Here is a 57,671-nt window from a genome sequence, read left to right on the forward strand (position 1 = left end):
CAACGAACCCCCAGCTCAACCGGGGGTTCGTCCGTCTTCAAAGCCGTAACTTCGGTCTAGCGGCTCCGCCGCCCGTGAGTGGGTAAGGAGTCCCTGGACTCGTTACGCACTCACGGGCGAAGCCTGGGCGGCGGCACACCGTGCGGCAGGGACGGCCCGACCGCGGTGAGCGAGCCGGCGGCGCGCCCCTTCCCCCAGCCGAGTTTCTCGCGGTACCGGCCGATGTGGTCCTCCGGGATGCGCTGACCGTCGACGAGCGGGGTGGACTGCGGGTCGACGTACAGCGCGTCGACCGGGCAGTACGCCTCGCACATGAAGCACGTCTGGCAGTCCGATTGCCGCGCGATCACGGGGATCCCGGTGTCGGTGCGGTCGAACACGTTGGTGGGGCAGGCGTCGACGCACTTGTCGCAGCCGATGCACGCCTCGGCCAGCAGAACCTCGATCACGAGGCCACCCGCAACAGCCCGTCGTGCACCGCGGCGGTCGAGGTCCAGACGTCGTCGAGCCCACCGGTGAGGATGTGGTGGTGCTGGGTGGGGTCGAGGTCGGGATAGTCGGCGCGCTTGCTCATTCCGCGGGTTTCCGTCCGCGCCAGCGTCGAGTGGTACATCCACCGGCCCACCGCGGTGATCGCGGCGGCCTGACGGGCACGCACCCGCTCGTCGCCGGAGTCGCCGCCGAGGCCGGCGGACAGTTCCGTCCACAGCGACTCCAGTTCGCCGAGCGCACCCTGCACACGGGCCCCGTCCCGCAGGTAGTTCTTCTCGTACGGGATGAGTTCGGCCTGCGCGGCCGCGACGACGGCGGACGCCTCCAGCCCCGGTCGCCCCGTCGGGCGCAGCCCGGCCCCGCCGGCGGGACGCAGTTCGCCCGCCGCGACCCGACGTTCGGTTCGCGCAGATCGCGCGGCCCCGGTTCCGGCCCAGCTGCCGGACGACATCGCCCACGCCGAGTTGTGGCTGCCACCGCCGGTGAAGCCGCCGCAGATCCGTTCACGGGTGGCGGCGTCCCCGGCGGCGAACAGCCCGGGCACCGAGGTGGCGCAGGTGTCGTCGACCACCTCGATGCCACCGGTTCCGCGGACCGTGCCCTCGGCGAGCATGCTGACCTCGAAACGGTCGGTGAACGGGTTGATCCCGCGGCGGTCGAACTGCAGGAAGAAGTTCGGCTGCCCGAGCCGCATCTGGCGTTGCACCTCGTCGTCGGCGCGGTCGAGCTGGGCGAACACCGGTTCGGACAGCAACGTTTTCGCGATCACCGACCGCCCCTTGGTGGACCCGGCGCCCTCGAGGACGCGCCCATCGGCGTGGAAGAACGTGGCGTAGCCGTAGTAGGCGGTCTTGGTGATGGTGGAGTTGGCGGGAACGATCGCGTAGGCGTTGGAGAATTCCATGCCGGAGAACGTGGCGCCCACCTCGGCGGCCATCAGCGCACCGTCGCCGGTGTCGACGTTCGTGCCGAGCGCGCGGGACAGGAACGCACAACCGCCGCTCGCGATCACGACGGCGCCCGCGCTGATCCGGTAGTCGCGGTCGTCGTGACGCTGATAGCCCGCCGCGCCGCGCACCCGGCCGTCGGTGTCGACGAGCAGTTCGAGGGCCGGTGAGTGGTCGAGAATCCGGACGCCTGCCTTCTTCACCCACGCGCGCATGCGTCGCATGTATTCGGGCCCTTGCAGTCCGGTGCGGATCTGCCTGCCGGTGTCGGGGTCGACGGGGAACGGGTACCGGCCCTCCTCGGCGAGCAGGTTCATGTTCGCGTACGTCTGGTCGAGGACGCGGTCCATCCAGTGGTGGTCGGCGAGGTGGCCGCCGAGTGCTTCGCGGCTGGCTTTGGCTTTCGCCCGCGCGGACGGGTCGGGGTCGACGTACCAGACGCCGGTGCCCGAAGGCGCGGTGGCGCCGCTGGTTCCGCAGTACCCCTTGTCGACGAGGACGACGTCCGCCCCGGCTTGGCGTGCGCGCAGCGCCGCCCACGTTCCTGCGGGGCCGCCGCCGATGACGAGGACGTCGGTGCTCAGGTCGAGAAGTTCGGTCATGAAGGGCGCTCCTGTCGAGGCGGAACAACTGCCCTCCGACGCTTCCGCACTTTGGGCGTCCTCGCCATCCTCAGAATCACCGTGAACCGAATCGCCCGTGCGTGGTTAACGAGTCCCTGGACTCGTCAACCACGCACGGGCGCTACGCGCCTTTGCCGTAGTCGACGCTCAGCCAGTGCTCCGGCCGCATGCGGATGATGATCGCGTTGTCGTCGTACGCCTGCTCCACGAACGGGTCGACCTCGTCGGCGGGGAGGTAGCGGGCGGCGAGTCCGCGGACGATGTCGGCGGTGGGTGCTTCGTCGAACTCCGCCGGACCTTCGACGCTGACGTACCGGTACGGCGGCTTCTCGTGCTGGGCGACGAGGCTGAAGCGGCCTGCGGCGCGGATCAGCCGCTCCTTCAGCGAGCCGCGCCCGGTCCAGACGTACGGTTGGCCGCCGGGCTCGTAGCCGTACCAGATGGGTACGGCGAGCGGGGCGCGTCCGTCGCGGTCGACGGCGATCACCCCCACGTGCACGTCGGCGAGGAACTTCTGACGTTCGTCACTGGTCATCGACAACTGCGACATTTCAGTCTCCGCTCTGATGATCGGGTTTCGACGGTGGTGCGGGGTCGAGCAGTTGGGCGAGGTGTTTCGATGATCGGTTCGGATCGAGTTGCCGCACCTGCATGTGGCAGCTGAATCCGTCCGTCAGTATTACTGCATCTTGGGGACTCTCGCGCAGGGCGGGGGCGAGTGCCTGCTCCGCGACCTGCATGCTGAGGTCGTAGTGGTCGGCCTCGAATCCGAAGTTACCAGCGACGCCGCAGCATCCGGTGGCTTCCCGCACGCGCGGAACCCCGACGGCCTGCAGTGCCTTCCGCTGGGCCGCCGCGCCGAACACCGCGTATTCGTGGCAGTGCGTCTGCACGGTGACGTCTTCGGGCACCGGCACACTCGGGCTCCACCCGGCCTCGGTGCGTTCGAGCACCGCGCCGGCGAAGCTACGGATGCGGGCGGCGACGCGTCGTGCGGCGTCGGTGTGGACGAGTTCGGGCAGGTCCTTGCGGAATGCGGCGGCGCAGCTCGGTTCGAGGACGACGATGGGCCGGTCGGTGCCGTCGTCGAGGAGTTCGGCAGCCCTGGTGAGTGTCCTGGTGGCCTGTTTCAGCTGTCCGGTGGAGATCCAGGTGAGCCCGCAGCACACGTCGCTGCGGCACTGCGAACTCAGGCCGGCGTCGGCGAGCACCCGTGACGCGGCCCCGACCACCTCGGGGCGGAACCCGCGGGTGAACGTGTCGGCGAGCATCACGACGTCCGCGGCGGCGTCCCGCGACGTCTCCCCCACCTCGCGGCGGATCTGCTTGCGGGACGCGAACTCCGGCATCGACCGGTGCGGGGTGAGACCGCCCAGCCTGGCCGCGACCTTCGCGAGCCGGCCGGCGGTGAGCCGGTTCACGACGGGTGCCGAGCGTTCCGCGACCTTCAGCCACACCGGCAGCCAGCCGAGCGAGTAGTGCGACAGCGGCCGCACCCGCCCCCGGTAGTGGTGGTCGAGGAACTCGGACTTGTACGTGGCCATGTCGACGCCGACGGGGCAGTCGGTGGAGCACGCCTTGCAGGACAGGCACAGGTCGAGGGATTCCTTGACGTCCTCGGACCGCCAGCCGTCGGCGACGGTCGGCGAGTTGCGCACCATCTCCTGCAGGGCGCGGGCCCGTCCCCGGGTGGAGTCCTTCTCGTCCCCGGTGGCGCGATAGCTGGGGCACATCACCCCGCCGGTCGACGCGCGGCAGCGGCCCACCCCGATGCACCCCTGGACGGCATGCACGAACGGTGCGACGGGGACGTCGCTGGTGGGGGTGAGGTCGAAACTGGTCTGCCACGCCCGCGGATTCACGCCGTCGAGCGCGAGGTTGCCGAGCAGCGGTTCGGGCTCGACGATGCTGCCGGGGTTCAGCACGGCCGCCGGGTCCCACAGCCGTTTGAATGTGGCGAACGCCGCCATCATGGTGGGCGTGTACATCATCGGCAGCAGCGCCGACCGGGCGCGGCCGTCGCCGTGCTCACCGGACATCGATCCGCCGAACCGCACACAGAGTTCGGCGGCGCGATGGATGAACCGCGACATCACGTCCCGGCCCTCGTCGGTGCGCTGATCGAAGTTGATGCGGATGTGCATGCAGCCGGCGCCGAAGTGCCCGTACATCACCCCGGTGAGGTCGAATTCGGCGAGCAGCGCCTTGATGTCGACGAGGTAGTCGGCCAGCTGATCGGGTGCGACGGCGGCATCCTCCCAGCCCGTCCAGGATTCGCCGCCCTCGACGAGCCGGGCGGACAGTCCGGCGCCGTCTTCCCGGACCCGCCACAGCGACGCACGTTCCGCCGGGTCCCCGACCACCCGCGAGTCGACGAGGCGTCCGGCCGCGCGCAGCTTCGAAACCAGTTCTGCCCCGCGGAGTTCGACCTCCGCGAGGTCCTCGCCGTCGAGGTCGACGTACAGCCACGCCTGACCGTCGGGCAGCCCGACCACGGAGTCGGCGCCGCGGAGGTGCCGCATGGTGTCGACGATCGCCGAGTCGATGCCCTCGATGGCGGCGGGCGAATAGTCGAGGATGATCGCGTTGTCGCGGGCCGCGTCCACCAGGTCGTGGTATCCGAGGCACAGCAGCATCGCCGCGGGCGGCACCGGCACCAGCGCGACGGTCGCGGCCACGATCACCGCGCACGTCCCCTCGCTTCCCACCAGGGCGCGGGCCACGTCGAATCCGTTCTCGGGCAACAGGTTCGCCAGGTGAAATCCGGACACCTGGCGTGGGATGCGGCCGAGCTCGAGCCGGAAGTCGCCGAGATGCTCCCGCGTCAGCTCGTCGAGTCCGGCGGTGATCCGCGCGGCCTCGCCCACCGCGGGCGTGTCGTCGGGATCGGTGGCCCGCAGCCCGTCGCGGGTGGCGGTCAGCCGGTGCCCGCTCGCGGTCACCACGTCGAGTGCGACGACGTGATCGGACGTGCGGCCGTAGCGGACGGAGTGGTTGCCGCAGGCGTCGTTGCCGATGGCGCCGCCGACCGTCGCGCGGGACTTGCTGGACGGGTCCGGCGCGAAGGTGAACGCGTCGCCCGTCGCCAGTTGCACATCCTTCTGCAGGTCCGTCAGCACGATGCCGGGTTCGACGACGGCGGTGCGGGCGGACGCGTCGACGGCCCGCACCCGGTTCATGTGCCGGGAGAAGTCGAGCACCACTCCCCTGCCGATCGCGTTGCCGGCGAGCGAGGTGCCGCCGCCGCGGCTGGTGACGGGGATGCCGCGGTCGGTGCAGGCCCGCACGATCGCCACCACGTCGGCGGGCGTGTGCGGAAACGCCACGGCCAGCGGCGGCACCCGGTAATTGGAGGCGTCGAAGGAGTACTCGGCGCGCCGGCGCGTTCCGGTGTCGAGGTCGATGCCCAGCTCGGCGAGTTCGGCATGCAGGTCGGCGGCGGGGCGCGTCAGCTCAGCCACGCGCGGCCCTGCCCTCGGAGTCAGCAACCGGAATCGTCGTCAGCGGGGCCATGGCTACATCGTCGAGCCGCCCCCGAAGATTGTCAACAATCCACTCCGTGAGCCGGTACGGTACGGAGGGGTGAGCGTCGTGCGAACGTCTGCACCCGCCCGGCGACAGCTGGCCGTGCGGGTGGGTGGCGCTGCGTGGGTGCTGATCGCACTGTATTTCCTCGCGGAGGTCGTGACCGCGCGGGCCTGGCCGCGGCCGTACCGGGTGCGGACGAATTCCGTCAGCAATCTGGGTGTCACGGGCTGCGACGGGTCGGCGGCCCAGGTCGAGGCCGTCCGGCTGTGCTCGCCGCTGCACGCGGTGATCAACAGTGCCTTCGTGCTGACCGGGGTGCTCATCCTCGTGGGGGCGGTGTGCCTGCGCGGCTTCCTCCCGCCGGGCCTTCTCCGACACGTCGCGCTGGCCCTGTTCGGTATCGCCGCGGTCAGCGCCGCGCTGACGGGTTTGGTTCCGATCGACGTGGACGCCCACCTCCATCAGGTCGTCGCGACCCCGACGTTCGTCGCGCGCAACGCCGCCATGATCGTCGTCGCGGTCGGGCTGTACGGGCGGTGGCGTCTCTTCGCACTGTGGACCGGCCTGTGCTGCCTGGTCGGGATCGTCGGGATGGCGGCGATCCTCCTCCGCGAGGGACCGTTCGGAATCACCGAACGCCTGGCTCTCTACCCGTTCACGGTGTGGGTCGTGACCGCCGGCATCGCCGCGCTTCGCGCCCGTGCGTGGTTGACGAGTCCAGAGACTCCTTAAGCGCACGGGGCGCCGAAGGTGCCACCATGGAGTGATGTCTACAGCCCTCACGCATGCCGCCGCTTCTCAGGAGGTCGCGGAGAACGGCCGCATCTCGATCGAACCCAATCGCAAGCGCATCCGGGTGTTCTTCGGCGGTCAGGCGGTCGCCGACACCACCCGGTCGGTGTACCTGTTCGAGAAGGGACACCTGCCCGTCTACTACATCCCCCGCGACGACGTGAACTTCGACGTCCTCGAGCCCGTCGGCGCGACCACCACCTGCCCGTGGAAGGGCAAGGCGCGGTACTGGGACCTCGTCGTCGGCGACCGTCGTGCCGAGCAGTCGGTGTGGGGTTACGACGAGAAACTCGCGGATTCCCTCGACCTCAGCACATACGTCGCGTTCTACTGGCACCGGATGGACGCCTGGTACGAGGAGGATCAGCAGGTGTTCGTCCACGCCCGCGACCCGTACGTCCGGGTGGATGTGCTGCCGTCGTCGCGGCACGTGGAGGTCTTCGTCGGCGACACCCTCGTCGCCGACACGGTCCGTCCGCGTCTGCTGTTCGAGACGTCGCTGCCGGTGCGCTACTACGTTCCCCGCATCGACGTGCGGTCCGAGTTCTTCACCGCCTCCGACACGAGGACGTCCTGCCCGTACAAGGGGACGGCGTCGTATCTGTCGTTCACCGGGACCGAGAGCACCGATTCGGTGGAGGACGCCGCCTGGTTCTACCCGTTCACCACCGCGGAGGCGTCGGGCATCGACGACCACGTCTCGTTCTACCCGGACCGTGTGCGGATCGTCGTCGACGGCACCCCGGTGGAGAACTAGCGGGCCGGCAGCGGCGGCAGTTCGAGGTTGTCCCGGAACGTGCCGGCCACGTAGTCGTGGCCGACGATTCCGCGCCGCCGCAGTTCGGGTAGCAACCCGTTGACGACGAAGTCCCGGGTTCGTTCGTCGGCGAGCCCACCGAGGGAGATGACGTCGAGAACACCGGCGTCGTAGCGTTCCTGGACGGCGTCGGCGAGTTGCTCGGGTGTTCCCGCGACCGCCCAGTGGCCGGTGTCCTTGGACGCGATGATCAGCTCACGCAGCGTCCGCCCGGACGCGGCGAGACGGCTGAAGATCTCGACCCGGCCGCGGCGACGGTTCACCGATCCGACGTCGGGCAGCACGTCGGCCGGGATCGGTTTGTCGAGCGGCAGTCCGGACAGGTCGATGTCGCCACCGAACATGTCCTCGAGCCGGATCCGGCCCGCGTCGAGGTCGGTGGCCTCCTCCTGCTCCCGGACCAGCCGCCGCACCTCGTCCTCGGACGCGCCGTAGGTGGCGTGGAACGAACTCATGATGAGGGGCAGTCCGTCGGCGCGGCCGAGTTCGGCGGCCCGCGCCCGGATGCTCTTGGTGTAGGTGACGGCGTCCTCGAGGGTGGGCAGCGACGTGAACACCACCTCCGCGAAGCGGGCGCCGAGTTCCACGCCGGCCGCGGATTGGCCGGCCTGGAACTGCACGGGCCGGCGCTGCGGCAGCGGCGGGATGTTGAGCGGACCCTTCACCGTGAAATAGGTGCCCGCATGGTCGATCGGCCGCACCCGGTCGGTGTCGAGTCTGGTTCCTCCGGCTCCGTCGGACGTGAGCGCCCCGGGTTCCCAGCTGTCGAACAGTGCGTTGACGACCTCGAGGGATTCCGTTGCCCGGGCGTACCGCTCCTCGGGGCTGGGGAGGTCGCGGTCGCTGTAGTTCTCCTCACCCAGCGACGACGTCACGGCGTTCCAGGCCGCGCGACCGTTGCTCACGTGGTCGAGGGTGCCGAACAGCCGCGCGAGGTTGTATGGGTGGTGGAACGTGGTGGTCACCGTCGCGATCAGCCCGACGTGCGAGGTCACGGCGCTCAGCGCGGACAGGAAGATCAGCGGTTCCTGCGCGCCGATCGCGCCCTGCGCCCCGAAGCTGAGCAGGTCGGCGGCGAACAGCGCGTCGAACTTGTTCGCCTCCGCGATCTTCGCGATCTCGATCGAGGAGGTGACGGTCGACTGCTGCGGGTCGATCGCCGCCGCATAGGTGCTGACGGCGCCGCTGACTCCCGTCACCGTCTTCAGTGGGCGGCGTCGCGCAGTACTCATTCGCCCAGCCTAGGAACGGCGGGCCGGTCGGCCCAGTGTTCGGATCAGCCGGATTCTGACCGCCCACGACACCGTCCCGCTACCGTCGGGGTGTGCTGTTCTCGCAGATCGTCGCGACGTCCCGGGACGTGGGTGCCAGCCGGTCGCGGAAGGTGAAGGTTGGGGCGCTCCGCGAGGTCCTCACCCGGCTGGAGCCGTCCGAGGTGGAGCCGGTGGTCGCGTGGCTGTCCGGGGAGCTCCGGCAGGGCCGGATCGGAATCGGCTGGCGGACAGTCGCGGACATTCCGGCGACGCCCGTCGACGCCGGGTCGGTCACGGTGTCCGAGGTCGACGGGACCGTCTCCGCCGTCGCCGAGGTCACCGGCTCCGGGTCGGCGGTACGCAGGCGTGAACTGCTCGCGGACCTGTTCTCCCGCACCACCACCGACGAGCGGGATTTCCTGATCCGGCTGGTCACCGGCGACCTCCGCCAGGGCGCACTGGAGGGCGTGATGACGGACGCGATCGCGGCGGCCGCCGATCTTCCCGTCGAACCGGTGCGCCGGGCGTTCATGTTGTCGGGACGGCTGCCCGCGACCGCGGTCGCGGCGTTCGGCGGCGGGGTCGACGCGCTCACCGCGTTCCGGCTGGAGGTGGGACGTCCGGTGCGGCCGATGCTGGCCTCCCCCGCCGAATCCCTCGCCGACGCGTGGACCGAACTCGGCGGCGACGTCAGCGTCGAATACAAACTCGACGGCGCGCGGATCCAGGTGCACCGCAACGGCGACGAGGTGCGGATCTTCACCCGCACCCTGCGGGAGATCACCGGCAGCGTGCCGGAACTGGTCGCACTCGTCGCCGGCCTGCCCTGCACGTCGGCGGTGTTCGACGGGGAGACGCTGGCGCTCACCGACAGCGGCAGGCCGCGGCCCTTCCAGGAGACGATGAGCCGCTTCGGCGCCGAGACCTCCCGCGACCTGCTGCTGCACCCGTACTTCTTCGACTGCCTGCATCTCGACGGCGTCGACCTCTTGGACGCACCCCTCGAGCAGCGGTTGGACGCCCTGGAACGGGTCGCTCCGCAACACCGCATCCCCAGCCTGATCCGGCCCGACAGCGACCGGGCCGCAACTCATTTCGACGACGCACTCGCCGCCGGGCACGAGGGTGTGATGGTCAAGTCGCTCACCGCCCCGTACGCGGCGGGACGACGCGGCCGCGCTTGGCAGAAAGTGAAACCGGAGCACACCCTCGACCTGGTGGTGCTCGGCGCGGAGTGGGGATACGGGCGGCGCACCGGATACCTGTCCAACCTGCACCTCGGGGCGCGCGACCCGGACGGCGGCGCACCGATCATGGTGGGCAAGACGTTCAAGGGCCTCACCGACGCGCTGCTGCAGTGGCAGACGGACGAATTCCCCCGCCACGAACGCCACCGCGACGACCACACCGTGTACCTGCACCCCGACCTCGTCGTGGAGATCGAATTCGACGGCGTCCAGGTCAGCTCCCGCTACCCCGGCGGGCTCGCCCTGCGGTTCGCGCGCGTCCTGCGGTATCGCCCCGACAAGGCGGCCGCCGACGCCGACACCATCGACGCCGTCCGCACCCTGCTTCCGGAGTAAGTGCTCGTCCTGCGTGGCGCCCGCCGGGGCGGTAGCCTCCCCGGCAAACAAGTCGCCGTGCCGCGAGGGGGTCGACCCGTGACATTCGTTTCCCGCTTCGTGCCCTCGTGTGTCGCCCCGGTGGTCGAGGACGCGTACCGGAGGGCGGCCGACGCCGCGGAGGGTCCCGTCCGCGTCGCCGTGTGCACCGTCACCGTGCCGATCGAGGTGGCGAAGACGTCGTTCCACATCCTCCGGCTCACCGAGGAACTGCTCGAAGAGGTCGTGTTCCTGCTGCGGACGATGCGGCCGGTGGTGGAGGCGGTGAGCACGGGCAGGCAGTCCGAGAATGTCGACACGATGTTCCGGACGCTCGAGCAGATCCAGCAGTCGGCCGACGCGATCGCCCGCACGCCGATGGGGGTGGTCCGGAGTGTCTTCGGGCCGGCCCGTCCGGCGCCCGAGCAGGTCGACTATCACCCCACGGTCATCGATGCCGAGCCTCCGACGCCTCCCGGTCTCGCGGTCCGGATCGCGTCGATCACGGTGACGGCGCCGAGCATCACGTTCGGCAGGCCCACGCGCTGACCGCGCCCACCCGGATACGCTCGGATGGTGAGCGAACACATCCTCGTCACCGGTGGATCGCGCGGCATCGGCGCCGCCGTCGTGCGTCTGGCCGTCCGTCGCGGCTATCAGGTGACGTTCACCTACCAGAACGACGAGGAGGCCGCCGACCACCTCGTGCACCAGTGCGGAATCCGCGCCACCGCCGTGCGTGCCGATGTGCGCGACGCCGCACTGGCCGCGGCGGTGGTGGGCGCGGCCGACGAACGCGGGCAACTGGTCGCGGTGGTCAACAACGCGGGGACCACCGGTCCGCTCGGTCCCTTCCTCACCACCACGGACGCGTCGCTGCGGGAGGTGTTCGACGTCAACGTGTTCGGGACGATCAATTACGCCCGCGCGGCGGCCGAGCACTGGGTCCGGGCGGGGCGCCCCGGCGTGCTCGTCAACCTCAGTTCGGTCGCGGCGGGAACCGGGGCACCCGGCGAATACGTCGGCTACGCGGCCTCGAAGGCGGCCGTCGACAGTCTCACGACGGGGCTCGGGCGGGAACTGGCGAGCGCGAACATCCGGGTCGTCGGCGTCGCTCCCGGCACCACCGACACCGACATCCACGCGGCCGCGGGCGACCCGGGGCGACCCGAACGGGTCGCCGGTCGGATCCCCCTCGGCCGGGTCGCGACACCCGAGGAGATCGCCGAGGCGGTGCTGTGGGCCCTGTCCCATCAGGCGTCCTACGTCACCGCCACGACCATCGCCGTCGCCGGCGGTCTGTGACTACCGCGGCTGTGCGCCGCACCTCGGGACGAGCATCGGCACCCGCGTGCGGTAGGTGCGATAGTCGTCGCCGAACGTGTCGATCAGGTCGTGTTCCTCGAAACGCACCGCGACCAGGATGAAACCGGTGGTGCCGACGGCGAACAGCAGACGCCCCCAGGTCATCGTCGGCGCCACCCAGAACGCGATGATGAAACCGGCGTACAGCGGGTGCCGGATCACCCGGTACAGCATCGGTGTCCGAAAGGCGCTGGGCAGAGCCGGCTTCCCGCTCTGGTTCCGCAGCACCTGGCGCACCCCGAACAGATCGAAGTGGTCGATGGCGAACGTCGCGGCCAGCACGAGCGCCCACCCGCCGAGGGACACGACGTAGATCGCGACGCGGACCCAGCTCGTCTCCACGTGCCAGATCTGGTCGGGCAGCGGACGCCATTGCCACATCATCAGCGCCAAAGCGGCCGTGGCGAACAGGACGTAGGTCGAGCGCTCCATCGGTTCCGGGACGATCTTCGTCCAGCGCTTCTTGAACCAGGGCCTGGCCATCACCGAATGCTGCATCGCGAAAATCATGAGTAGCGCCACGTCGACGACCACCGCGACCGCGACGGGGGCGGCGGGACCGTCGTTGATCGTGTGGGGCACGACGAGGCCCTCGACCCATCCGATCGCGTACAGGAACACGACCAGGAACGTGACGTACACGACCGTTCCGTACACGGTGATCAGTGTTCTGGCGACGCCGCCGGAGCGGTGTTTCTGCGGTGCTTCGACCATCTCGGCCATGATGTTTCTCCGATCCATGGGGTTCCCCCGACGCACCGAAGTCTGCGGCCGCGCGACGGGCGCGACCAGTAACCCTGGGGTGAGGGTCACCGCACCCCAGGGACCTGTCGGAGCGGTTGACTACTCTGTCGGCATGCTGCCTGGGGAGTTCCGCGACATCGACGTGGCGTCGATCAAGGCGGTCCTCGGAACCACCACGTACACCCGCGGCGAGCAGTACGCCCGCGACCACGCAGTCATCGAGATGTCGTGGGATCCGGCGGCCAAGGAGCTGTGGGGTGAGGTGGCGGGCACGGCGAGGGAGCCGTACTCGGCGTCGGCGTTCGTTGCGCCCGTTCCCGGCCGCACGGTGTACCGGTACGGAATCTGCACGTGTCCGGTCGGGATGAACTGCAAGCACGTCGCGGCCCTGCTGATCACGGCGATGCGTCAGGCGGCGTCGGATGCGCAGGCGCCTGTCACAGCCTCCTGGGACGGATCGCTGAGCTCGCTGCTCACCCCGGCCGATCCGTTCGGCGATTCCGGCCGCCGGTCGCCGCTCGCCGTCCAGTTCCGGGTCCAGGCGTCGGCCGGGGACTCGGCACCTCAGCTGCTGGTGAAGCCGGTCCAGCCCGGTTCGAAGGGCTGGATCGTCGGCGGGCTGGCGTGGAACAAGCTGGGCAGCCACTTCCAGCATCCCGCCGAGCAGATCCGTGTGCTGCACGAGATCCATCTGCTGGCCGGTGGGGGCATGAACTACCGCCGGCAGAACCACACCGACCTCGACCTCAGTGTCTTTCCGAGCCGCCAGCTGTGGTCGCTGCTCGACGAGGCGGCCAGGGTGGGTGTCGAGCTCCTCCACTCCTCGAAGCGCCTGGGCGCACTCGCCCCCTACCGCTCGGCCGAGATCTGCCTCGACGTCACCCGGAACCACGACCTCGACGCGCTGATCGTGCAAGCGGTGATCGTCGTCGACGGCGAGCGGGTCGACCCGTCGGCCGTGGGCTTCATCGGGCTCCGCGCGCACGGCCTGTTCTACGTCGACGCCGACGAACGCATTCAGCTCGCCCGGCTCGGCTCCCCCGCACCCGCGGCCCTGCAGGACCTGACGCGCCGCCGCACCCGCATCGAGGTTCCCGATTCCGAGGAGCCCCGGTTCCTGACGGAGTTCCTGCCGAAGCTGCGCAACCTGACCACGGTCATCTCCTCGGACGGCTCGTTCGTCCCACCCGCGATCTCGGCACCCACCCTGACGCTGCGGGCCACGTATCTGCCCGACCACGAGGTCACCGTCGACTGGGAATGGTTGTACACCGTCGGGGACGACGAGCACCGCACGCCGCTCACGGCACGGACGTCCGGTGACGAGTTCCGGGACGACGCCCGCGAACGGGCCCTGCTCGCCGAACTCGACATCGACTGGAGCAGATACGGATTGGGGTCGGAAAGCCCCGAGTCGACGCTGCTGCGCGGACTCGACACGATGCGGTTCACCACCGAGGTCGTGCCCCTGCTCGACGGCAAGACCGACGTGTCCATCGACGTCTCCGGCGACCGCGCCGACTACCGCGAGGCCGGCGATTCGCTCGCCATCGGGGTCTCCACCACGGCGTCCACCGGCAGCACCGACTGGTTCGACCTCGGTGTCACCCTCACCGTGGAGGGCCGGGACGTCCCGTTCGACCAGGTCTTCTCCGCGCTCAGCGCCGGAAAGTCCGAACTGCTCCTGCCCGACGGCGCCTACTTCTCCCTCGACAAGCCCGAACTCCACACATTGCGGAAGCTGATCGACGAGGCCCGCGCCCTCCACGACCGCGCCGACGGAACGCTGCGGCTCAGCCGGTTCCAGGCGAGCCTGTGGGACGAGTTCGCGGCCCTCGGCACCGTGGAGCGCCAGGCGAAGGCGTGGCGGCAGCAGGTGGACGGCCTGCTGGCCCCGGGCACCGTCCACCGGGTCGACGTCCCGGGCACGCTCGACGCGCAGTTGCGCCCGTATCAGCTGGAGGGGTTCCGCTGGCTGGCGTTCCTCTGGGAGCACGGGCTCGGCGGCATCCTCGCCGACGACATGGGGCTCGGCAAGACCCTGCAGGCGCTGGCACTGATCTGCCATGCACGGCAGTCGAATCCGGCCGCGCCGCCGTTCCTCATCGTGGCCCCCACCAGTGTCGTGTCGAACTGGGAGTCCGAATCGGCGCGCTTCGCCCCGGACGCGCAGGTCGTCGCGATCGGCGACACCCTGAAACGACGCAAGGTTCCGCTGGACGATCTGGTGCAGGGCGCCGACGTCGTCGTCACGTCGTACACCCTGTTCCGTTTGGAGTTCGAGGCGTACGCGGGATGCACGTGGTCGGGGCTGATCCTCGACGAGGCGCAGTTCACCAAGAACCACAAGTCGAAGATCTACCAGTGCGCCCGCCGGCTGGAGGCCCCGTTCAAGCTGGCGATCACCGGCACGCCGATGGAGAACAACCTGATGGAGTTGTGGGCGCTGCTCTCCATCACCGCCCCGGGACTCTTCCCGAATCCGGCCCGGTTCACCGACTACTACCGCAGGCCGATCGAGCAGCAGGGCGACGCCGAACTCCTCGCGCAGCTGCGCCGCCGCGTCAAACCGCTGATGTTGCGCCGCACCAAAGAGCAAGTGGTGAAGGATCTTCCGGCCAAGCAGGAGCAGGTGCTCGACGTCGACCTGCACGCGAAGCACCGCAAGATCTACGACACCCACCTGCAGCGTGAGCGGCAGAAGATTCTCGGTCTGCTCGCCGACGTCGACAAGAACCGCTTCACGATCCTGCAGTCGCTGACCTTGCTGCGGCAGCTGAGTCTCGACGCCGGACTGGTCGACGACGAGTACCGGGACGTCCCGTCCGCCAAGGTCGACGCGCTGCTCGAACAGCTCGCCGACGTCGTCGCCGGCGGCCACCGGGCGCTGGTGTTCAGCCAGTTCACCGGGTTCCTGGGGAAGGTCCGCGATCGCCTCGACGACGCGGGCATCGCGCACGCCTACCTCGACGGCGGCACCCGGCGCCGCGGCGACGTGCTCCGCGATTTCAAGGAGGGCGACGCCCCGGTGTTCCTGATCAGCCTCAAAGCCGGCGGCTTCGGGCTGAACCTCACCGAGGCCGACTACTGCTTCATCCTCGACCCCTGGTGGAACCCGGCCACCGAGGCGCAGGCCGTCGACCGGGCGCACCGTATCGGGCAGACCCGCAACGTGATGGTGTACCGGCTGATCGCGAAGGACACCATCGAAGACAAGGTGATGGCGCTGAAGGAGAAGAAGTCGGCGCTGTTCGCGAGCGTCATGGACGCCGACACCCTGCTCAGCTCCACCCTCGACGCCGACGACATCCGCAGCCTGTTCGAGTGAGGAGTGCACAGTGAGCCGGAACAGTCAGCAGAACCGCGCTGCACGCAAACGCAAGAAGCAGCAGCGTGGCAATGCCAGGGAGCAGCGTGCACCCCGTCCCGAGGTCGAGGGTGCCGAATCCTTGGTGTTCGCGGGAATCGAGTTCGCGTACGGGCCCTCGGCGAATCCCGAGTCACTGCGGCGGACGGTCCGTCAGCTGGCCGATCTCGAGGGTTCCCGGTTCGCGGACCCTGTTCTGGACTGGGTCTCCCGGATCCTCGACGGGTCGATGGACCACGTGTTCGGCACGGGGTGGCAGCCGACGGAATTCGTGCACGCGGTGCGCCGGGAATTCGGCACACGCGCGGCTCGGCTGACGGTCACGGTGATCGGTGCGCACGCGGGCCGCACGTCGGCGCACAAGACCGCGCCGGCTCAGTGGCGGGACCAGCTCGACGAGCTGGGTATCGCACCGGACAGCGCACCCGCCCGCGGCTACCTGTCCGCGTGGTGTGCCTCGGAGAACGCCGACCCCACCGACACCTGGACGGCAATCCTGTCGTTCCTCGGCTACTGCAGTTACCTGATACCGCTGACGCCGCTGCTCGCGGCCCCGGCGAACTGGAGCGAGGGAACGGCTGCCTCGTCATCTGCTTCCCGAGGGCCCGAACCCAAGATCCTGGCCCGCATCCGCGGTCTGCTGGCGAAGGCCGAAGCAACTCCGTACGCGGAGGAGGCGGAAACGCTCTCGGCGAAGGCGCAGGATCTGATGACTCGCTATGCCATCGACAGCGCCGTCGTCGACGCCGCCGCGCACACCTCGCTGCGTGATCGGGTCGTCACCCGCCGGCTGCTCGTCGACAACCCGTACCCCGAGGCGAAGGTGCAGCTACTGCAGTGTGTGGCTGACAGCAACAGCGTCCGCGTCATCTGGCATCAACGATTCGGCCTCGTCAGCACGGTCGGGATGCCGATCGATCTCGATCTCTGCGAGATGCTGTTCACCTCACTTCTGGTTCAGGCGTCACACGCGCTGAGCGAGGCGGGCGGTGACCGGGTGAAGCGAACCCCCAGTTTCCGTCGCTCGTTCCTCCTCGCGTTTGCCACCCGGATCGGGGAACGGCTGGCGATCGCCCGGGATCAGGCCGGCCGGGATGCGTCCAGCCAATACGGCAAAGAGTTGGTGCCGATCATGGCCGAACGCAGCGAGGCGGTGGGTTCGGTGTTCGAGGCGCAGTTCCCGTCGGTCGTCACGACGTCGCATTCGGTCACCAATGCGCACGGCTGGCAGGCGGGTCGCGTGGCCGCCGAGCTGGCAGATCTGACCGGTGGCCGGGAACGACTGACCGACTGAAACGAGAGGAGTCCGATGTCCATCGCCGCCGACGTCCATCGGCTTCTTCGCCTGCGCCAGGACCATGCCGCGTGGACGCTGCTGCGGGCCGACACGGCGCCGGCGATTCTGGCGCTGCTGGGCCGGCACTTCGACCACGGGACGCGCCGCCTCCCCGCTCCGGAACTGTTCGCCCGCTTGGACTCCGACCTTCAGACGATGCGCGACGAGGGCCTCGACTTCCCGCGCACCGGTCAGGCGTACTGCACCGAGTGGGTGCGGTCCGGTTATCTGCTCCGCCGCGCAGCGCTCGGTACCCGTGAAGAGACTCTGGAGCCGACCGAGGGCGCGTTCGCCGCGATGGTGTTCGTCGCGAATTTCACCAGTCAGGCGAGTTCGGCCACCGAATCCCGCCTGACCACGCTCTCCACCCAGTTGCAGGCTCTGGCCCGGGATTCCGATCCGCGCAAGGAAACTCGTCTCACCGCGCTGCTGACCGAACGGGCGGCGATCGATCAGCAGATCGCGGCGGTGGAGTCGGGGGTTTTCCCGGTCCTCGACGGCGATCGTGCCGTCGAGCGTTCCGCGGAGATTCTCGCGCTGGCCTCGGAGGTCCCCGCGGACTTCGCCCGGGTCCGCGCCGAACTGGAGGAACTCAACCGTGATCTGCGGGCGCGCATCCTCGACGACGACGGTGACCGCGGCGACACCCTGGGAGATGTTTTCCGCGGCGTCGACCTGATCGGGGACTCCGATGCCGGCCGCAGCTTCACCGCGTTCTACGACATGATTCTCGATCCGGCCCGGTCGTCGCAGATCGACGAGTGGATCGACGCGGTGCTGCAGCGGCCGTTCGCCGCGATGCTGACCACCGATCAGAGGTTACGGTTCCGGACGTTGCTGACGGAGATGGAAACGGCAGGCTCCGAGGTGCATTCGACGATGACCTCGCTGTCCCGGTCGCTGCGTCACTTCGTCCAGTCTCGTCACTACGAGGAACACCGCAGGCTGCAGCGGTTGCTGCGCACCGCGCAGCAGAGTGCCGTCGCCGTGGCCAAACGTCGTAGGCCCTACGACCTGCTCGACCTCGACCTGGTGCGGGTGGGTATGACCCTCGAATCGGTCGCAGCTCTGCGCCTGCACAACCCCGCCGACAACCTCGTCACCGAACCGGTGCTCACCCACGACGCCGGCACCGTCGATCTCGACGAACTCCGAAGGCTCGTCCGAGAATCCGAGATCGACATGGACGAATTGTCCGACAACGTCGCGGCCACTCTGCGGGTGCACGGTCGCGCCACGATCGGTGACGTCCTGCGCGACTACCCCGCCACTCAGGGACTCGCGAGCGCGGTGGGATTGATGGTCCTTGCCACCCACCACGGGCACGCGATCGACGGCACCGAGGACATTCAGTGGGTGTCGGGAGCCGGCGTCGCACGCCGGGCGACGATTCGGCGTCGCCTGTTCGATCCGGCGGCCGACGAGTTCACCACCCGGCCGGCATTCGAACCCACGGGGAGCCCGACATGACCGACGAGCCGACGACCCGCGGCCAGTACCCCGGAGACACCGGCGAACTGGATGTGGAGACGCGGCGCGCCTTCGTGCAACTGCTCAAGGGCCCGCTCGTCACCGCGGCCAAGCATCCCGAGGTGTGGCGCGCGGTGATCCGGGACGAGCGCCTCCTCCGGTCCCGGCTCGCCGACGTGTTTCTCGTTCTCGTCATCGACGACGAGAACGAGCTGGCGTTCACCCGCCCCGCCGAAACCGGCGACGCCAGTACTCCCACGGTGCTGCGCACCGAGCGTCTGACCTTCATGGACACGGTCATGCTGCTCGCGTTGCGCCAACGTCTGCTGCGCGCGCAGCCGGGTGAACGGGTGATCGTCGATCTCGACGAACTGCGCGAACAGCTCGAGATGTATCGCGCGGCGAGCGACACCGACCCCGCCGGCTACGCGAAGCGCATCAACGCGTCGTGGAAGAAACTCGACAAGTATTCGCTGCTCACCAAGACCTCGACCGACGATCGGATGGAGGTCTCCCCGGTGTTGCGGCAGCTGTTCGACGCCGAACAGGTCGCTCTCGTCGAGGCGGAGTTCCGGCGGATTCTGGAGGAGGGCACACCGTGATCCATCCCGGTCAACGCCGACTCGCGCGCGTGCAGGTCGTCAACTGGGGGACGTTGCACGGCCACCACGATCTCGCGGTGGCCCGCAAGGGTTTCCTGATCACCGGCAATTCCGGCTCCGGCAAGTCCACGCTCATCGATGCCATCTCGGCGGTGCTGGTCCCGGGCAATCAGCTGCGGTTCAACGCGGCCGCGCAGGAGGCCACGAACTCGGGGCGCAACTTCGTCACGTACATCCGGGGTGCGTGGCGGAGGGAGGCGGGCGCGGACACGGAGGGGCTGGTCGCGTCGTACCTGCGCACCGGCGCGACGTGGAGCGGCATCGCCCTGACCTACCGCGTGGGCACCGACGATCCGCCGATCACCCTCGTCAAGCTCATGCATCTCGGGCGGGGGCAGAACGCGGCGGGCGATGTCAGCCACCTCCATCTCATTCTCGACCACGAACTGGACCTGACGGATTTCGGCGCGTTCATGGCCCGCGGTATCGACACGAGGGGAATCCGGAAGCGGTGGCCGGAGGCGGCCGTCAACCCCACGTACGCGCCGTTCGCCCGCAGTTTCCGCTCCCGTCTGGGCATCTCGACGGAAGGTGCACAGCGACTGCTGCATCGCACGTTGTCCGCGAAAAGCCTCGGCAGCCTCGACCAGTTGTTCCGCGACTACATGCTCGACACCCCGAGCACGTTCGCGATGGCCGAGCGCGCGGTCAACCAGTTCCACGATCTGCAGGAGGCCCACCGCGTCGTCGTCGACGCACGGCTTCAGGTCGAGATGCTCACACCGCTCGTCGACCTGGCCGACACGCGGCGCCGCGGCCTTCAGGCCCTGCGGGACACGGAGGAGGAGAACGCGCATCTCGGGGCGGTTCACGCCGAGATGACGCTGTCGCTGCTGTGCGGTGATCGCACCGAACGCCACGCCCTGACTCCCCTGCTGGAGTCGGGCGCGGCCGAGGCCACGGCAGCGGCCGAACGCGCCCGCCAGGAAACCCTCGATCTGACCGTGAAACTCGAGGGCATCGGGGGCGGCCGGCTGGCCACCCTCCACGCGCAGCGAGACGCAGAACTGAAGACGTTGGCCCGGGTGCGTGCCAGGCGGGATCGGATCGCCGAGGCGGTGTCGGCCTGGGAGGGAACCGTTCCCGGGACCGCCGAAGAGTTCGCACGGTTGCGCGGGCAACTCGAGGATCAGTTGCGGCAGGCGTCCACCACCCACGAGGAGCGGTTCGGTGACCGCTACCCCCTCGCCGAACAGCGCGGCACCGCGCAGAAGGAGCGCGCCGAGCTCATCACCGATCGGGAGATCGTCGCCCGAAGACGCTCCAACATCGATCCGGGACTGCTGCGCGCCCGCGAGTCGATCTGTTCCGCCGCCGGCATCCCCGATGACGCCGTACCGTTCGCGGGCGAGTTGATCGCGGTCCGGGACGAGCACTCCGAGTGGACCGGCCCCATCGAGCGGGTCCTCGGCGGCCTCGGGCGCACCGTTCTCGTCCCGGAGGAGGTGTATCCGGCGGTCGCGGCAGCCGTCGACGCCACCCACCTCGGCGCGCGGCTCGTGTATCGCCGGGTGCGGGTCGGCGCCACACCGACGACGGTGCCGAAGACCGGGGCCCTGTCGCTGGTGCGCCGAGTGGAGGTCACGGACGGTCCGCTCGCCCCCTGGATTCACCACCATCTCGCCGACCGCTACGACTATGCGTGCGTCGACACCGCGGCCGGCTTCGCGGATCACACCCGCGCCGTGACACGTGCCGGGCAGGTCAAACACTCCACGGAGCGGCACGAGAAGGATGACCGCAGCCGCATCGACGACCGGCGGCGGTGGGTTCTCGGATTCGACAACGAAACCAAACTCGAGGACATTCGCCGACGAATCGCGGAACTCGACGTCACGATCGAGGGCATCACGAGCCGACTCGACGCGCTGGACCGTGAGGATCAGCGGATCGCCCGGCAGAATCGCGCCGCGCAGACAATCCTCGATGCGCAGTGGGCGGATGTCGACATCAGCGCGGCGCAGGCCTCCGTCGACGCGGTGGACGGCCGCCTCGACTCCTGGCGGCAGGACAACCCGGAGCATTCCGCGGTGTCGGCTGACCTCGAGCTCGCGAGGAAGGCGGAGGACGAGGCCGACGCGGCCCGGCGTCAGGCGGACACAGCTTTGACGGTGCACCGGACGGCGCTCACGGAACTCGAGGCGAGGATCGCGCAGGCCGAACTCGACGCAGGCGAAACGGCTCCCGATGCGGTGGCTGCCCGGATCAAGGCGCGGTTTCAGAAGTTCGCGCGCCGAGTCACATCGGACAATATCGACAGGGCGCTGTTCGAGGTCGGCCAGGGCATCGGCAAGGACAGGGGTGAGGCGCAGAACGCGGTGTCTGCCGCCGGCGCGTCGATCGTCCGGATCCTGTCCCAGTACCTGGCGCGGTGGGAGTCCCGCGGCGGTGAGTTGAGGGTCGACGCCGAATACGTCGACGACGCCCTGGCGATTCTCCAACGGCTGCGCTCCGACGGTCTCCCCCGGTACGAAGATCGGTTCTTCCAGCTGCTGCACGACCAGTCACACCGCAACATCGGCGAACTCGCTCGCACGATCCGCAAGGCGCCGGCGGAGATCCGTTCCCGGATCGACCCGGTGAACGACTCATTGCACCGCTCCGCGTTCGACACCGACCGGTGGTTGCGCATCGACGTCCGCGAGCGACGTTCGCCGGCGGCGGCCGACCTGCTGGACGACCTGACCCGGATCACGAGCGGTGGTTGGGACATCGAGCAGCGTCCCGCGGCCGAGGAGCGATTCGAGCGGATGGCGGCGGTGCTGGAGCGTCTGGCCTCGAAAGAGCCCGCGGATCAGCGTTGGCAGCGGCAGGTCCTGGACACCCGCCTGCACGTGGGATTCATCGGCGTCGAGATCGATGGCGCCGGAGAGGCGCGCAACTACCACGATTCGAGCTCCGGCCTGTCCGGCGGTCAGGCACAGAAACTCGTGTTCTTCTGTCTGGCAGCGGCATTGCGGTATCAGCTCGCACCCGACGGCGCAGACCTTCCCCGTTACGGCACGGTCATCCTGGACGAGGCGTTCGACCGCGCCGACTCCGCGTACACACGCCGGGCGTTGGACGTGTTCGCGCAGTTCGGTTTCCACATGGTGCTGGCGACGCCGCTGAAGTTGCTCGGCACACTCGAGGAGTACATCGGCGGTGCGGTGACCGTGAGTATCCGCGACCGGATGCACACCGAACTCAGCCTCATCGAATTCGACGACGTGGGTAGTGCATGAGCACCCGATGCGTTCTGCCGCCCGTAGCCGCTGCGAAGGCACTGGCCGCCTACAACAGTCGCCGACGACGCTGGCTGGCCGACTCCGTTTTCGCCGATCAGGATTCGCTGACGGTGGCGCTGCATCCGCCGTCCGAGCAGCAGATTGCCGAGGATCCCGACACGGTCGTCGCGTGGGTACGCGCCTGGCGCGGCTACGCCGGCGACGGCCGGGTGGAGTGGGCGACGCGGCGGTGGCCGAGCTTCGGCACCCAGGAGGTGCCGGTGCGGCTGACGCTGGCCGGGGCCGGCCGGATCGCGTCCGCGGGTGGCCGCGAGGCCGAATGGCGCGCCCTGGTGATGCGCCGTGATGCCCTCGTCGACCGTCTCGGTCCCGGCACCCCGGAGTTGTCGGCCGCGGTTGCCGCGACCGCGGCGAAATGGCTCGAGCTGGACGACGACGACTTCGGCAGGCTGACAACCATTGCACGGTGGTTGAACGAGCACCCGGATTCCGGGTATTTCATTCGTCAGCTTCCCGTTCCGGGGGTCGACACGAAATGGCTCGCGCGTCACCGCGGCGTGGTGGAGTCGCTACTCGACGGCGTTCGCGGCAGCCGGGACCTCGGCATCCGAAGCCTTCCCCACCTGCGCGATCTCGCGTTGTGCGATCCCGGTCTGCTGGCGGGCAGTCCGCGACGCTTCGCCACCTCCCTGGAGGAACTCACCGCGTTGCCGCTGAACCCGGCGCGCACCCTGATTCTCGAGAACAAGGAGGGCCTGTACGCGCTCCCGCCACTGGCAGACACCGTGGCGGTGCACGGTGGCGGCTACACGGTCCACGAACTGGCCGAAGTCCCGTGGGTGGTCGACTCGGAAGTCTGGTACTGGGGCGACCTCGACAGTCACGGGTTCGCCATCCTCGACCGCCTGCGCCGGCACCTTCCGCACGTGCGGAGCCTGCTGATGGATCAGGCCACCCTGGATCGGTGGCGGGGTCTCGCGGTCCGGGAGCAGTCACCGACGTTCAACGAAGTGTCCCACCTCACCGCGTCCGAGGCCGCCGCCCTGGAGTCTTTGCGCGAGGGTGATCTCCGCCTGGAGCAGGAACGCATCCCCTGGCCGTACGTGCTCGAGCAACTGCTCGCCGCCTTCGTTCGGGACCTGTCAGCTCCGTCCTCCGGCTGCGACGCCCGTCCGGGCAGCAAGTAATGTCCGATCCATGCCTCGTTACACGCTCCCCCTGCGGAACAACCCCCGCCCGGACGCACCGGAGTCCGTGAGCCGCCATGTGCCGTTCTACTGCGCGCACGAGGCGGCGGCCGTGGCGTGGAAGCGGGCGCTCGTCGAGGCGTGCGGCGACCAGCTCGACCCGGTCACGCAGACCGCCGTGGTGAACGTCGTCAGCAACTTCGGGCGCGAACTGTTCACCGGCGACGCGGACGTCGTCGTCACGCTGGATCGGATCGGCACCACGTCGCTGACGCTGCTGATCACCATCGAGCAGGACGGCGTGCAGGCCGCCGAGGTGACCGCCACACTCGTGCAACTGGATTCGAGCCGCGTGAACTCGGCGCCGTGGTCGCCGGCGCAGATCGCCGCGTTCGAGACATTGCGCGATGCTCGAGCTGTCGCCTGACCTGGGCCATCGAAGTTTCAACCACGCCTGATCTGGGCATTTGATGGTTATGAGTATCGAAGACGGGCCCGGTGACACGCTGAGCCCCAGCGAGAGCCTGGACTCCGACGACGTGCGCAACAACGACGGCGACGACGTCGTCGATCCGCCCGACGGCTGGAGTGAGGCCGACCGGTTCGGTACCACCTTGCGTGAGGAGCGCGAGGGTGAGTCGCTCGACGAGAAGTTGTCCGAGGAGGAGCCCGATACCCCGCTGGAACCGCAGTCGGAGGTGTCGTTGCGGGATCTGCCCGACGACGAGCTGACCGAGGACGTCGACCGGGTCATCGACGACGAGGAGATCGACATTCCGGTGTTCGGCACCAAGCACGCCTCCGTCGTCGAGGGTGTCATCGTGGAGGACTCGCGCACCGACCGCGGTCAGATCGACGGGTCCGCCGAGGACGGCGACTCGTTCTTCACGGTCCTCGACTGACCCTCAGCCTCGACGACGGCATCGTGGTCAGACGTTGGGGAACGCGTCGGCCGGGCGCTCGCCCTCGTCGTAGACCGTTGCGGGAGAACCGATGAGGAGTGAATCGGGTTTGCCGACGAGGCGTGCGTCCTTGCCGGTGTAATCGAAGCGGTGCAGGATCCAGCGGATCGCCTCGAGCCGGGCCCGTTTCTTGTCGTTCGATTTCACGACGGTCCACGGCGCGTGCGGGGTGTCGGTGTAGAACAGCATGGCCTCTTTCGCCTCGGTGTAGGCGTCCCACTTGTCGAGGCTCGCGAGGTCGGTGGGTGAGAGTTTCCACTGCTTGACGGGGTCGGTGCTGCGGGAGACGAACCGGGCGTGCTGCTCTTCCCGGCCCACGGAGAACCAGAACTTCACGATGTGGATGCCCGACTGCACCAGCATCCGCTCGAACTCCGGCGCGGATCGGGTGAACTCGAGGTACTCGTTGGGGGTGCAGTAGCCCATGACGCGTTCGACGCCGGCCCGGTTGTACCAGGAGCGGTCCATCATCACGATCTCCCCGCCCGCGGGCAGGTGCTGCACGTAGCGCTGGAAGTACCACTGGGTGCGTTCGCGTTCGGTGGGCTTCTCCAGCGCCACCACCCGCGCGCCACGAGGGTTGAGGTGTTCGGTGAACCGTTTGATCGCGCCACCCTTTCCTGCGGCGTCGCGGCCCTCGAAGATGATGACGACCTTCTCGCCGTTCTCCTTCACCCAGGCCTGGAACTTGAGCAGTTCGATCTGCAGTTTCCGCTTGCGGTTCTCGTACTGCCGCCGCGTCATCTTCTTGTCGTACGGGTAGCCGTGCCGCCAGGGCTCGTCCTCGTCGTCGGCCGCGTGTTTGCGGCCGGACTTGCGCAGCAGCTCCCCGATTTCGTCGATCTCCGGGGTCACGTCGATCTGGTCGGCGCGTGCGAGTTCGAAGGCTGTGGGATCGCGCAACTCGTCCATTCTCAAAGGCTACCGCCCTCAGGCCTCGCCGGCGGGACTCATGAGATCGTGGACCACATGAGCATCGACCACATCGTTTCCGCGCTCGGCTCGACGGCCGCGGCCGAGCTTCGGACCGCCCTGGACGGGTCGCCGGTCGTCACCCTCGACGGGATGGTGCTGCCCGACTCCGCGCGGGACGCCGTCCTCGAACTGCTCGCTCTCCTCGCCGACGGTCAGAGCGTGGCGCTCGGCGCGGTGACCGACCTGCTCACCACGTCGCAGGCCGCGGAGATTCTCGGCGTCTCCGACACCTATGTCCGCCGGCTCGCCGATTCCGGCGCGCTGCCCATCGAGATGCGCGGCACCCATCGCCGGTTCCGGCTCTCCGACGTCATGGCCTACCGGGAGCAGTTCCCGCGCAGCAGCTGATCAGACCCGGACGGGCTTGACGGCCTGCTCGCCGGCGTCGGGGATCCGCACGCCCTCCGCCGCGAGCCGCTGCTCGGTTTCCTCTGCGGTGACGTATTCGCCGATGGTGTCGTAGCTGCCGATCGGGACCACCGAGTGCACGACCGTCTCCGGGTACACGTGCACGAGGTTGTAGCCCTGGGCGCCGTCGCGTCCGCGCAGCGCCCCGGCCGGGACGTTGAGGTCCTGGGTGTAGCAGGTGGCCGACGCGACGGAAACCGGGATGCCCGCGAACGTCGCCGTCGTCGAGTAGTGCAGATGTCCCGCGAGGATCGACCGGACGTCGCTGCCGCGGAGCACGTCGGCGAGGCGCGGCTGATCGCGCAGTTCCACCAGCACCGCCAGGTCGAGGACGCACGGCACCGGCGGGTGATGCAGCGCCAGGATGGTCCCGTGCGGCGCCCGGACTGCGAGTTGCTGTGCCAGCCATATCAATTGGCTCTCGGAGATCTCCCCGTGGTGGCGCCCGGGGACCGTCGTGTCGAGGGTGATGATACGCAGCCCGTCGACGTCGTGGACGTCATCGATCGGCTCGTACGACGGTTCCTGCCCGAGCAGTTCCGTCCGGAAGTGGCCGCGGTCGTCGTGGTTGCCCATCGCCCAGATCACCTGCGCACCGAGCGACGTGGCCACCGGTTCGACGATCCCCCGCAGCTTCTCGTAGGCGCCGGGCTGACCGCGGTCGGTGAGGTCGCCGGTGAACACCAGGGCGTCCGGTCGGGCGTGCGACGCCTCGATGTCGGTGAAGATCTGCCGCAGCGTGGCCTCGCTGTCGACGGCCCCGTACAGCAGGCCGTCGTCGACCAGATGGGTGTCGGTGAGGTGGAGAAGGCAATGCGTCGGTCGCGGATATTCGGCCGTCCGCATGTCGGCTGCCTCTGTGCCGCTCATCGGTCTCTCGCTTCCGCTCGCCCCGACGGGCAGGTGCCCGGGTGGACTCCTGCCGGCTGTCCAACCCTAGCCAAGCGCACTGCGGTCACCGCCCGGAGTACACGCGGTGGCCGGACGGTGAACGGTGGGGCACGTCAGTTTCGTGCGTGGTGTGGGGTGCGCGCTTCCGCACCGGCGGGCGGGATCATCGCGGCGAGGTTGGCCTGGGCCTCGAACCGGGCGCGCTCGTCGCCGTCGTCCGTGGCTGCCGCGTCCTTCGCCGCCGCAAGGAACGGGCGGACCAGGTCGAGGGGCATCGGGAAGACGACGGTGGAGTTGTTCTCGCCGCCCATCGCGCTGAGGGTCTGCAGGTAGCGCAGCTGCAGGGTGGTGGGGTTGCGGCTGATGACGTCCGCGGCCTCGACCAGTTTCGTGGACGCCTGGAATTCGGCCTCGGCGTTGATGATCTTGGCGCGGCGCTCGCGTTCGGCCTCCGCCTGCCGGGCGATGGCCCGCTGCATGTTGGCGGGGATCTCGACGTCCTTGATCTCGACGGTGGTGACCTTCACGCCCCACGGTTCGGTCTGCTGATCGATCACCTTCTGCAGGTCTTCGTTGAGGCGTTCCCGTTCGCCGAGGAGGGCGTCGAGGTCGGCCTTGCCGAGGATCGAGCGCAGTGTGGTCTGGGCGATCTGCAGGGTGGCGGCGAGGAAGTCTTCGACCTCGACGATCGCCCGGTCTGCGTCGACCACCCGGAAGTAGGCGACGGCGGTGACCTTGGCCGGCACGTTGTCGTGGGTGATCACTTCCTGGACGGGGATCTTCAGGGTCACGGTCCGCAGGCTGACCCGTTCCATCCGGTCGATCGCCGGGATCAGCAGCACCAGCCCCGGGCCCTTCAGGTCGACCAGTCGGCCGAGCCGGAACACGACGGCCCGCTCGTATTCGCGGAGCACCCGGATCGAGCTGCTCGCGACAACGGCGAGGAGGGTGATGACGACGCACAGGATGACGATGATGGTGGTCATAGCGGGATCTCCCAGGGTTCGCGGCGGCGCACGGTGAGGGTGAGTCCGCGGATCTGCTCGACGACGACGGAATCGCCCGCGGTCGGGGTCTCGTCGTCACCGAACAGCGTTTGCGCCCTCCACAGGCTGCCGGCCGCCTCGACCTGACCTTGCCGGCCTTTCCAGTTGCGGACGGTGGCGTCGGATCCGATGAGGGATTGCATTCCGGTGCGCACGGGCGCGTGCCCGGCGGCGAGTGCCTTCCTGCCGCCCACCACGGCGAGACCCACGCCGACCACCGCGACTCCCGCGGCCGCCGGGATGGCGATCATCTGCGCGGTATCGCTGGACGTGAACAGCAGCCACACGCCGGCCCCGACGAACAGTGCCCCGAGCCCGCCGAGGACACCCGCGGTCGGTGCGTGTGCCTCGACGACGATCAACAGCACACCCAGCACCAGCGCCAGCACGCCCAACGCGGTCATCTCGTATCACCCACGATCACGCTTCGCGAGGACCCGGTCGCACTCGCATAGCCACTCGGCGATCGAGCCCTCAGTTCAACGGTAAGCGCAGGTCGACGGCAATGCCACCGCCAATTTGCGGCGGGGTACCGTTCAGCGAATGACGAACGTAGATCACGGAGATCCCGGTGACGCCCCGACCGTGCCGCCGCCACTGGAGGAGGTCGCCAACCCGGCCCGCCCGTCCGCTGCCGAGGAGGCCCGGACGGTCGCGGCCACGACGAACGTAGGCACCCTCGCGAGCCTGACCAGGGACGGCGACCCGTGGGCGTCGTTCGTCACCTACGGTCTGCTCGACGGCTCGCCCGTGCTGTGTGTGTCGCAGATGGCCGAGCACGGCCGCAACCTCGCGCACGATCCCCGCGCCAGCATCGCGATCGTCGCGCCGAACCCGCCCGCCGATCCGCTGGCCAGCACCCGCATCACCCTCGCCGGGTACGTCTATCGCCCGGAAGGCGACGAGCTCGCCGCCGCCCGAGAGGCACACCTGGCGGCCATCCCGGCGGCGCACGTCTACATCGACTTCAGCGACTTCTCGCTCTGGGTGCTGCGGGTGCAGCGTGTGCGGTGGGTCGGCGGCTACGGGCGGATGGACTCGGCGAGCGAAGAGTCCTACGCCGCCGCGACAGCTGATCCCGTCACCCCGCACGCCGGCCCGGCGATCGAGCACCTGAACGCCGACCACGCCGACGCCCTGCGCGCGATGGCCCAGGCGCTCGGTGGCTTTCCCGACGCGAAGTCGGCCACGTGCGAAGGAGCCGACCGCTACGGACTGGACCTGCGCGTCACCACACCCCGCGGCGTGGCCGTGACCCGCGTCGGATACGCAGAGCCCCTCCAATCCGCCGACCAGTTGCGCGCGGCCACAGTCGCTTTGACACAGAAGGCCCAGGCACTGACCGGTCGGTGAACACGTGACAACCGGGGCGCATTCCGGCCCGGGCGACCTGCCTGAATGAGAGCGGCGAGCTTCGTGCTCGCCGCTCTCGTGCATTACCCAGACCGGGTGACACGTACCGAGAACGTAACTCACCCAGCTCCGACGCTTGGCACGTCGCCAGACGGACCAACTCCCATTCTGGATCGAATCCTATAGCGCGCACGGGAGTTTGAGCACGATGAGCATCGTCTGGTCGAGCCCGTGCGGCATGCGTCGTCCGTTCTCCATGCGCACTCGCCCCGGTTACGTGCCGTCAGCGTCAATCGGGCAGCTCGAGAGATCTGTGGCAGATCGCGATAGATAATCGATCAATTCCGACTCCCCTGCCTTTATTGAGGTGCACGCTTTACTGAGGTGCACGCTGAAGGTGTTCTCCAGCCGCAACAGGGAAGGCAGCCCGCGAGATGACTGCCTGTGTTTCACGAGAGGTAGTAACCAACCGATGTGGAGCAGTCTCGAGATCGCGAAACTTGTCGTCGCAGCCTCCATTCCACTGGCCGTCATCGGACTGGGATGGTGGATCACACTGCTGACAAAACGGCTCGAACACTCCCAGTGGGTCAATCAGAAGCTGGTAGAAAAGCGCATCGAGATAGCTGAGCAACTTGCGCCCATGCTGAACGACTTGTATTGCTACTTTCGCTGGGTTGGTGGATGGAAAGACCTCTCCCCGACCGAAGTCGTTGACCGCAAGCGTCACCTCGATCGCACGGTGCATGTCAATCTTCCGTTTATGAGCCCGGCATGCACCGTCGCGTATGACAATTTCATGGGCACAATTTTTGCGACCTATGCCGGCGCGGGACAGGACGCGAAGCTCCGAACCACGCTTACCTCCATATGGGGAAACCGTCGTGCTGACTACCGGGGCGCTACCGCATGGAACTCCGATTGGGACGGCATGCTTACAGACCGTGCTGCCGATCGCGACGAGCTGAGAGCTCGATATACCGAGCTCATGAACGAACTCGCTCGGCAGACGGGCGTTGACACGGGAAAACGAGGAACGTAGCACCTCTCGGCCTCGTCGCACGGAAACCGGAAAATTCACCGTAGGTGCCGTCAATCCGGACCGCCGGAACCGATCGAACGTGTTCAGCAACGTTAAGTTGTGAGCCGGGCCATTCGGCACCAGCAGTGACGGTTGGCGCCGCCCCTTGGGCTGCGGAGTACCCGTCGCTGCCGTTCCTCCGACGGTCTCGGCCTCGCTGGCGACTTAACGTTGCTTAATGATTTGGGTCACACTTAACGTCGGCACATCAGATCGGACCGAGGAGGTGAACCCATGAGAACGACCACACGAACTAGCGCCCAGCGCCCGCGGCGCGTGTCCGCTGCCGACGTCGCACGAGCGGTGGGCGTCTCCCCGGCCACCGTCTCCTACGTGATGAACGGGAGATCCGGGGTGTCCGAGGAAACCCGAGAGCGGATTCTGGAGGTAGCCGAGGAACTGGGGCACACGTCCAGCGCACGGGCGAACCGCCTCCGATCGCACCAGACGCGCGTCATCGGCCTCGCCCTGACCGACATCGCCAATCCGTTCTACACCGAGATCGCGGCGGGAACGATCGACGCCGCCCGGGCCCGCGGATACGAGGTGTTCCTCGCCCATACACAGGAGGATCCCGCGACTCTCCGGTCCGTGGTAGACGCGATGATCGCCCGACACGTCGACGGTGTCGTGTTCACCGTGCTGCATCCCGACGACGGCGACGTGATCCGCTCCCTCCGTAGCGCGCACATACCGCTGATCCAGCTGTCACGGCGGATCGAACGAATCGAGGCCGATTTCGTCGGGATCGACGACCGGGCGGCCGCAGCGGAAATGATGGAACACGTTCTGGAACACGGATATAGAGACATCGTGACCATCGTCGGGCCCCGCGTATCGAGCGCATCCGCCGCCAGAGAGGACGGATTCACTCGCACCGCCGAGTCACACGGCATTCGAAGCATCGCTTCGCACCACATCAGCACCTACCTCAGCGAGCAGGGAGGGTACGCGGCCGTCGAAGAACTCCTCGCACGAAAAGCCCTTCCGCGAGTGATCGTCTGCGGTAGCGACGCCATCGCACTCGGAGCGATCAGTGCGCTGCGTGCGCACTCGATCACCGTCCCGGATGATGTCGCCGTCACCGGCTTCGACGGCCTCTTTCCCGGCGCGTCACCCCTCGTCGAACTGACCACGGTCAATCAACCACGCCGAGAAATGGCCGAACAAGCCCTCGAACTCCTCACCCGCCGCATCGACGGGGCCGGAGGCTCATTTCAGTCGGTACTTCGCGCCCACGAACTCCGCATCGGCACTACCTGCGGATGCCCACGGAGGGAGCACACGGCCACCCAGGCGGCGGCCGAACGTGCGCCGTGAGCATGCGCCCACACAACTTCATCACCACTTCTCCTGCGCACTCCGCGTATGGGGATCACCTCTCGACACCCTGAGAAGGGCACTGCCATGTCTGACAACCCCACCCACGCTGCCTCCGTGCCGCCCGGTGAAGAACTGAACAGGCTCATCTTCCGGAAGCTGATGCCGCTGCTGATCGCCGCGTACATCATCGCGTTCATCGACCGCACCAACATCGGCCTGGCCAAGCACCACCTGGAAGCCGATCTGGGAATCTCCGCAGCGGCGTACGGTTTGGGCGCGGGATTGTTCTTCCTCGCCTACTCACTGTGCGCGAGGTTCCGAGCAACCTCTTGACGTCCTCTCGGCCGTGAACGACCGAGACTCACCTCGGGACTCGCGTCCCGAGGTTCCTGTTTCACCGACAGTCGCCACCCCGCACCTTAGGTGCGGGGTGGTCTCACACCGTCTCCGCAGGCTGCCACCGCCAGTCCGACGGCCAAAATATTCCTCGCAGCATTCACATCCCGATCATGGACGACGCCGCATCGGCACGCCCACTCCCGCACGTTCAGCGGCATCGCCGACGCGACCTCCCCGCACACCGAGCAGGTCTTCGACGACGGATGAAACCGGTCGATCGCCACCACCCGCCGCCCGTACCAGTCGGCCTTGTACTCGAGCATCGACCGGAACTCCGACCAACCCGCATCCGAGATCGCCCGAGACAACGACCGATTCTTCACCATGTTCCGCACACTCAGATCCTCGATGGCGATCACTTGATTTTCGCGCACCAAACGAGTGGAGAGTTTGTGCAGATAATCGCGGCGCCGATCGGCGATCCGGCCATGAATCTTCGCGACCTTCAGTCGGGCCTTGGTCCGGTTCCGGGACCCCTTCTCCTTCTTGGCCAGTACCCGCTGCGCTTTCGCCAGCCGCTCACGGTCCCTGCGCTCGTGTCGCGGGTTGGTGATCTTCTCCCCCGTCGACAGCGTGTACAGGCTGGTGATCCCGGCGTCGAGCCCGACCACCCGATCGGCCGGTTCGAGTTCGGGAATCACGTCTTCGACGAGGATCGAAATGTGGTACTGACCGCGGGCATTGCGCGACACCGTCACCTGCGACGGCACCGCCCCCTCCGGCAGCGGCCTCGACCACCGAATATCCAGCGGTTCGGACTGCTTGGCCAACCGGACCTGCCCGCCGCGGTAGGTGAAGCAGTTCGCGTAGTAGGTCGCCGACTCCTTCGACTGGCCCTTCTTCTTGAATTGCGGGTAGCGGGTCTGCTTGCGCCAGAACCTCTCGAACGCACCCTGCAATTGCCGCAGCGATTCCTGCAGCGGCCCCTTCGACGGCTCCGCCAACCACGCGGTCTCCGCGTCCCGTTTCCATCCGGTGAGCATCGTCGAGGTGTCGCTGTAGGTGATCCGCCGCTGCTCCTGCGACCAGGCCCGGGACCGCTCGGCCAACGCCCGATTGTAGACATACCGAGTGCACCCGAACGTCCGAGCAAGCTGTTCCGCCTGCACCGCAGTCGGATACAAACGAAACTTGAACGCCCGCTTCACCATCTTCCCCGCCATGACCCAGACACTAGCCCCACAGTCCGACAAAACCAGATCGGCTATCCCGGACCTGAAGGACCGGGTTTGCGCCGAAAGACTCACGGATCACCGACAACCCGGGCGATGGTTGCTCGGTCAAGGTGAAGTGGGAGAAGGCCGCCCCCACCACGAGGCGGTACTACCTGTACACCAGCCAGGACACGGTGTGGCCGGTCGGCCGCAACATGCGCCCTGAGTGGGACGACCTCATCGCTTTCGCGTTCGACGATAAAGACCAGGACATCGACTACTTCCGCAACCTGCGGTTCTGGGCGCCGCGCTTCGGGGACAGGTGACGCCCTCGCGGACTTTGTGGGGACAGGTGATGCGGTACAAAATCGCCCACTCCGCGGGCGAATGCCGCGAGACCGATGGATGGATGCAGGTCAGGGCGACACACATCGAACGGCACGGGGAACGGCGGCTGGTGTGCGAGAGGTACCCGGGCGTCGTCGCCGTCGAAGGGGGCCGCGTCCAGATGATGCTGTCATTCGGTGACGAGGTCGAACCGCTACCGGATGACCTGCACGAGGCATTCACCATTCCCGGGGCACACGCGCAGATTGCTGCCGACCGATTCGGCGACCTGGTCGATTTCGTTGCGCTCAGCCGCTACTTCGACGGGCCGCGCAGGATCCGAAACATACCGCCTCCTGGTGCCTGGGCGCGGCCGGCCTGGACCGCGTGCGTTGTCGCGGGACGGCCCCTGCTCGAGGTGAGGGCCACACACTTCACGACCGCACCCGGGTCGCGGACTCTGGTCTGCGAGCTCTACCCGGGAATTCTGGTCCTCGAAAAGGACGGGGTCTGTTCCGTGCTGACCTACGGACATTTGGTCGAGTTGCTTCCGCCACGCAGTGACGAGCGATTGGCAATGACCGGTGGCCAGGCTGTTTCCGCCGCCATCGAGTTCGGCAGGCAGATGTCGAGTCAACCAGGGGCGTGGCCGCCACCGCGGTGGGCCCGCGGGCGGACCTGCGAAACAGATGACTCATCGCCGACTCGGCAACTCTCACGCGGTGTAACCGCGGCAACCAACGATATTTGACCGGGCAAGCTTCACGCTCGCCGTATACCCGACCGAGTGACCACGTAGTGGACCACGTGGTCACCCGCCTGTGTGCAGCGCGCGGACCGACCATTGTGATTCAGGTCATACCGCGATCTCGTTCCCGCCGAAATACGCGGTGGACGACGAGCCGAGTTGCATACCAGGAAGGTCATTTCCATGACGCAAACCGTTGATCGATCAGTGTCTGCCCTCGTCGATCGGGAGCCTGTCGACTACCTCGCCCGGGCGCAGGCGGTCGCCCGCGTCGTCGAGCAGGAGGCAGATGCGATCGAGCGTGACGCGACGATCACCAGGCCGGTGTACGAGGCCCTCGCCGAGGCGGAGCTGTTCTGGACCCTCGTGCCGGCGGAGTTCGGCGGCGGTGGGCTGGGCATCGTGCAGGCACTCGAGGTGATCGAGGAAATCTCGCGGGCCGACGCGTCGACGGGCTGGGCGCTGATGGCCAACTCCTTCAGCACCGGCATCGCCGCCGGATTCATGAACGACGAGGGCGCCCGCGAGATGTTCGGCGGTCCGGACCGGGGCATCACCGCGGGCATGATCATGCCCACCGGCAAGGCCGTCCGCGTCGAGGGCGGCTACCGCGTCACCGGCCGCTACCAGTTCGCGAGCGGATCGGCGCACGCCACATGGATCGGCGCGGGATTCGTCGTCCACGACGACAACGGGAACCCCATCGTGGACGAGGCCGGAACCCCCGACTGCCGCGTCGGCTTCCTGCCGCGGGCCGACGTCGAGTTCCTCGGGAATTGGAACGTGATGGGGTTGGTCGGCACGGGCAGCTACGACTACGCCGTCCACAACCGCTTCATTCCGGACAAGTTCACGATGGAGACGTTCTCCACCACGCCCGTTCGCTCCGAGGCCGTGTACCGCTTGGGACTGCTCGGCATCGGCGTCGGCGGGCACGCACCCGTGGCACTCGGCTTGGCGAAGCGGGCGCTCGAGGAGATCGTCCGGATCGTCGCGAACAAGGCGCGCCCCGGCTACGCCACCGTGGTCGGCGAGTCGGAACTGTTCCGCCGCGAGTTCAGCAAGTACGAGGCTCTCTACCAGGCGACTCGCCTGTACGTGTACGCCGCCCACGAGGACGCCGAGGCCAGCGCGCGCGCCGGCGTGGAGATCACCGAGGAGCAGCGGGCGCGGCTGCGTCAGGTGATCACCTGGTCGCAGGAGGTTGCCGGTGAGATCGTCGGCTTCGCGCACCGCTGGGCCGGCAGCCAGTCGATCCGCAACCCCAGCGCCCTCGGCCGGTGCGTCCGTGACGCGGCCGTCGCGACGCAGCACATGCTGGTCGATCAGATCACCCTCGTCGACGCCGCCACACCGATCATGCGCGCATACGCCGTCTGAAGACCCCAGTTCATTCACTACGGAAGGACCCCCGATGGGACAGCTTGAAGGCAAGGTCGCGCTGGTGACGGGAGCCGCACGCGGGCAGGGACGCTCGCATGCCGTCCGGCTCGCGGAGGAAGGCGCCGACGTCATCATCGTCGACCTCTGCGCCAAGCCGGCGACGACGAAGTACCGCGGCGCAACGGAGGACGAACTCCACGAAACGGCCCGGCACATCGAGAAGTTCGGGCAGCGCGCCCACGTCGCGGTCGCCGACGTCCGGTCGCTGAGTCAGCTCCAGGAGGTGGTGGCCGAGGGTGTCTCGAAGCTCGGACGGCTCGACACTGTGGTCGCGAACGCCGGCATCTTCTCGTCCGCCCCGCTGCACGAGCTCACCGAAGAGCAGTGGGACGAAATGCTCGACATCAACCTGTCGGGCGTGTGGAAGACCATGCGGGCCACCGTCCCCCACCTGATCGAGCAGGGCGAGGGCGGGTCGATCGTCCTGATCAGCTCCACCGGCGGTCTGCAGGGCTTCCCGAACTTCGCCCACTACGTCGCCGCGAAACACGGCGTCACCGGACTCGCGCGGACCGCCGCCAACGAGCTGGGCGCCCATCGGATTCGGTGCAACTCCATCCATCCCACGTCGGTGCTGACGGACATGATCGACAACGAGGACATGTACCGCCTGTTCCGCCCCGACCTGGAGGCACCGACGCACGAGGATTTCCGTGAGGCGTGCGAGACGGCGATGAACGTGCTCCCGACGCCGTGGATCGAGCCGGTCGACGTCAGCAACGCCGTGGTGTGGCTGGCATCGGACGCGGCCCGTTACGTCACCGGCATCGCGATGCCGGTCGACGCGGGAGCCCTCAACAAGGTCTGACCAGCACATCCACGCGGGTGCGGGGCACGCGGATCTAGCCCGGCGTGCCCCGCCCCGCGTGCGCGAACGCTGCGGCGATCTCGTGACGCCTGCTCATCCCCAGCTTCTCCAGAATGTGTTCGACGTGGCCTTCCACGGTGCGCGGCGACAGAACCAGTTTGGCGGCGATCTCCTTGTTGGTCATGCCGGCGGCGACGTGCGCGGCCACCTCCTGTTCGCGCGGGGACAGCAGGTCGTCCGGGCGCACACCCACCGGGGCCGGATCACTGGACGGTAGCGACTCCCCCAGGACGAATCCGGTGATCTCGGAGACCGACATCGCGGCGCCGCTGGTGTGGCACTTCTCGAACTGATCGTCTCCCAGGGCCTTTCGCGCCTGCTTCTCGAAGCGTGTGCGTTGCTCGACCCAGTGGCTCGAACCGTACAGCTGCATGCCGAACGACTCCCACATCGAGGAGGCGGCACCGAGGAGCACGGCCGACCGCTCCGCCGACCCTGCCTCGGCTTCGGCCCATCCCAGAAGGTCGGTGACCAGGGTGGTTCCGACGACGTCGTCGAAGTCACGCCGCAGGCGCAGGCTTTCGGAGCCGAGCCGGAGCGCGTCCTCGAACTCCTCATTCATCAATGCGACCAGCCCGAGCCCGTAGACGGCGTAGGAACGCAGCCACGACTCCCCGACCGCGAGGGCACGCTCGTTTACCGTCTCGAAGAGTTCCGTGGCACGAGCCGTCTCGTCGGTGAAGCAGTAGAGCATTCCGAGGTGGACGCGCAGCGTGTGGGCGAGGTCCTCACGGTCCGGGATCTCCTCGTACATTTCCAGCGCGGCCGTGAGCCGCCGTTCCGCCTCGTCGAAATCGCCGGCGAAGAAGGCCTTCAGTCCCATGACGTCAGCCGTGAACGCGCCGGTGATGGCGTCGTCGGCGGTCAGGTTGACGGCGGAGGCCTCGGTCAGCGCCGAGTCGGCGGACGCGCGGTCACCCTGCAAAGTCTGGACGAGACCGAGGTTGACGAGCATCCGGCCCCTGGTGGCGGTCGGCGCCGTCTCCCGTTCGAGGATGCGGTTCAGCCACATCCGGTGCTCGCGCACCGAGAACCCGCACGACCAGAGGAACCAGGCGCGCGAGACCATGTCCGCGGCCATCCGCACGTCGTCGTCGTCGGACGAATCCAGCAGTGCCGCGTGCAGCGCCGACCGGATATTGGCACGGTTGCGACGCAGCTTCTCGCTTCCGGCGCGTTGGTCGGCACTGAACCAATTGTCGGCCGTCGTGGTCACCAGCCGCGTACACCAGCGCAGGTGCCGCAGTGTCAGGGTGTCCATCTCCGCGGCGGTCAGCTTGCTGTTCCCGTATTCGCGGATCGACTCGAGCATCCGGAACCGCACGTGTGTGCCGCCCTCTTCGCGGTGCAGGATCGATTTGCCGACGAGTGCCGAGATCCCGTCGAGCACGGTGTCCGCCGGGACGTCGGCGTCGCTGCAGACCTCTTCGGCCATGCCGAGGTCGAATCCACCCGCGAAGATTGAAACCCGTGACCAGAGGAGTTGTTGTTCGCGGGTGCAGAGTTCGTAGCTCCAGTCCATCGTCGCCTGGAGACTGCGATGCCGCTGCGGGCCGGTGCGGTTACCGGTAGTGAGGAGATTCAGTCGATGATCGAGCCGATCCGCCAGCTCGTGCACCGAAAGCACGGGCAATCGCGCGCAGGCCAATTCGATGGCGAGCGGGAGGCCGTCGAGGCGATCGCAGACACGCATCACCGCGTCGCGGTTCTCCTCGGTCAACTCGAACTTCGAGAGGACCGCGGCGGCCCGGTTCACGAACAGTTCCACGGCGCTGCCCGTTCCGCGCGCCGGGGTGGACGACTCCGTTCCGTTGACCGTGGGCAACGGCGGCAGCGGGAAGACGAATTCGTCCGGAACCGAGAGAATCTCGCGGCTGGTGGTGACGATGCGCAGGTCCGTCGTGGAGCGCAGCAGCACCGACACCAATTGCGCGCATTCGTCGAGGAGGTGTTCGCAGTTGTCGAGGATCAGCAGCATCCTCCGCGTCCGGAGGTACTCGATGATGGTGTTCTCCGTCGGGCTGGCGTGCATGTCGCGGTTCGCGAGCGCGAGCCCGTCCACGACGGTCTGGGTCAGCAGGTCGGGGCTGCGCAGTGCGGCGAGTTCGATCACGCGCACGCCGTCCGGAAAGGCCCGGCGGTACTCGACGGCGGCGTGGATCGCCAGGCGGGTCTTGCCCATTCCGCCCGGGCCGGTGATGGTTACGAGACGGTGGTCGCCGAGCAGTCTGCGGAGCTCGAGCAGTTCGGTCCGACGCCCGACGAAGCTGGTGCCGTACACCGGGATCGACGGGACCGCGGACACCGCATCGACGGGGACGTCGTGGGGCTCGCCGGACGACAGCTCCGCACGGATGCTGGTGACCCGCCGGGCCAGCGTGGTCCTCGACTTATCCCACTGGATCCGTCGCGCGATCTCCGCGATCGTGATGTCGGGGTCGTCGGCGATCAGCTCCCGGATGGCCGAATCGACGGGGTCTACGACGGAGCCGCGTCGACTGCGGTGGTCGCTGGGTGGCTCGTCGAGAGTCAGCGCGCGGCGCACCGTGTTACGCGACATTCCGAGCTGCACGGCGATGTGCTTGATGGGTGATCCTTGCCGGTGGAGTCGGCGAATCTCGTCCCACTCGTCAGCGTTCACAAGGCCCCTTCTGGACTCGAGACCGGTCGGCCACCCTCCCGGCAATTGAGATTTGGATCACTGTCGTCGCTGGTCCTGCGCCTGTCAACTTTCGGGGGTCAAGATGTGTCACCGCGACCGTGCGTTCTACGCATTCGACTCCCGCACGAGTCGCCGAAAGAGCGATCTTCCTGCACAGATGCGTGAGCCCGGGTCCGGCCGTGCGTGACCGTAGCGAACCACGTAGCTGGACGGTTCCGCCGGACTCCCCGCACGGGCAAGGTGATGCGCACCACAGAAGCACTCGTGGTGCCGACATATCCGAAGCGACGATGGAGTCCGCATGACCAACAGCAATGCCGCCGCCCTGAAGGCAGCTTTCGCCGCCGCCGACGCGGGGAACCCCGTTCCGCTCGTGGAGCTGTACTCGGAAGAGATGACGTGGGCCGGGTTCACGCTCGAGGGAACCCTGCGCCTCTACACGAAGGGCGAGTTCCTCGAGGCCTTCGGCGTCCTGGCGAAGCTCGACGAGTCCCGCAATGAGGTCGTGTCCGTCGACGTCGTCGGTGACGACCTGGTGGTCGCCAACGTCCGGGCCTACCGTCGCCTCGGCGAACTCGAACTCGACACCACGATCGTGATGACGCACCGCTTCGAGGACGGCAAGGTCACCCGCGGCACCGACATGTGCTCGGCGACGTTCGAGGAGTTCTGGGCCAAGACAGGACTGTCGGTCTAGCTGCTTGCCGGCCGCCGCGGCAGCGCGGCGGCCGGAAGTTCGGCCCGCCGGCCCATTCAGCACGACCGCCCGACAGGGCGACTCTCCACCCCGCAGCCCGAAGAAGGTACCGATGCGAACCACTACCCCGCACATCAGCGCCACGACCCCCGACGAGATCCGGGACGCCTACCGCACCGTCCTCGGAAGATTCTGCACTGGCGTCGTCGCCGTCACCGCACTCGACCACGCCGGCAACCCCGTCGGACTGACCGTCGGTTCCTTCAGCTCCGTCTCGCTCGACCCCGCCCTCGTCGCGTTCTTCGTCGGCCAGGGCTCCACGACCTTCCCGAAAGTCGCTGCCCACGGACGGTTCTGCGCCAACATCCTCGCCGCCGACCAACACGACCTCGGCCGCGCCTTCGCCCGCAGCGGCACCGACAAATTCCGCGGAATCGACTGGACGCCGACAAACGCCGGATCACCGAGGCTCACCGGTGCCCACGCGTGGATCGACTGCGACATCGACCTCGTCCAACCCGTCGGCGACCACGATCTCGTCGTGGGCCGAGTGGTCGAGCTCGGAGCGACCGACGCGCGAGACCCGCTGCTGTTCTACACGTCCACCTTCCACCAGCTGAGCCCGGCGAGCCCGGCGTGAACACCATCGAGCAGTGTCTCGAACGGCTGCGCGCTGGCAGACCGATCCTCGTTCTCGACGACGAAACCCGGGAGAACGAAGCCGATCTCGTCATGGCCGCCCAGTTCGTCACCACCCGGGATGCCGCCTACTTCCTCCGGCACACCTCCGGATTCTTCTGCGTCGCGATGCCCGCCGAACGAACCCGCACCCTCGGCCTGCCTCAGATGGTCGACGACCCCACCGACCCGCGGGGCACCGCTTTCACCGTCAGCGTCGATGCCGCGACCGGCACCTCCACCGGCATCAGCGCAGCCGACCGGGCCCGCACCATCCGGCTGCTCGCCGACCGCGAGACCGTCGACACCGACCTCACCAGGCCCGGCCACGTCCTACCGCTGCGTGCCCGCGACGGCGGAGTCCTCACTCGGCGCGGCCACACCGAAGCAGCCGTCGACCTCTGCACCCTTGCGGGCCTCTCCCCCGTCGGGCTGATCTGCGAGGTCACCACCGCGGACAAACGCGACATGCTCCGCGGGGACGCCGTGCGCGCGTTCGCGGTCCGCGAAGACCTCCCCGCCGTCACCATCGAACAGCTGGTGAACTACCGGCGCCGCACGCTGAGCATCGAACGCTGCGCCGAGGCCGCCGTCCCCACCGACCACGGCACCTTCACCGCCATCGCGTACCGCTCGTCCGCCGGAACCGAACACCTCGCCATGGTCTTCGGCGACCCCACCGGCACCACCACATTGACGCGCGTCCACAGCGAATGCCTCACCGGCGACACCCTGGGCTCGCGGCGCTGCGATTGCGGCGACCAACTGTCCGGCGCGCTGGAGAGGATCGCCGACGCCGGCGCCGGCGTCGTTCTCTACCTCCGCGGGCACGAGGGTCGCGGCATCGGGCTGGCTGCGAAGATCGCCGCCTACCAACTCCAGGATCAGCGGGGTCTCGACACCGTCGACGCAAACCTGCACCTGGGCCTGCCCATCGATGCGCGCGACTACGCCGACGCCGCCGCGATCCTGCGCGACCTGCGCATCGACCGCATCAACCTGCTCAGCAACAACCCCGCCAAGGCGGCAGGCCTCACCGCGGCCGGCATCACGATCGCCGGCGCTACTCCCCTCGAAATCGCACCGAACGACCACAACATTCATTACCTCGCGACCAAGCGAGAACGAATGGGGCACAGCCTCACCCGCACGACACTGACCCCCGCACTCTGAGGTCGTCGGATGGGCGAAAGATCACTCCGGTCGGTGCGCTACAGCTGGCGCGATCAGCAGGATGGCAGGCATCGCCCCGAGTCGCTCTCCACAACCAGCCGCACCACCACGCAGTTAGTCCTTAGAATCCCCAGTAGGCGCAGCCATCTCCGCTGACCAGACCGTCGCGGCATGCGCGGTACGCCTCGAGACAGCCTCCGGTTGCACAGCCACTCGCTTCGGCATCGGCTCTGCTTCGCTCTTCCACGTCCGAGGCAATCGCTGCCGGGTCCGGGTACGAACCGCCGGTGTAGGGATTACGGCAAGTGATGCCGTCACATTCGAACGCGTTGGCTTGCCGTTCGCCTTCTAGGTAGCGCTCGCCGCCGAGTTGATCGAAACACCACTGCGAGAAGGACGTCGTACCGTCGCTCCACAGAGCCGGTCCGGGTGTGCCTTCGTAGCACTCGACGACGAAGGGCTCCTCGTTGACCTGCTCCGGGGTCGCCACTGCCTCGCTGGCTTCCGTGACAACCGGAGCCGGTGGTGGCGCATTCATCGGGCTCGGGGAAACCGCTGCTGCAGTCGTCGTTGGCACAGGGGCCGCCGATGTTGCCGTAACTGCGGGCGGTGGCGCGGACGTGTTGTTACCGCAAGCGGTCAGTACGACCGCAAGCACGGCAACCCAAACACAATGCTTCATTATCGGTACTACCTCAGGGGGAGTCCGTTTTTGTCCTTCGGTTCACCCGCCAGGAGGACGATGCCGTCGATGACGGGCCAGATCCACGCGACGAAGAGCCACATTCCCAGGCTGACGACCGTGAGCACGATGTTCACGATCAGCATCGCGAACCCCAGCCCGGTGTGGCCGGCGTAGAAGCGCCCGGCACCGAAGTACCCGAAGAAGATACTGAGCAGCCCGGCAGCAAGCTTCGTCTTGTGCGAGTACGGCAATCCCGTCACGGGGTGGTAGCCGTACGCGGCCGGCTGTTGCATCCCCGACCCCGGCCCGAAGTTCTGACCGGGATGCGCCGAGGGCTGCTGCCCATACGGCTGCTGAGGTTGGTCGCCGTACGGGTACTGGGGCTGAGTCATGGAAGTCGTTCCTTCGATGAAGTGGGTGCGGATCCGAACGTGGGGCAAGCGAACGGGCTCAGCCGACCGAACGACATCCCCCGATTGCGACCGAACTCATCGCAATCTGTTCACCGCTCACTTGATAACACCGTGGACACGACCGCGGTATCGGCTGTCTGACCGTATCTCTCGAGCACATGAATCAGCTGAGGGGAAGTCGACCGCCGTCCAATCACTCCGATCGCTGACGTAACGTGGCGCGCGTGACACCACTCGATCCCGTCGACGTCGCCAGTCGCGTAGTGCAGCTTCTCGAGTCCGGGCGTCGTGAATCGACCTACAAGTTGGCGACGTTGCTCGCGCTGGTCGATATCTGCGTGGAGAACACGCCCGCCCCGGACGGCAGTCTCACGGTGCCTGTCAACGAGATCACGCATCGAATCGTGGCGTACTACTGGCCTCAGGTTCGCGTCTTCAACGATCGTGGCCGACTGTCTCAGAACAAGAGGGGCCGATCGATACCGGACCGGATCGCCGACGTTCGCACCCAGCTTGCCGCCGAAAGTTTGAGAACCGCGGAGGCCGCACGCGAAGCGGAGCACCCAGACTACGTACGACTCATCCGGTCACTGCGACTTACCGTCGCGCAACAACCGCTCACGCATCTTCAAACGGTCCCCCACGTGCGCGTCCGTGACACTCGTGACGACTTCCTCTTCGACGCATCAGGTTTCCACAAGAAGATGACGGTGGGCGACGTCGATCGCATCGGCACGATCACCCTGCGGCCCGGCATACCGGAGGGCGTGCGCCGCACCTCCGCGCTCCTGCGTGCCTTCATCCGCACCGCGTGGACCCACGACGTCGTCGCCTTCAACCGCGCTGAACTCGACGCGGAAGACCTGGACGGCTTCCTGTTCGGCACGGATCGCACTGCCTTGCGGTCCCTGGTGGAACCCTTGCGTGACCTTCAGGACGACCGCTGCTTCTACTGCGGCAGGCGGATAATTGGCGATGTCCATATCGACCACGTGGTGGCCTGGTCGATGATCCCGATCGACGGTGTCGCCAACCTGGTCGCCGCCGACAGCCGATGCAACCTCGACAAGTCTGCGAGCATCCCAATTCGCGCCCATGTCGACCGAGCGCTCGAGCGACCACACCTCACCGAGGTTGCACGCATTACGCGGCTCCCGCTGCTGTATCGACGGACATCGTCCGCGGCCGAAGGCGTGTTCGCATCCTTGCCCGTCGGCTCACTTCTCTGGCGCGGGGTACGAGACTACGAGCCACACACGGCCTGAGCCGCCCCCTTCGTAACACCTGCAGCCATCGTGTTAGCGGATGCGGCGACGTTCTAAAGCGGCCACCACGTCGGCGACCGTCCTGAAGACCAACGGGACAACCACCACCCGGGCGAAAGGCCCGCCCGTCGGCGCTGTCGATCCGGTAGCAACTGCTGCCCGACGACCCACACGGGCGCCGGCTCGGCGCCGACGTCGGTGGTGTGGCTGTGGCGTCATCTCCTCACCCCTGCGAAGCACTCATCCTTTCGGATCCTCCGGCGGTCGTGCACCTTGTCGCCAACCAACGTCGCTTAGCGGTCTGGAGCGCATAGACCGTCGGTGGTCGGTGGTGAACCCATGACAAAGACCACTGCACGAACTGGCTCGCAGGGCCGCCGACGTGCACTTGTCGATCGAAGCTCCCGAGATTTCACATCTCGCACGCGGGGATCGCCTGGAAAGGCCTGCCCCCAGATCCGCCTGTCGTGCCCGGTCGAGCTCAACCGATGCGCGTGATAAGAATTCGGCATGGGAATCGAAGATCTCCAGTCACTGGTATCGAACTTCTCCGAGCGCCGAGACTGGTCTCAATTCCACACCCCGAAGAACCTTGTGATGGCACTCAGCGGCGAAGTCGGCGAGCTCACCGAGATCTTTCAGTGGCTGACTCCCGAGCAAAGCGCAGCAGTCTGTCAGGATGCGAAGACGCGTGCACATGTCGAGGAAGAGGTCGCCGATGTATTCATCTACCTGCTGCGGCTGGCTGAGGTCCTGGATATCGACCTCGCCGAAGTCGTGAGGAAAAAAGTCGATCTGAACGACAAGAAGTACCCGGAAGAGGAGTCGCGGGGCAGGGCGACAAAGTACACAGAACTGGGGGAAAGCTGATGTCGCTCGTCGCGCTGGCGCCCAGCTGGCCGCGAGAAATCGCGGACATAGGGCTACGTCCGGGCCGCGGCGCCAATTACTGCCGCCTGGCAGTTGACAGCAACGTCGGAGGTGCGGGCGCGAGCGATGGTGTTGTCGAACTGGACACCGCCGAGCGTCCACAGAAGGCAGGCCACCCGGTGTCCGATAGTCGCCTACGGTATCGGTCCCCACGCCCCTGACCACAGGGTCTGTGACAACGGCGAGCCGCGTCCGAGACGGAGATGGACACTTTCGTCCGAACGTGGCGTGTTGGCGGCCAATTGGTGGAAGCAGCCACTCCTGGGACTTCGCGGGTCCTTCGGCTGACATGGCACACCGCTGCACGAGCCGCCGATGCAACTCGGCTAATCTGAGTGTTGCGGCCCGACGGACTTCCGCTGCGATTCGCAGCTACGGACATGCCCCCACCCGCACGACTGGATTCGTGCTGCCCGGGGGACCCCACTGTGACCTTGCTTCGTACCTCTGCCGACCGAATTGTCGGCATGGCTCATCCCGAGTCCCTGGCTGAACAGCTACTGGAACAGATGCTGTTCAGGACCGGCCACCGTGCCAGCGAAGCCGAGCAGAAGTCCTGGAGCCGAAGTCTTCCGGTCTTGGCCCGCGACTTGGCGGACGCAGGTTTGGGTGGCGTGGAGATGCTTGTCGAGTACCACCTTCCACTGACTTCGCAACGAGCAGACGTCGTGCTCGCCGGCACCCATCCGGAAACAGGCGCGCCGTCATACGTCGTGGTCGAACTCAAACAATGGTCCACAGCCCATCGTTACGAGAACAGCGCGGAACTCGTCGAAGTACCAGGCATGCCTGGCGGGCCGAAGCTGCACCCTGTTGCGCAAGTCAAGGCCTACTGTGAGTACCTCGCTGACTTCGCGAGAACCCTCGCCGACCAGCCCGACGCGCTCGCAGGAATCGCGTACCTCCACAACGCCACAGATCCGGGTGCCGTTGCGGATCTGCGAGCCTTTCCTGCAACCACCACCGCGCGGCTCTTCACCGCAGCGGACCGGGGCGACATGCTTACGTTTCTCCAGACGCGTTTGTCCGCGACGACGGGCCACACGGCGGGCGACACCCTGATCCGCTCCGCCGTTGCTCCCTCCCAACAGCTCCTCAAAGTTGCGGCCGCCGAAGTCCGCGACCGACCACAGTTCCACTTGCTGGGCGAGCAACAGCTCGCGGTCGACCTGGTCTTGCATGCCGTCGAGCAGGCGCGGGCCAACGACGGAAAACGCATCATCGTGGTCACAGGAGGGCCGGGAAGCGGCAAGAGTGTGATCGCGCTGTCACTCGTGGGTGAGCTCGCTCGACGTGGCAGAACGGTCCTGCACGCAACCGGGTCCCGATCATTCACGCAGACTCTCCGCAAGGTGGCCGGCGCACGCGCCCCTCGAGTGCAGAAGATGTTCAAGTACTTCAACCAGTTCATGACCGCAGACCGCAATGGGCTCGACGTGCTTGTGCTCGACGAGGCCCACCGCATCCGTGAAACGTCCGTTGACCGGTACACCAAGGCGGAACTGCGAACCGACCGCCCCCAGATCGACGAGCTGATCGCCGCCGCACGCGTACCGGTATTTCTCCTGGATGAGCATCAGGTGGTTCGTCCCGGCGAAATGGGTTCACTCGAACAGATCCAGCGTCACGCCAAGACGATCGGCCTCGAGACGCAGCACGTCCACCTCGGCGAACAGTTCCGTTGCGGTGGCAGTGAGGAGTACGTGCTTTGGGTCAAGCGCCTCCTCGGGCTTGTCGAGGGTGGGCCCTACCCGTGGAGAGGCGATCCGCAGTTCGCGGTTCGCGTCGTCGATACACCGCAGGAACTGGAACTTCTCCTCTCACAGCAGCAGGAGCGCGGCTACACCTCCCGAATGACAGCCGGCTATTGCTGGCCGTGGAGTGACGCGAACAAGGACGGTTCACTACCCGCCGATGTCCAGATCGGCAATTGGTCACGGCCCTGGAACAGTAAGAGCGACAGACGCGTCGGAGACGCACCCCCAGCACCGTTGTGGGCCACCGAGGACGGCGGATTCGATCAGGTCGGTTGCGTCTACACCGCGCAGGGATTCGAGTACGACTGGAATGGCGTCATCCTCGGACCGGATCTCGTGTGGCGCGACGGCCAGTTCAAAATGGTTCGCTCCGCCAATCGCGACCCCGACATGCGGAACACGAAAAGGGTCGACGATGTGCGATTCAACAAACTGGTACGCAACGTCTACAAGGTGCTCCTCACTCGCGGGATGGTGGGCACGGTCATCTACTCAACAGACGAGGAGACACGAGACGCTCTCCACGCGTTGGTGAGCGAGACCAACTGAGTCACAGCATTACCGAATAGAACACTGCACACACGAGCACGGCCCGACAGGCTTCCGCTTCAGGACATGCCTCCACCCGGTGCGATACCGGATAGGCGCACGAGCGTTGACGGCATGGGTACTGGTCATATCGAAGGACTATCCCGATCACTGGGAAATGGCGAAGAAGGACGGATTTTGGGATACACGGCCACGCACCAGGATCGAGCCGGCTGACGATGTCTTCTTTTGGATGGCCGGTACGGGTCTCATCGGATGGGCTCGAGCAACCTCTGCAACGTTTGAGTTGAACTCGTCGCATCCGCCTGCACATTGGCACGATGTGGCCACCGGACGATACCGGTGGCGCTTCAAGTTGGAGGCGCAGAGCTCCGCACCGGTGCGACAGCCACCATGGAAGGAGATGGCCGCGGCTACCGGAATCACCGTCCCGGCGAGCAATGGTCGCATTGAGGTGAAGGACCCGGTAGGACGAGCATACTTACGCGCGCTGTTCGGGAAGGAGCCCATTATCGATCAGGCCCTTCCGGACGGACTCACTACCTATGCGCCCGGTGACGATCTCCGCAAACGTGCGCAGAGACACATCGCAGTACGTCAAGGGCAGGGCCAATTTCGCAACTCTTTGATCAATTCTTACGACAGGACCTGTGCAGTTACTGGATCAACGGTACTCGCCGTATTGGAGGCGGCACACATCGACCGCTACTACGGTGTCCACACAAATCACGTGACCAACGGCTTGCTACTTCGCGCCGATATTCACACGCTGTTCGATCTCCAACGCATGACCATCGACCAGAATTTGTGCATACGGGTCGGACCGGACTTAGTTAACACGGAGTACGGCGGTTACGAGGGCAAGCCTTTGAGAATGCCCTCGAACCCCAGCCATCACCCGGATCGCGACGCTCTGCGCCGCCATTGGGAGAGCTGCGATTGGGCAATCATTTCGCAACATCAGTAGCACTACGTATCCAGCCTGGCCGCGGAAACGGATACTGTCTCGACCTCGAACCAAACAGCATCCCCTTTTGTTCTATGAGCCCGGCCGCAAATCGGACGCAGAAGCCTCCATTCGCGGTAGGTGGCGCCGCTGATCCAGCGACTACCCCGCCGATCGGAACTTTTCGTAGCTCGCCTCGAGTAGTTCCCGATCTGGCCGCTCAGCCCGCACAGATGGAATGACCATGAGCTTCTGACGGTGTCGTTCTTTCAAACCATATTCGAGCATCGGTCCGTCGATCTCGATGAGCAGGTCCTGTCGAATTTCGACCACGAGGTCAGGTCGGATACCCAGAATGTGCGCGTCGAAAGCCGCATGATGAATCTTGCACATCGCCAGCCCATTTCGGACAGAAGCAATGCCCGCATCGTCGGAGTCCGGGACGATGTGCGCCGCGTCGAGCAGCTGGCTATGCCCGAGCGCGCACACCGCACAACGGGTGTCGTACGCGCGCATCACAGTGGACCGGAAGACGGGCTGATGCAATCGCCGCTTTGTCTCCGCCACGATGTAGCGGCGGAGATGCTCCTCCACCGGCGATTCTGTCCGGTGCAAGTCACGCGCCACTTCGGTTGCGACTACAAATTGGTGCTGCTCAGCTTCTTCAGCGACGATGAATACAGGGTAGATCGCCTGAAAGCGGCTCGGACCCACGCCATAGAACCAGATGAGCGGGACCTTCAGCTCCATCGCGGCACGAAGACCCCGGTTGTCCATGTTCTCGGGATCCTTCCCCGACCACTTGTAGCGAAGGAGCCCATCTGCACCGACCGTATCCTCGTAGGGTCGTTCTTCACCAGCGCGACGGTAGGTGGTGCTGATCGACAATGCGGAGGTGAGCTGACGTGGCTTTCGAATTCCGCGAGTGGGATCCATCAAACGAAACATCTCGCCGTCGATGGAGAAGTCGAGCAGTTCCTGTCTACTGATCGAATCGAGACCGTCATTTGTGCGGACTGCCAGAAATCTCATCGCTTCGCTACGCAGACGCGTATCAAAATCCGGTACGACGTCGGCACCCTGAGAAATATCCGCAATCAACTGTTCCTCCACATATTCAGCTTTCCCGCCGCTATTCAAATTAAGTCGTAGAAGGGTCGCAGGATGTTTGCGACTGGCTCCTCTTTCATTGCTTTCAACAACTTGGACTCGATCTGTCGGATTCTCTCTCGCGTAACGCCGTAGATCTTTCCGATTTCATCGAGGGTATACGGATCCGATCCCGTCAGCCCGTACCGGAGCCGGATGACTTGGGCGTCACGCTCAGACAGCGGCGAGAGCACCGATTCCAGCGTTTCGTAGAAACGTCTCCGCTCAGCGACTTCCTCGGCAACTACGGCCAGGTCGTCCTCGAAATCTAGCCCGTCGTGTTCTGCATTGTCGGTGAGCACATCGAGACTCAGCACCCGTTGGTTGTACTTTTCCAGATCACCGATGTGTTCAATTGTGGTGTCCAGCGCAGTCGCGAGCTCGCTCGGCGTCGGCTCCCGCCCGGTCTCCTTCGTCAGGCGCGTACGCTCCTTGCCCAGCTGGTCGATCTGCTCGACCATGTGCACCGGAATTCGAATGACCCTGGACTGGTCGGCCAAGGCACGAGTGATCGCCTGCCGAATCCACCACGTCGCGTAGGTCGAGAACTTGAATCCGGTCTTGTAGTCGAACTTCTCGACGGCCCTGATCAATCCAAGGTTGCCTTCTTGAACGAGATCGAGAAGCTCGAGCCCCCTGCCCTGGTACCGACGAGCGATCGATACGACCAACCGCAAGTTCGCCTCGAGGAACCGCCTCTTGGCACGCTGTCCACCACGACGCATCCGATGCAGGTCGCGATGTCGCTGGTCGGGCAACTTTTCGCCGGCTTCCTCGGCCTCCTCCAGGAGATAAGCCGCATATAGCCCGGCCTCGATCCGCTGCGCGAGCTCGGATTCGTCTCCCGACCCGAGTAGGGAGCGCTTCTTGATCGACTTCAAATACGCGCGAATCGAGTCGACAGTCTCATACTCATCGACATCAGTGGCCGCCTCTGCACCTGGACCGCTGTCGTCCAATTCGGGAGGAAGGGCAGTCTTGCTGTTGCTCGCGTTGTCGACGACACCCGGTTTTGGACGCGGACCCGCCTTCTTCGAAGGTCGCTTGGGCTGTGCGGCACTCTTCTTTTTCGCAGGACGCTTCTGTTGCGGCCGTGGTTGCGGGGGTGGCGCGAGCTTGGGCGACTGTGGCGTCGGAGGACGACACGCCGGCTCGACGGAGAATCCATCGAGTCCTTCGATGACGGGCTCGACATGAGAAGCCCGAACCACGACAGTGACGTCGAGTTCCCTGAGCGAACGAGCCAGCTGCTCGAACGCTCGATTCGAGCGGGCGTAGTAACGCACGGCGTCGGGATGACCGATCTCGACTCGCCTGTCCGACCACACTTCGCGGTCGAAACTTCGCTCGATGATGCGGACGATTCCAAACTCGGAAGTTGTTCCGACCGCGAGCCGTACTTCACCGATCTCCGAAATTGGCAATCGCCGCGGCGCAGTGGCAAATGACAACGCCACTGACGGCGCGAGATCTTCCCGTGTTATCCAGACGTACCCGTCGTGCAGAACTACCTGCCCGTCAAAGCCGTCGTACCGATCGACTGTCACCATGCTTACCGCAGCACATCGCCCTTGGTGGCGCGGGCCTGCACCCGCTCCACTATCCGATCGATCAAGCGCGGCGGTGTCTTCCAACGCATCGCGGCTTTGTCATAGTTCATAGAGTGCTCGGTGACGATGTCCTTCAATTGCTCCGCGTTCAGCGTCTTCAATCGTGCCCGCAGGCCGGCTTCGCCGGATACCTCAAACACAGCGAACGGATCAAGGACACCCTTGGACCGCGTAGTAGTCGTGTTACGCGGGGCGGCAGGCTGGGGTGGGGCTGGGGTCGCGTGAATGCCACCCACGGTGAGTGCCTCACCCAGCGCCTTCGCAAACCGTGGCGTACGCTTTGCTTCGTCTGCGACCGCCCGGACCATTCGAGCCAGGGCCACCGCCACCTCAGGATTGGCCTTGCCGAGCGTCACCAACGACGTCTCCGCATCGGAAGTAACCCGCCGCAGTCGCAGCTCGTCGACCGTCAGGTCTCTCCCGCCTGTCACTTCTACGCCCATCCCAACCTCACCTTTGCCGTAGCCATGAAATCCTGTGCCAGATCCCGCAGTGCGATGAACTGACCGTCCGCTCCGTACTTCTGTCGGAGAGTGCCGAAGTCCGCATACTCTGCAGCCGCCGCAATCTGATTCGCCTCCGGGATCAGGGATGGGAACACCATCGTGATGTCCCTTCTCCGGTTCAGGTCATCAACCGTGTTTCGGTGGACCGTCGACGCCTTCCGGTACTTGGTGATCACTACACCCAACTCCACGATTGGCCGTCCCCAACGCTCACCGAATTGCGCGATCCGTTTCTGAACCGGACCGATCCCGTAGGTCGACATCACATCGGGAATGGTGGGAATGATGTACGCATCCGCGCAACGTAGACCGTTCAGCGTGATGGTCTCGAGGTTCGGTGGGCAGTCGACCAGCACGTAGTCGTACTGATCGATGACGGGCTTCAAGGCGCGCAGGAGGATGCCCGTCGCGTCACCCGACGCGAACCCTGCTCCCGCGACCCTTTCGTGCAGACCAATCATTTTCAGCGAAGACGGAAGGAGATCCACCGTCCGCACCTTGCGCAACGGCGACACAGAATGCTGGATGATGCTCGATACGTCGAACTCGAAGGCGCTGCCGCCAGCTGACATCGCCCGCTCGAACAACGCCGCCAAGGTGAGGCTCTGTGAGTCGAGCTCACCCCAGCAACTCTCCCCAATCATCATCATCGTCAGGTTGGTCTGGGGGTCGAGGTCGATGAGCAATACCCGTTGCCCGAACTCACCGGACAGCATCTCGCCGAGGGCAGCCGTAGTCGTAGTCTTCCCCACCCCACCCTTGAGGTTGATGGTCGCGACCACGTGCGTCATGACGGCCCTTCCCTGCTGCAACTTTCAACAATGCACAAACTAGCGTGTGGATCCGACACGGACTGGCACCGCGGCTACAGCAGGTTCGCCAGCACGTCGGCAACGTCGGGCTTCTCGAGCCGACTCAGCGCGGCGAACTCGATCCGGCCGACGTCGACCGCCGTCAGCGCGAGCGTCGCGGCTACCTCCGTCCGACTCATCGGCGGGTGACCACCTAGCCCGAACCGCAAGATCACGACACCAACTTGGTCAGGTTCGAGCACCGACAATCCTGTCAACACAATGTCGAGGTCGTCGGCACGTGGGTTCTCCGCGACTCGGTTCAGGACAGCCCGCAGCTCAGAGCCGGCAGAACCGAGAGTGACCGCCGCGGACTCCACAGAGTCTGTCTCTCCCACCAGTCGCTCGGCAGTTTCCCGATAAACGTCGTCGGCCGAATCCGCCGGTAAGCCGTCGAGCGACTCGACCCCACCGAGCCAATCACGAAGAACGTCCGCCGCCTGATCCGCATCGACGGTGATCAGCTCGGACGCGATACCCGTCAGCTGTTCGAGAAACGTGCCGTGAGCACCCAATTCCGGGTCCTCCGCACTCCCCTTGGCGAACAGTACGAGGAAGGACGCGTGTCGGCCATCCTGCTTCGGACGAATGATGCGACCCATCCGCTGGATCATCTGCCGCCGACTCTTGCTGCTGGCGAGGATGACGCCCACATCAGCTTCCGGAACGTCGACACCTTCGTCCAACACCTTTGGGGCAACCAAGGCCTTCATTGCCCCGCTCTTGAACGCACCCAGTAGCGTGGTGCGGTCGGTTCGGGACAGGTCACTCGTATACGGCGCCGCGAGAACGCCTTCCTCGAGAAGCACCTCCACAGCCGCACGCGACGATTCCTTGGTCTCGGAGAACAGGATGCTACGTCCGGTCTGTGCCAGCACTCCCCCGAGCTCTCGAACGGTCTCGAGTTTTCCTGTTGCTGCCGCGAGTAGTGCACGCCGCTGCGAGAACGCACGTAGGTAATTCCTGGCCGCCCACGTCGCACGATCGCCGCTGCCTTCGCTGAGTTGCTGTACCTCGCGCATGAATTCGCCGAAAGGCTCCCCCGTGCAGCCGTACTTGTGGATCAGGTTGCCGCGCTCACGCTTCGCCGTTTCGTCGAGCTCGGAGTAGGCACCCTGTTCCGCAGCCGAGAACGGTACGGCAACCAACATCACCCGGACCGGGGCGAGAATGCCATCGCGGTGCCCTCGGTCGTAGTCGCATCCCGAGATGACAGCCTCGAAGTAGGGCAGAAGATGTTGTTCGACGCCGTCATCGGTGCGTTCGAATGTGGCGGTGAGTCCCAACCGTTCGGTGAACTCATCGGTAAGTAGACGTGAGAAAGTCAGGGCGCCGTACCGGTGCACCTCGTCCGCGACCAACAATGCCGGACGAGTCGGGGCCGGCGCACTGTGCTGGATCGCGGATTGCACAGTGCTCACGAGGATGTCGCTGTTCGCAAAACTGTCCGACGACCCGGCACCACGACGACCGACGCGACGGTCTGGCAACGCCTTTTGAATTGCTCGATGCCACTGGTCGAGGAGGTCTATGCCGGGAACAACCACCAGCACCGACAGTCCGCGAGATAGCGCCTCTGCGGCGGCGACAATACCGAGCGTGGTTTTACCCGTGCCGGTCACCGCTTCGACCACCGCACGGCGACCCGCCGCATTCCACGCATCGAGCGCTTCCTGCTGCCACTCGCGCAGCTCGAGGCGTTCGGCGGCAACCGTGAACGCCGTCACGGCCTGGCCCATTCCGGACCGTCGGCACCGGCACGCTTACGCAGCAAGCCTTCCCGCTCCAGCTCGGCAAGAATGGCCGAGAGCTCGCCGTCCGGGAGCCGAGTGAGGCGACAGCCGCGTTCCATCGTCACCGGGCTCGTCCACGCGGCTGCGGTGAGCACACTCTTTGCAGAAGCACGTTTCGCCGAAGGCAGGCCCGCCCCCACCGCGCCGGGCGCCATGCGGTCCTCGGAAAGGACGTACTTCCCTTGGGCGATGGCGAGTGTTTCCTCGGACACCAACGCGTCCAGTGTCTCCCGCATCAACACGTCGTCAGCCGGCAGTCGTCGGTGTAAATCGGTCCGAGTCACCGGCCCCTTCTTCACCTCGGCGACGATGAGGGTGCGCAGCAGACGCGGCGAGAACTCCTGGGGACCGGGCTCGGGACGCGAACGGGAAGGTTCGACGGGTGTGTCGGCTTCCGTCTCCAGCGGTTCGGCGAGTGCGTAGCGGATGTCCGGCTTACGCCCCACCTTGTCCATGAGGTTCTTATGCGCCAGCTTTCGGAGTGCCGACCAGATCTGTACACGGTCGAGTCGCCACAGCTCAGCGAGCTCGACGGTCGACACCGGACCGGACTTCGCTGCGGCGAGTAGCCGATCGAAGAGATAGTCGTCAGGCCGTGGAATTGCGCTCTCGGGCATCACTTCCCATGCAGAACTCGAATCCGCCGATTGTGGTTCGTGAAGTACCTCAAGTGCCGGCGCGTCCACTTCGGCGACAATCGGCGCCGGTGGCGCGGTCACTGCCGGTTTCGGCGTCGTCACCGCCGGCTCGGACAGGGGCACCACCCGCTCGACCAGATCGACGTCCACCGTCGGCTCAGCTGGCAACGGGATGGGCAGTGACTCCGAGGGGAGCACGTTCGCCAGCTCCGCCTCAGCCACGTCCTCGGCGAGTGACTCGTCGTCGGGCAGTACCGGTGGCGTCCACGTCGAGGTCGAGGCAGGCTCCGCGGTAGAGACCGACCCAGGCGAGATTCCTCGCTTGTCGAGCTGAGCCCACAGCCCGCTCAGCGAACCGACGGGATCCAAGTAGTACTCCGACTCGCGGATCCTCCAGAACTCCCAACCGCAACGCTGAAGTTCTCGTTCGCGCTCCATGTCGGCGCGCACCTGTTCCGGTGAAGTGTGGAAGGCGTCGCCGTCACACTCGACCGCTAGCCGACCGGCGGCACCGGTGACCACCAGATCGATGCGGCGATTATTCACCTCCACCTGTGGGTTCACGTGATATCCGCGTGCCACGAGTTCGAGGTAGATGCGCTGTTCGAAGAGGCTGTCGAAGTCTCGGTGGCGCTCGTCTCGCGTTACCCCCTCAGGCATCGGATTTGCCGGTGCCGGCGAGGTCGACTGCATGTAGGTCAGCAACGAATGCCGTAGGTCGGTCGAGCGCAACGAATCTGCCGTCCTCGAATGGAACAGCCACAGCTGGTCCTGCGCACGTGAGGCGGCCACGTTGTACCGGCGTTGGTAGTCGTTCTTCGTCATCGCCGAAATTTGCTGTTCGGGTGCAACCACCATCGAGAGGAAGATGACGTGCCGCTCGTCGCCCTGGAAGTCGGGTGGTGTTCCGATACGGAGCCGCCGCTCGTCCCACACCTCGATGTCCAGGCGCTTCAGAAGCTCGTTCTGGATGACGTCCACCTGCGACTGCCCCTGAAGCACCACGACACCAAAGGTCTTGCCGTCGTATGCCTTGTCGGACAGGCATGCCTCGATCGCATCGACGATGGCGAGTGCTTCGGGCCTGTTCGACAGTGTGGCGTTTCTCCCGGAAACGACCCCGCCCTCCACATAGGTCGTGCGCAGCGGCGGCAACCGGTCTGCGCCGAACTGGCGTACGGGCACCAGCGGCGCGTCGCGGTAGAACTGGTTGCTGGACCAATTGATGATCTCGGGCATACAGCGGAAATGCTCGCGCAGCCGGATCACCTGACCAAACCTGGTCCGTAGCAGCGAGAACAGACTGTCGCGGGGGGTGAAGCTGTTGCGGAGGTAGCCCGGCACGTCGTGCAGATACATGTCGAGGCGGTCGAAGATTCCGTCCAGCGCACCGGACGATACCTCGCTGGGAGCGCACTGCTTGTCGTCGCCGACAACGATCACTCGCGGTGCAAGCCACAGCAGGAACAAACTGCTGATGTCGGCCTGGCTGGCTTCATCGACGATCACGACGTCGAAGGTGTTAGGTTCCGGCGGAATCGACGCAAGTACCTGCTGGAGCGGCATCACCCATGCGGGCACCGCACGCTGCGCAATCTGCATCGCCTCACGAGCCGAAGCGCGATAGGTCTCGGCATACTTGCCGGTGCCCTTGCCGATAGCCGACACGTGCCCCCGGTACGCCTGCAGGGCCTGCACTTCGGTTGCCGTCATCCGATGAAGACAACCCAACCAGGCACGTTCCGCCGCCAGCCGCGCGGTCAGCTGGGCGATATCAGCTTCGGCCGTCGCCAGGTCCGATTCCTGCTGCTTGTCTCGACCCAGCTCGTGCTGACGCTGCACCCATGTGTGAGCGCGACGCCAGGCCCACGCCTGCTCGAGACCGTCGAGGCGCGTCGACCAGCTCTCCACATTCGCGGTTTCGGCGATCAGTGTCGCCAGTGCGGGAGCGCTTGCCTCGACCTGCCGACGCAGGGTGTTCAGGTATCGCTCTTCTTCTTGCTCCTGTCGAGCCCCAGCGAGATCGGACAATGCACGGGTGATTTCGTCGCAGTCGGCCGAGCCCAGCCCTTCGATCAAGTCGATGCACTCGGGCGCGAGTGTCCCGCCGAACACCGCCGACACCTCGGCACTGAGTTGACTCATTCGGTTGCGGGCCGCGTCGGCGTCCTGAGTCGCCGCGACAGCGCCGGCCGAGGCTGCGAGTGCTTGCGCATCCGAGACGCTTCGGATCCGAGGTGCAGCGGGACTGATTCCCTGCAACACCTCGACCAGACCGTTTGCCTCCGCGGCAAGCGCATTGACGTGCCCGATCTGCACGACCGTCCGGTGGAGTTCATTGATCTGGACGGTGCGTGAACCGTTGACGTGGACGACGATGCCGAGGTCCCCGAGGAGTGTTGCTGCACTCTGCACGCAGTCGAGCGCCCGAAGGTGTTCAGTGACTGTGCGCGCCGATTCTGCGGTGGCGGCGTCTTCGCCGTCCACGGTGGCGAGCGCACCGAGCTCCTCGACGGTCTTCTGTTCGTCACTCTTGCGGAAACGTGCTCGCCACTCCACACCCTTTTCCATTGCGACGGCCAACGCGCCGTAGGCATTCAGGGCGCGACGACCGACCAACGGAGTGTCGACGAGTCGCGGGCCGACGAAGGCGTCGGCGCGCTTGGCCATGTCGAGCAGGGCAGGGACCTCCGCGGTCCTCGACCACAGATGTGAGGTGTGACCCGACAGCACACCCTCGGCCGCGTTCTTAAACGCCGGCTCGAAGGCTCGCACTTCGGCAACCTTGGCCTGGAGCCGCTCGCACCGGTGTTGCACATCCATCAACGTCGCTGCCGGTGCCCCGCCGAGCAACTGAAGAACCTGCGCGGCGCCAGGATTGATGTCTGCGGGCCGGATGGACGCCCGCGTGCACAGCTGCTGCAGCTCGGGTAGTGGGGGAAGAAGGTGGTCGACGGTGGGCAAGGACTGGTCGAGCCGC

General features: G+C 66.5%; 48 protein-coding genes and 1 pseudogene (1 of these 49 running past the window's edge). 29 read left to right on the top strand and 20 right to left on the bottom strand.

All coding sequences use genetic code 11. The features are described 5' to 3' along the window. Positions 1–110 precede the first annotated feature (110 nt). The 4 genes from P3H15_RS34895 to P3H15_RS34910 form a co-directional block, all read right to left on the bottom strand. A complete protein-coding gene (locus tag P3H15_RS34895) occupies positions 111–449 on the bottom strand; it encodes a ferredoxin family protein (protein ID WP_276141428.1) in 339 nt (112 codons plus the stop codon). Next, a complete protein-coding gene (locus P3H15_RS34900; RefSeq protein ID WP_276141429.1) occupies positions 446–2,041 on the bottom strand; it encodes an FAD-binding protein in 1,596 nt (531 codons plus the stop codon). The genes P3H15_RS34895 and P3H15_RS34900 overlap by 4 nt, the downstream gene beginning before the upstream one ends. Positions 2,042–2,183: 142 nt before the next feature. Further along, positions 2,184–2,612 carry a pyridoxamine 5'-phosphate oxidase family protein gene (locus tag P3H15_RS34905; protein ID WP_276141430.1) on the bottom strand — a complete coding sequence of 143 codons (429 nt, stop codon included), beginning with the start codon at positions 2,610–2,612 and terminating at the stop codon, positions 2,184–2,186. A 1-nt stretch (position 2,613) separates the two neighbouring features. Further along, the gene (locus P3H15_RS34910) at positions 2,614–5,523 is read right to left on the bottom strand and encodes an FAD-binding and (Fe-S)-binding domain-containing protein (protein WP_276141431.1); all 2,910 of its coding nucleotides are present in this window, start codon (positions 5,521–5,523) and stop codon (positions 2,614–2,616) included. Between the two features lie 130 nt (positions 5,524–5,653). Between P3H15_RS34910 and P3H15_RS34915 the strand changes: the two genes are divergently transcribed. Together P3H15_RS34915 and P3H15_RS34920 are read left to right on the top strand one after the other, a co-directional pair. Next, positions 5,654–6,322: a DUF998 domain-containing protein gene (locus P3H15_RS34915; protein WP_276141479.1), complete on the top strand. Its 669-nt coding sequence runs from the start codon at positions 5,654–5,656 to the stop codon at positions 6,320–6,322. A 34-nt stretch (positions 6,323–6,356) separates the two neighbouring features. Further along, positions 6,357–7,139 (top strand): DUF427 domain-containing protein, encoded by a 783-nt coding sequence (locus P3H15_RS34920; protein WP_276141432.1) that lies wholly within the window; start codon positions 6,357–6,359, stop codon positions 7,137–7,139. Here the strand turns inward: P3H15_RS34920 and P3H15_RS34925 are convergent. Next, positions 7,136–8,431 (bottom strand): NtaA/DmoA family FMN-dependent monooxygenase, encoded by a 1,296-nt coding sequence (locus P3H15_RS34925; protein ID WP_276141433.1) that lies wholly within the window; start codon positions 8,429–8,431, stop codon positions 7,136–7,138. The genes P3H15_RS34920 and P3H15_RS34925 overlap by 4 nt on opposite strands. Positions 8,432–8,523: 92 nt before the next feature. Between P3H15_RS34925 and P3H15_RS34930 the strand changes: the two genes are divergently transcribed. The 3 genes from P3H15_RS34930 (at position 8,524) to P3H15_RS34940 (ending at position 11,358) form a co-directional block, all read left to right on the top strand. After that, on the top strand, positions 8,524–10,035 hold the full coding sequence (locus tag P3H15_RS34930; protein WP_276141434.1) for an ATP-dependent DNA ligase: 1,512 nt from the start codon (positions 8,524–8,526) through the stop codon (positions 10,033–10,035). Positions 10,036–10,113: 78 nt separating this feature from the next. Continuing rightward, positions 10,114–10,602 carry a hypothetical protein gene (locus P3H15_RS34935; RefSeq protein WP_276141435.1) on the top strand — a complete coding sequence of 163 codons (489 nt, stop codon included), beginning with the start codon at positions 10,114–10,116 and terminating at the stop codon, positions 10,600–10,602. A gap of 27 nt (positions 10,603–10,629) precedes the next feature. After that, on the top strand, positions 10,630–11,358 hold the full coding sequence (locus P3H15_RS34940) for an SDR family oxidoreductase (protein ID WP_346348811.1): 729 nt from the start codon (positions 10,630–10,632) through the stop codon (positions 11,356–11,358). On the opposite strand, the gene mddA is transcribed toward P3H15_RS34940, so the two are convergent. Further along, positions 11,359–12,141, bottom strand: a complete 783-nt coding sequence (gene mddA / locus P3H15_RS34945) for a methanethiol S-methyltransferase (protein ID WP_276141438.1) — start codon at positions 12,139–12,141, stop codon at positions 11,359–11,361. It lies immediately after the preceding gene. 133 nt (positions 12,142–12,274) lie between these two features. Between mddA and P3H15_RS34950 the strand changes: the two genes are divergently transcribed. The 8 genes from P3H15_RS34950 to P3H15_RS34985 are packed head-to-tail and all read left to right on the top strand — an operon-like array spanning position 12,275 to position 24,313. Beyond that, complete coding sequence (locus P3H15_RS34950) at positions 12,275–15,490, top strand: SNF2-related protein (RefSeq protein WP_276141439.1); 3,216 nt, start codon at positions 12,275–12,277, stop codon at positions 15,488–15,490. Between the two features lie 10 nt (positions 15,491–15,500). Next, complete coding sequence (locus P3H15_RS34955; protein WP_276141440.1) at positions 15,501–16,823, top strand: DUF2786 domain-containing protein; 1,323 nt, start codon at positions 15,501–15,503, stop codon at positions 16,821–16,823. A gap of 15 nt (positions 16,824–16,838) precedes the next feature. After that, positions 16,839–18,335 carry a DUF3375 domain-containing protein gene (locus P3H15_RS34960; RefSeq protein ID WP_276141441.1) on the top strand — a complete coding sequence of 499 codons (1,497 nt, stop codon included), beginning with the start codon at positions 16,839–16,841 and terminating at the stop codon, positions 18,333–18,335. Beyond that, the gene (locus tag P3H15_RS34965; RefSeq protein ID WP_276141442.1) at positions 18,332–18,937 is read left to right on the top strand and encodes a DUF4194 domain-containing protein; all 606 of its coding nucleotides are present in this window, start codon (positions 18,332–18,334) and stop codon (positions 18,935–18,937) included. The genes P3H15_RS34960 and P3H15_RS34965 overlap by 4 nt, the downstream gene beginning before the upstream one ends. Continuing rightward, the gene (locus tag P3H15_RS34970; RefSeq protein WP_276141443.1) at positions 18,934–22,221 is read left to right on the top strand and encodes an ATP-binding protein; all 3,288 of its coding nucleotides are present in this window, start codon (positions 18,934–18,936) and stop codon (positions 22,219–22,221) included. Before P3H15_RS34965 ends, P3H15_RS34970 begins: the two co-directional genes overlap by 4 nt. After that, complete coding sequence (locus tag P3H15_RS34975; protein ID WP_276141444.1) at positions 22,218–23,411, top strand: DUF3322 domain-containing protein; 1,194 nt, start codon at positions 22,218–22,220, stop codon at positions 23,409–23,411. Before P3H15_RS34970 ends, P3H15_RS34975 begins: the two co-directional genes overlap by 4 nt. 10 nt (positions 23,412–23,421) lie before the next feature. Next, complete coding sequence (locus P3H15_RS34980; protein WP_276141445.1) at positions 23,422–23,838, top strand: hypothetical protein; 417 nt, start codon at positions 23,422–23,424, stop codon at positions 23,836–23,838. 43 nt (positions 23,839–23,881) lie between these two features. Then, positions 23,882–24,313, top strand: a complete 432-nt coding sequence (locus tag P3H15_RS34985) for a hypothetical protein (protein ID WP_276141446.1) — start codon at positions 23,882–23,884, stop codon at positions 24,311–24,313. 27 nt (positions 24,314–24,340) lie between these two features. Here P3H15_RS34985 and ppk2 read toward each other — a convergent pair whose 3' ends face one another. Further along, positions 24,341–25,285, bottom strand: coding sequence for a polyphosphate kinase 2 (gene ppk2 / locus P3H15_RS34990; protein ID WP_276141447.1), 945 nt, complete (start codon positions 25,283–25,285; stop codon positions 24,341–24,343). A 57-nt stretch (positions 25,286–25,342) separates the two neighbouring features. On the opposite strand from ppk2, the gene P3H15_RS34995 reads away from it, so the two are divergent. Next, the gene (locus tag P3H15_RS34995; RefSeq protein WP_276141448.1) at positions 25,343–25,696 is read left to right on the top strand and encodes a helix-turn-helix domain-containing protein; all 354 of its coding nucleotides are present in this window, start codon (positions 25,343–25,345) and stop codon (positions 25,694–25,696) included. Here P3H15_RS34995 and P3H15_RS35000 read toward each other — a convergent pair whose 3' ends face one another. The 3 genes from P3H15_RS35000 to P3H15_RS35010 form a co-directional block, all read right to left on the bottom strand. Continuing rightward, entirely contained in the window at positions 25,697–26,626 is a 930-nt protein-coding gene (locus P3H15_RS35000) for a phosphodiesterase (RefSeq protein WP_276141449.1), read from the bottom strand. A gap of 134 nt (positions 26,627–26,760) precedes the next feature. Then, a complete protein-coding gene (locus P3H15_RS35005; RefSeq protein WP_276141450.1) occupies positions 26,761–27,633 on the bottom strand; it encodes a slipin family protein in 873 nt (290 codons plus the stop codon). Beyond that, positions 27,630–28,097, bottom strand: a complete 468-nt coding sequence (locus P3H15_RS35010) for an NfeD family protein (protein WP_276141451.1) — start codon at positions 28,095–28,097, stop codon at positions 27,630–27,632. The genes P3H15_RS35005 and P3H15_RS35010 overlap by 4 nt, the downstream gene beginning before the upstream one ends. 139 nt (positions 28,098–28,236) lie before the next feature. Between P3H15_RS35010 and P3H15_RS35015 the strand changes: the two genes are divergently transcribed. The 4 genes and pseudogenes from P3H15_RS35015 to P3H15_RS35030 all read left to right on the top strand — a co-directional run. Beyond that, positions 28,237–29,046, top strand: a complete 810-nt coding sequence (locus tag P3H15_RS35015; RefSeq protein WP_276141452.1) for a HugZ family protein — start codon at positions 28,237–28,239, stop codon at positions 29,044–29,046. A 472-nt stretch (positions 29,047–29,518) separates the two neighbouring features. After that, the gene (locus P3H15_RS35020; RefSeq protein WP_276141453.1) at positions 29,519–30,088 is read left to right on the top strand and encodes a hypothetical protein; all 570 of its coding nucleotides are present in this window, start codon (positions 29,519–29,521) and stop codon (positions 30,086–30,088) included. Positions 30,089–30,361: 273 nt separating this feature from the next. Continuing rightward, a complete protein-coding gene (locus P3H15_RS35025; protein WP_276141454.1) occupies positions 30,362–31,447 on the top strand; it encodes a LacI family DNA-binding transcriptional regulator in 1,086 nt (361 codons plus the stop codon). Between the two features lie 135 nt (positions 31,448–31,582). Next, a pseudogene (locus P3H15_RS35030) lies at positions 31,583–31,759 on the top strand (MFS transporter); the annotation flags it as partial. Between the two features lie 110 nt (positions 31,760–31,869). On the opposite strand, the gene P3H15_RS35035 reads toward P3H15_RS35030, so the two are convergent. Further along, on the bottom strand, positions 31,870–33,012 hold the full coding sequence (locus P3H15_RS35035; protein ID WP_276141455.1) for an RNA-guided endonuclease TnpB family protein: 1,143 nt from the start codon (positions 33,010–33,012) through the stop codon (positions 31,870–31,872). A gap of 122 nt (positions 33,013–33,134) precedes the next feature. Here P3H15_RS35035 and P3H15_RS35040 point away from each other — a divergent pair, with 122 nt between their 5' ends. From P3H15_RS35040 to P3H15_RS35055, 4 genes are all read left to right on the top strand, one after another. Then, a complete protein-coding gene (locus P3H15_RS35040; RefSeq protein WP_276141456.1) occupies positions 33,135–33,329 on the top strand; it encodes a hypothetical protein in 195 nt (64 codons plus the stop codon). A 29-nt stretch (positions 33,330–33,358) separates the two neighbouring features. Next, positions 33,359–34,081, top strand: coding sequence for a hypothetical protein (locus P3H15_RS35045; RefSeq protein ID WP_276141457.1), 723 nt, complete (start codon positions 33,359–33,361; stop codon positions 34,079–34,081). A 180-nt stretch (positions 34,082–34,261) separates the two neighbouring features. After that, positions 34,262–35,458 carry an acyl-CoA dehydrogenase family protein gene (locus P3H15_RS35050; protein WP_276141458.1) on the top strand — a complete coding sequence of 399 codons (1,197 nt, stop codon included), beginning with the start codon at positions 34,262–34,264 and terminating at the stop codon, positions 35,456–35,458. 34 nt (positions 35,459–35,492) lie between these two features. After that, positions 35,493–36,329 (top strand): mycofactocin-coupled SDR family oxidoreductase, encoded by an 837-nt coding sequence (locus P3H15_RS35055; RefSeq protein ID WP_276141459.1) that lies wholly within the window; start codon positions 35,493–35,495, stop codon positions 36,327–36,329. Positions 36,330–36,363: 34 nt separating this feature from the next. Here the strand turns inward: P3H15_RS35055 and P3H15_RS35060 are convergent, their stop codons facing one another. Further along, entirely contained in the window at positions 36,364–39,030 is a 2,667-nt protein-coding gene (locus P3H15_RS35060; protein ID WP_276141460.1) for a LuxR C-terminal-related transcriptional regulator, read from the bottom strand. 322 nt (positions 39,031–39,352) lie between these two features. On the opposite strand from P3H15_RS35060, the gene P3H15_RS35065 reads away from it, so the two are divergent. The 3 genes from P3H15_RS35065 (at position 39,353) to ribB (ending at position 41,599) form a co-directional block, all read left to right on the top strand. After that, on the top strand, positions 39,353–39,748 hold the full coding sequence (locus P3H15_RS35065; RefSeq protein WP_276141461.1) for a nuclear transport factor 2 family protein: 396 nt from the start codon (positions 39,353–39,355) through the stop codon (positions 39,746–39,748). A gap of 112 nt (positions 39,749–39,860) precedes the next feature. After that, positions 39,861–40,388 (top strand): flavin reductase family protein, encoded by a 528-nt coding sequence (locus P3H15_RS35070; protein WP_276141462.1) that lies wholly within the window; start codon positions 39,861–39,863, stop codon positions 40,386–40,388. Continuing rightward, positions 40,385–41,599, top strand: a complete 1,215-nt coding sequence (ribB, locus tag P3H15_RS35075; protein WP_276141463.1) for a 3,4-dihydroxy-2-butanone-4-phosphate synthase — start codon at positions 40,385–40,387, stop codon at positions 41,597–41,599. The genes P3H15_RS35070 and ribB overlap by 4 nt, the downstream gene beginning before the upstream one ends. Before the next feature lie 121 nt (positions 41,600–41,720). Here the strand turns inward: ribB and P3H15_RS35080 are convergent, their stop codons facing one another. Beyond that, positions 41,721–42,137, bottom strand: coding sequence for a hypothetical protein (locus P3H15_RS35080; protein WP_276141464.1), 417 nt, complete (start codon positions 42,135–42,137; stop codon positions 41,721–41,723). A 152-nt stretch (positions 42,138–42,289) separates the two neighbouring features. Then, complete coding sequence (locus tag P3H15_RS35085) at positions 42,290–42,676, bottom strand: TM2 domain-containing protein (RefSeq protein ID WP_276141465.1); 387 nt, start codon at positions 42,674–42,676, stop codon at positions 42,290–42,292. A gap of 245 nt (positions 42,677–42,921) precedes the next feature. Between P3H15_RS35085 and P3H15_RS35090 the strand changes: the two genes are divergently transcribed. From P3H15_RS35090 to P3H15_RS35105, 4 genes are all read left to right on the top strand, one after another. Beyond that, positions 42,922–43,962, top strand: a complete 1,041-nt coding sequence (locus P3H15_RS35090; RefSeq protein ID WP_276141466.1) for an HNH endonuclease — start codon at positions 42,922–42,924, stop codon at positions 43,960–43,962. A 510-nt stretch (positions 43,963–44,472) separates the two neighbouring features. After that, the gene (locus tag P3H15_RS35095) at positions 44,473–44,832 is read left to right on the top strand and encodes a nucleotide pyrophosphohydrolase (protein ID WP_276141467.1); all 360 of its coding nucleotides are present in this window, start codon (positions 44,473–44,475) and stop codon (positions 44,830–44,832) included. Positions 44,833–45,320: 488 nt separating this feature from the next. Further along, a complete protein-coding gene (locus P3H15_RS35100) occupies positions 45,321–47,198 on the top strand; it encodes a DUF2075 domain-containing protein (protein WP_346348812.1) in 1,878 nt (625 codons plus the stop codon). Positions 47,199–47,355: 157 nt separating this feature from the next. Next, positions 47,356–48,165 (top strand): HNH endonuclease, encoded by an 810-nt coding sequence (locus P3H15_RS35105; protein ID WP_276141469.1) that lies wholly within the window; start codon positions 47,356–47,358, stop codon positions 48,163–48,165. A gap of 141 nt (positions 48,166–48,306) precedes the next feature. Here P3H15_RS35105 and P3H15_RS35110 read toward each other — a convergent pair whose 3' ends face one another. The 6 genes from P3H15_RS35110 to P3H15_RS35135 all read right to left on the bottom strand — a co-directional run. Next, a complete protein-coding gene (locus P3H15_RS35110) occupies positions 48,307–49,257 on the bottom strand; it encodes an HNH endonuclease (protein WP_276141470.1) in 951 nt (316 codons plus the stop codon). Between the two features lie 23 nt (positions 49,258–49,280). Then, positions 49,281–50,843, bottom strand: a complete 1,563-nt coding sequence (locus P3H15_RS35115) for a sigma-70 family RNA polymerase sigma factor (RefSeq protein WP_276141471.1) — start codon at positions 50,841–50,843, stop codon at positions 49,281–49,283. Positions 50,844–50,845: 2 nt separating this feature from the next. Next, a complete protein-coding gene (locus P3H15_RS35120) occupies positions 50,846–51,346 on the bottom strand; it encodes a hypothetical protein (protein WP_276141472.1) in 501 nt (166 codons plus the stop codon). After that, complete coding sequence (locus P3H15_RS35125; protein ID WP_276141473.1) at positions 51,337–52,200, bottom strand: ParA family protein; 864 nt, start codon at positions 52,198–52,200, stop codon at positions 51,337–51,339. The genes P3H15_RS35120 and P3H15_RS35125 overlap by 10 nt, the downstream gene beginning before the upstream one ends. A 74-nt stretch (positions 52,201–52,274) precedes the next feature. After that, the gene (locus tag P3H15_RS35130) at positions 52,275–53,987 is read right to left on the bottom strand and encodes a DEAD/DEAH box helicase (RefSeq protein WP_276141474.1); all 1,713 of its coding nucleotides are present in this window, start codon (positions 53,985–53,987) and stop codon (positions 52,275–52,277) included. Continuing rightward, positions 53,984–57,671, bottom strand: partial view of an AAA domain-containing protein gene (locus P3H15_RS35135; protein WP_276141475.1) — the 3' portion only. 1,625 nt of this gene lie beyond the right edge of the window; only the last 3,688 of its 5,313 coding nucleotides appear in the window; its start codon lies beyond the right edge, outside the window — the gene reads right to left on this strand; its stop codon occupies positions 53,984–53,986. Before P3H15_RS35135 ends, P3H15_RS35130 begins: the two co-directional genes overlap by 4 nt.

This window comes from Rhodococcus sp. T2V (assembly GCF_029269925.1).
Lineage (GTDB): Bacteria > Actinomycetota > Actinomycetes > Mycobacteriales > Mycobacteriaceae > Rhodococcus_F > Rhodococcus_F koreensis.

Excerpts from the sequence above, each read along its gene's own strand:
- P3H15_RS34900 (WP_276141429.1), bottom strand. The coding sequence starts at position 2,041 with ATGACCGAACTTCTCGACCTGAGCACCGACGTCCTCGTCATCGGCGGC.
- P3H15_RS34905 (WP_276141430.1), bottom strand. The coding sequence starts at position 2,612 with ATGTCGCAGTTGTCGATGACCAGTGACGAACGTCAGAAGTTCCTCGCC.
- P3H15_RS34920 (WP_276141432.1), top strand. The coding sequence starts at position 6,357 with ATGTCTACAGCCCTCACGCATGCCGCCGCTTCTCAGGAGGTCGCGGAG.
- P3H15_RS34925 (WP_276141433.1), bottom strand. The coding sequence starts at position 8,431 with ATGAGTACTGCGCGACGCCGCCCACTGAAGACGGTGACGGGAGTCAGC.
- mddA (WP_276141438.1), bottom strand. The coding sequence starts at position 12,141 with ATGGCCGAGATGGTCGAAGCACCGCAGAAACACCGCTCCGGCGGCGTC.
- P3H15_RS34950 (WP_276141439.1), top strand. The coding sequence starts at position 12,275 with ATGCTGCCTGGGGAGTTCCGCGACATCGACGTGGCGTCGATCAAGGCG.
- P3H15_RS34960 (WP_276141441.1), top strand. The coding sequence starts at position 16,839 with ATGTCCATCGCCGCCGACGTCCATCGGCTTCTTCGCCTGCGCCAGGAC.
- P3H15_RS34965 (WP_276141442.1), top strand. The coding sequence starts at position 18,332 with ATGACCGACGAGCCGACGACCCGCGGCCAGTACCCCGGAGACACCGGC.
- P3H15_RS34975 (WP_276141444.1), top strand. The coding sequence starts at position 22,218 with ATGAGCACCCGATGCGTTCTGCCGCCCGTAGCCGCTGCGAAGGCACTG.
- P3H15_RS34980 (WP_276141445.1), top strand. The coding sequence starts at position 23,422 with ATGCCTCGTTACACGCTCCCCCTGCGGAACAACCCCCGCCCGGACGCA.
- P3H15_RS34985 (WP_276141446.1), top strand. The coding sequence starts at position 23,882 with ATGGTTATGAGTATCGAAGACGGGCCCGGTGACACGCTGAGCCCCAGC.
- ppk2 (WP_276141447.1), bottom strand. The coding sequence starts at position 25,285 with ATGGACGAGTTGCGCGATCCCACAGCCTTCGAACTCGCACGCGCCGAC.
- P3H15_RS34995 (WP_276141448.1), top strand. The coding sequence starts at position 25,343 with ATGAGCATCGACCACATCGTTTCCGCGCTCGGCTCGACGGCCGCGGCC.
- P3H15_RS35000 (WP_276141449.1), bottom strand. The coding sequence starts at position 26,626 with ATGAGCGGCACAGAGGCAGCCGACATGCGGACGGCCGAATATCCGCGA.
- P3H15_RS35005 (WP_276141450.1), bottom strand. The coding sequence starts at position 27,633 with ATGACCACCATCATCGTCATCCTGTGCGTCGTCATCACCCTCCTCGCC.
- P3H15_RS35010 (WP_276141451.1), bottom strand. The coding sequence starts at position 28,097 with ATGACCGCGTTGGGCGTGCTGGCGCTGGTGCTGGGTGTGCTGTTGATC.
- P3H15_RS35015 (WP_276141452.1), top strand. The coding sequence starts at position 28,237 with ATGACGAACGTAGATCACGGAGATCCCGGTGACGCCCCGACCGTGCCG.
- P3H15_RS35020 (WP_276141453.1), top strand. The coding sequence starts at position 29,519 with ATGTGGAGCAGTCTCGAGATCGCGAAACTTGTCGTCGCAGCCTCCATT.
- P3H15_RS35025 (WP_276141454.1), top strand. The coding sequence starts at position 30,362 with ATGAGAACGACCACACGAACTAGCGCCCAGCGCCCGCGGCGCGTGTCC.
- P3H15_RS35035 (WP_276141455.1), bottom strand. The coding sequence starts at position 33,012 with ATGGCGGGGAAGATGGTGAAGCGGGCGTTCAAGTTTCGTTTGTATCCG.
- P3H15_RS35045 (WP_276141457.1), top strand. The coding sequence starts at position 33,359 with ATGCGGTACAAAATCGCCCACTCCGCGGGCGAATGCCGCGAGACCGAT.
- P3H15_RS35050 (WP_276141458.1), top strand. The coding sequence starts at position 34,262 with ATGACGCAAACCGTTGATCGATCAGTGTCTGCCCTCGTCGATCGGGAG.
- P3H15_RS35055 (WP_276141459.1), top strand. The coding sequence starts at position 35,493 with ATGGGACAGCTTGAAGGCAAGGTCGCGCTGGTGACGGGAGCCGCACGC.
- P3H15_RS35065 (WP_276141461.1), top strand. The coding sequence starts at position 39,353 with ATGACCAACAGCAATGCCGCCGCCCTGAAGGCAGCTTTCGCCGCCGCC.
- P3H15_RS35070 (WP_276141462.1), top strand. The coding sequence starts at position 39,861 with ATGCGAACCACTACCCCGCACATCAGCGCCACGACCCCCGACGAGATC.
- P3H15_RS35080 (WP_276141464.1), bottom strand. The coding sequence starts at position 42,137 with ATGAATGCGCCACCACCGGCTCCGGTTGTCACGGAAGCCAGCGAGGCA.
- P3H15_RS35085 (WP_276141465.1), bottom strand. The coding sequence starts at position 42,676 with ATGACTCAGCCCCAGTACCCGTACGGCGACCAACCTCAGCAGCCGTAT.
- P3H15_RS35095 (WP_276141467.1), top strand. The coding sequence starts at position 44,473 with ATGGGAATCGAAGATCTCCAGTCACTGGTATCGAACTTCTCCGAGCGC.
- P3H15_RS35105 (WP_276141469.1), top strand. The coding sequence starts at position 47,356 with ATGGCGAAGAAGGACGGATTTTGGGATACACGGCCACGCACCAGGATC.
- P3H15_RS35115 (WP_276141471.1), bottom strand. The coding sequence starts at position 50,843 with ATGGTGACAGTCGATCGGTACGACGGCTTTGACGGGCAGGTAGTTCTG.
- P3H15_RS35120 (WP_276141472.1), bottom strand. The coding sequence starts at position 51,346 with ATGGGCGTAGAAGTGACAGGCGGGAGAGACCTGACGGTCGACGAGCTG.
- P3H15_RS35125 (WP_276141473.1), bottom strand. The coding sequence starts at position 52,200 with ATGACGCACGTGGTCGCGACCATCAACCTCAAGGGTGGGGTGGGGAAG.